This is a genomic window from Streptomyces humidus (genome assembly GCF_014649655.1).
GTDB lineage: Bacteria > Actinomycetota > Actinomycetes > Streptomycetales > Streptomycetaceae > Streptomyces > Streptomyces humidus.
On the sequence record NZ_BMTL01000002.1, the window covers coordinates 1 to 57,671 of the forward strand.

40 protein-coding genes and 1 pseudogene (1 of these 41 running past the window's edge) are annotated in these 57,671 nt (G+C 73.2%); 18 read left to right on the forward strand and 23 right to left on the reverse strand.

The window, feature by feature from the left end:
* Positions 1 to 147 precede the first annotated feature (147 nt).
* Both IE239_RS01940 and IE239_RS01945 read left to right on the forward strand, forming a co-directional pair.
* A complete protein-coding gene (locus IE239_RS01940; RefSeq protein WP_229877699.1) occupies positions 148 to 10,335 on the forward strand; it encodes a hypothetical protein in 10,188 nt (3,395 codons plus the stop codon).
* Positions 10,332 to 11,582, forward strand: coding sequence for a type VII secretion system-associated protein (locus IE239_RS01945; RefSeq protein ID WP_229877701.1), 1,251 nt, complete (start codon positions 10,332 to 10,334; stop codon positions 11,580 to 11,582). Before IE239_RS01940 ends, IE239_RS01945 begins: the two co-directional genes overlap by 4 nt.
* Before the next feature lie 50 nt (positions 11,583 to 11,632).
* Here the strand turns inward: IE239_RS01945 and IE239_RS01950 are convergent, their stop codons facing one another.
* Positions 11,633 to 14,473, reverse strand: coding sequence for an alpha-L-rhamnosidase (locus IE239_RS01950; protein ID WP_190147455.1), 2,841 nt, complete (start codon positions 14,471 to 14,473; stop codon positions 11,633 to 11,635).
* A gap of 412 nt (positions 14,474 to 14,885) precedes the next feature.
* Between IE239_RS01950 and IE239_RS01955 the strand changes: the two genes are divergently transcribed.
* The 3 genes from IE239_RS01955 (at position 14,886) to IE239_RS01965 (ending at position 15,818) form a co-directional block, all read left to right on the forward strand.
* Entirely contained in the window at positions 14,886 to 15,080 is a 195-nt protein-coding gene (locus IE239_RS01955) for a hypothetical protein (RefSeq protein ID WP_190147456.1), read from the forward strand.
* Positions 15,081 to 15,085: 5 nt separating this feature from the next.
* Positions 15,086 to 15,424 (forward strand): ArsR/SmtB family transcription factor, encoded by a 339-nt coding sequence (locus IE239_RS01960; protein WP_190147457.1) that lies wholly within the window; start codon positions 15,086 to 15,088, stop codon positions 15,422 to 15,424.
* A 241-nt stretch (positions 15,425 to 15,665) separates the two neighbouring features.
* On the forward strand, positions 15,666 to 15,818 hold the full coding sequence (locus tag IE239_RS01965; protein WP_190147458.1) for a DUF6126 family protein: 153 nt from the start codon (positions 15,666 to 15,668) through the stop codon (positions 15,816 to 15,818).
* A gap of 305 nt (positions 15,819 to 16,123) precedes the next feature.
* Here the strand turns inward: IE239_RS01965 and IE239_RS01970 are convergent, their stop codons facing one another.
* The 7 genes from IE239_RS01970 to IE239_RS02000 form a co-directional block, all read right to left on the reverse strand.
* Positions 16,124 to 16,474 (reverse strand): ArsR/SmtB family transcription factor, encoded by a 351-nt coding sequence (locus IE239_RS01970; protein ID WP_190147459.1) that lies wholly within the window; start codon positions 16,472 to 16,474, stop codon positions 16,124 to 16,126.
* 338 nt (positions 16,475 to 16,812) lie between these two features.
* Complete coding sequence (locus IE239_RS01975) at positions 16,813 to 17,244, reverse strand: ATP-binding protein (protein ID WP_190147460.1); 432 nt, start codon at positions 17,242 to 17,244, stop codon at positions 16,813 to 16,815.
* Positions 17,244 to 17,375, reverse strand: coding sequence for a hypothetical protein (locus IE239_RS42895; protein WP_268254485.1), 132 nt, complete (start codon positions 17,373 to 17,375; stop codon positions 17,244 to 17,246). Before IE239_RS42895 ends, IE239_RS01975 begins: the two co-directional genes overlap by 1 nt.
* Before the next feature lie 275 nt (positions 17,376 to 17,650).
* A complete protein-coding gene (locus IE239_RS01985; protein ID WP_190147462.1) occupies positions 17,651 to 19,372 on the reverse strand; it encodes a SulP family inorganic anion transporter in 1,722 nt (573 codons plus the stop codon).
* Positions 19,369 to 19,710: an ArsR/SmtB family transcription factor gene (locus tag IE239_RS01990; protein ID WP_190147463.1), complete on the reverse strand. Its 342-nt coding sequence runs from the start codon at positions 19,708 to 19,710 to the stop codon at positions 19,369 to 19,371. The genes IE239_RS01985 and IE239_RS01990 overlap by 4 nt, the downstream gene beginning before the upstream one ends.
* Positions 19,711 to 19,940: 230 nt before the next feature.
* Complete coding sequence (locus IE239_RS01995; RefSeq protein WP_308435375.1) at positions 19,941 to 20,300, reverse strand: zinc ribbon domain-containing protein YjdM; 360 nt, start codon at positions 20,298 to 20,300, stop codon at positions 19,941 to 19,943.
* Between the two features lie 56 nt (positions 20,301 to 20,356).
* Positions 20,357 to 21,349, reverse strand: coding sequence for an Acg family FMN-binding oxidoreductase (locus tag IE239_RS02000; protein ID WP_190147464.1), 993 nt, complete (start codon positions 21,347 to 21,349; stop codon positions 20,357 to 20,359).
* Positions 21,350 to 22,013: 664 nt separating this feature from the next.
* On the opposite strand from IE239_RS02000, the gene IE239_RS02005 reads away from it, so the two are divergent.
* Positions 22,014 to 22,502 (forward strand): hypothetical protein, encoded by a 489-nt coding sequence (locus IE239_RS02005; RefSeq protein WP_190147465.1) that lies wholly within the window; start codon positions 22,014 to 22,016, stop codon positions 22,500 to 22,502.
* A 278-nt stretch (positions 22,503 to 22,780) separates the two neighbouring features.
* On the opposite strand, the gene IE239_RS02010 is transcribed toward IE239_RS02005, so the two are convergent.
* Positions 22,781 to 23,773, reverse strand: a complete 993-nt coding sequence (locus IE239_RS02010) for a quinone oxidoreductase family protein (protein WP_190147466.1) — start codon at positions 23,771 to 23,773, stop codon at positions 22,781 to 22,783.
* A 121-nt stretch (positions 23,774 to 23,894) separates the two neighbouring features.
* On the opposite strand from IE239_RS02010, the gene IE239_RS02015 reads away from it, so the two are divergent.
* The gene (locus IE239_RS02015) at positions 23,895 to 24,572 is read left to right on the forward strand and encodes a TetR family transcriptional regulator (protein WP_190147467.1); all 678 of its coding nucleotides are present in this window, start codon (positions 23,895 to 23,897) and stop codon (positions 24,570 to 24,572) included.
* A gap of 34 nt (positions 24,573 to 24,606) precedes the next feature.
* Here IE239_RS02015 and IE239_RS02020 read toward each other — a convergent pair.
* Positions 24,607 to 25,005 (reverse strand): annotated as a pseudogene (locus IE239_RS02020) (transposase); the annotation flags it as partial.
* Between the two features lie 253 nt (positions 25,006 to 25,258).
* On the opposite strand from IE239_RS02020, the gene IE239_RS02025 reads away from it, so the two are divergent.
* From IE239_RS02025 to IE239_RS02045, 5 genes are read left to right on the forward strand one after another with little or no spacing between them, the layout of a single operon-like run.
* Entirely contained in the window at positions 25,259 to 28,960 is a 3,702-nt protein-coding gene (locus IE239_RS02025) for a nitrate reductase subunit alpha (RefSeq protein WP_190147468.1), read from the forward strand.
* A 1-nt stretch (position 28,961) separates the two neighbouring features.
* A complete protein-coding gene (gene narH, locus IE239_RS02030) occupies positions 28,962 to 30,488 on the forward strand; it encodes a nitrate reductase subunit beta (protein WP_190147469.1) in 1,527 nt (508 codons plus the stop codon).
* A complete protein-coding gene (narJ, locus tag IE239_RS02035; protein WP_190147470.1) occupies positions 30,485 to 31,294 on the forward strand; it encodes a nitrate reductase molybdenum cofactor assembly chaperone in 810 nt (269 codons plus the stop codon). The genes narH and narJ overlap by 4 nt, the downstream gene beginning before the upstream one ends.
* Positions 31,291 to 32,076 (forward strand): respiratory nitrate reductase subunit gamma, encoded by a 786-nt coding sequence (narI, locus tag IE239_RS02040; protein ID WP_190147471.1) that lies wholly within the window; start codon positions 31,291 to 31,293, stop codon positions 32,074 to 32,076. The genes narJ and narI overlap by 4 nt, the downstream gene beginning before the upstream one ends.
* Complete coding sequence (locus IE239_RS02045) at positions 32,073 to 32,708, forward strand: vitamin K epoxide reductase family protein (RefSeq protein ID WP_229877704.1); 636 nt, start codon at positions 32,073 to 32,075, stop codon at positions 32,706 to 32,708. The genes narI and IE239_RS02045 overlap by 4 nt, the downstream gene beginning before the upstream one ends.
* A gap of 199 nt (positions 32,709 to 32,907) precedes the next feature.
* Here IE239_RS02045 and IE239_RS02050 read toward each other — a convergent pair whose 3' ends face one another.
* The 6 genes from IE239_RS02050 to IE239_RS02075 form a co-directional block, all read right to left on the reverse strand.
* Entirely contained in the window at positions 32,908 to 34,245 is a 1,338-nt protein-coding gene (locus IE239_RS02050; RefSeq protein ID WP_229877744.1) for a non-reducing end alpha-L-arabinofuranosidase family hydrolase, read from the reverse strand.
* Positions 34,246 to 35,294: 1,049 nt separating this feature from the next.
* Complete coding sequence (locus IE239_RS02055; RefSeq protein WP_434095662.1) at positions 35,295 to 37,406, reverse strand: SWIM zinc finger family protein; 2,112 nt, start codon at positions 37,404 to 37,406, stop codon at positions 35,295 to 35,297.
* Positions 37,407 to 37,939: 533 nt separating this feature from the next.
* Positions 37,940 to 40,774 (reverse strand): SCO1167/SCO6262 family helicase, encoded by a 2,835-nt coding sequence (locus IE239_RS02060; protein ID WP_190147724.1) that lies wholly within the window; start codon positions 40,772 to 40,774, stop codon positions 37,940 to 37,942.
* A gap of 241 nt (positions 40,775 to 41,015) precedes the next feature.
* Entirely contained in the window at positions 41,016 to 41,609 is a 594-nt protein-coding gene (locus tag IE239_RS02065; RefSeq protein ID WP_190147473.1) for a sugar kinase, read from the reverse strand.
* A 67-nt stretch (positions 41,610 to 41,676) separates the two neighbouring features.
* Complete coding sequence (locus tag IE239_RS02070; RefSeq protein WP_190147474.1) at positions 41,677 to 42,825, reverse strand: ROK family glucokinase; 1,149 nt, start codon at positions 42,823 to 42,825, stop codon at positions 41,677 to 41,679.
* A 290-nt stretch (positions 42,826 to 43,115) separates the two neighbouring features.
* Positions 43,116 to 43,853 (reverse strand): GntR family transcriptional regulator, encoded by a 738-nt coding sequence (locus IE239_RS02075; RefSeq protein WP_190147725.1) that lies wholly within the window; start codon positions 43,851 to 43,853, stop codon positions 43,116 to 43,118.
* A 129-nt stretch (positions 43,854 to 43,982) separates the two neighbouring features.
* Between IE239_RS02075 and IE239_RS02080 the strand changes: the two genes are divergently transcribed.
* Positions 43,983 to 44,996 carry a Gfo/Idh/MocA family protein gene (locus IE239_RS02080; RefSeq protein ID WP_190147475.1) on the forward strand — a complete coding sequence of 338 codons (1,014 nt, stop codon included), beginning with the start codon at positions 43,983 to 43,985 and terminating at the stop codon, positions 44,994 to 44,996.
* A gap of 85 nt (positions 44,997 to 45,081) precedes the next feature.
* Here the strand turns inward: IE239_RS02080 and IE239_RS02085 are convergent, their stop codons facing one another.
* Positions 45,082 to 45,876 carry a TioE family transcriptional regulator gene (locus IE239_RS02085; RefSeq protein ID WP_190147476.1) on the reverse strand — a complete coding sequence of 265 codons (795 nt, stop codon included), beginning with the start codon at positions 45,874 to 45,876 and terminating at the stop codon, positions 45,082 to 45,084.
* A 172-nt stretch (positions 45,877 to 46,048) separates the two neighbouring features.
* On the opposite strand from IE239_RS02085, the gene IE239_RS02090 reads away from it, so the two are divergent.
* Positions 46,049 to 47,200: an erythromycin esterase family protein gene (locus IE239_RS02090; protein WP_229877748.1), complete on the forward strand. Its 1,152-nt coding sequence runs from the start codon at positions 46,049 to 46,051 to the stop codon at positions 47,198 to 47,200.
* Positions 47,201 to 47,537: 337 nt separating this feature from the next.
* On the opposite strand, the gene IE239_RS02095 is transcribed toward IE239_RS02090, so the two are convergent.
* The 3 genes from IE239_RS02095 to allB form a co-directional block, all read right to left on the reverse strand.
* Positions 47,538 to 47,735: a hypothetical protein gene (locus IE239_RS02095; RefSeq protein WP_190147478.1), complete on the reverse strand. Its 198-nt coding sequence runs from the start codon at positions 47,733 to 47,735 to the stop codon at positions 47,538 to 47,540.
* A gap of 96 nt (positions 47,736 to 47,831) precedes the next feature.
* Positions 47,832 to 48,947 carry an allantoicase gene (alc, locus tag IE239_RS02100; protein ID WP_190147479.1) on the reverse strand — a complete coding sequence of 372 codons (1,116 nt, stop codon included), beginning with the start codon at positions 48,945 to 48,947 and terminating at the stop codon, positions 47,832 to 47,834.
* Between the two features lie 80 nt (positions 48,948 to 49,027).
* Positions 49,028 to 50,365: an allantoinase AllB gene (gene allB, locus IE239_RS02105; protein WP_190147726.1), complete on the reverse strand. Its 1,338-nt coding sequence runs from the start codon at positions 50,363 to 50,365 to the stop codon at positions 49,028 to 49,030.
* 269 nt (positions 50,366 to 50,634) lie between these two features.
* Here allB and IE239_RS02110 point away from each other — a divergent pair, with 269 nt between their 5' ends.
* Positions 50,635 to 51,441, forward strand: a complete 807-nt coding sequence (locus IE239_RS02110; protein ID WP_190147480.1) for an IclR family transcriptional regulator — start codon at positions 50,635 to 50,637, stop codon at positions 51,439 to 51,441.
* Positions 51,442 to 51,745: 304 nt separating this feature from the next.
* Here the strand turns inward: IE239_RS02110 and IE239_RS02115 are convergent, their stop codons facing one another.
* Positions 51,746 to 52,060, reverse strand: coding sequence for a DUF5955 family protein (locus tag IE239_RS02115; protein ID WP_190147481.1), 315 nt, complete (start codon positions 52,058 to 52,060; stop codon positions 51,746 to 51,748).
* Positions 52,061 to 52,255: 195 nt separating this feature from the next.
* On the opposite strand from IE239_RS02115, the gene IE239_RS02120 reads away from it, so the two are divergent.
* The gene (locus tag IE239_RS02120) at positions 52,256 to 52,867 is read left to right on the forward strand and encodes a nucleotidyltransferase family protein (RefSeq protein ID WP_190147482.1); all 612 of its coding nucleotides are present in this window, start codon (positions 52,256 to 52,258) and stop codon (positions 52,865 to 52,867) included.
* Between the two features lie 283 nt (positions 52,868 to 53,150).
* Positions 53,151 to 54,785, forward strand: a complete 1,635-nt coding sequence (gene aceB / locus IE239_RS02125) for a malate synthase A (RefSeq protein ID WP_190147483.1) — start codon at positions 53,151 to 53,153, stop codon at positions 54,783 to 54,785.
* 140 nt (positions 54,786 to 54,925) lie between these two features.
* Here the strand turns inward: aceB and IE239_RS02130 are convergent, their stop codons facing one another.
* Together IE239_RS02130 and IE239_RS02135 are read right to left on the reverse strand one after the other, a co-directional pair.
* Positions 54,926 to 55,840 carry a HipA family kinase gene (locus IE239_RS02130; protein ID WP_190147484.1) on the reverse strand — a complete coding sequence of 305 codons (915 nt, stop codon included), beginning with the start codon at positions 55,838 to 55,840 and terminating at the stop codon, positions 54,926 to 54,928.
* 15 nt (positions 55,841 to 55,855) lie between these two features.
* On the reverse strand, positions 55,856 to 57,439 hold the full coding sequence (locus tag IE239_RS02135) for an IucA/IucC family protein (protein WP_190147485.1): 1,584 nt from the start codon (positions 57,437 to 57,439) through the stop codon (positions 55,856 to 55,858).
* A 101-nt stretch (positions 57,440 to 57,540) separates the two neighbouring features.
* Here IE239_RS02135 and IE239_RS02140 point away from each other — a divergent pair, with 101 nt between their 5' ends.
* A protein-coding gene (locus tag IE239_RS02140; RefSeq protein WP_190147486.1) for an IucA/IucC family protein crosses the window boundary here: on the forward strand, positions 57,541 to 57,671 show its 5' portion. It continues 1,420 nt past the right edge of the window; only the first 131 of its 1,551 coding nucleotides appear in the window; its start codon is at positions 57,541 to 57,543; its stop codon lies off the right edge, out of view.

Below are 57,671 nucleotides of genomic sequence, written 5' to 3' on the forward strand. Positions count from 1 at the left end.
CTCGGCGAGGCGACCACCGCCCTGGGCGGCGAACGCCACTACGCCGACGGCTACTCCGTCGTCACACACGAAACCGCACACGCCGTCTACCTGTTCGGCCTGGACGAGCGCCAACAGGCCGTCGTACGCGACGCCTACACCATGCGCATGCGCCGGGACCCCTCGGTGGAGTGGGCGGACGGCCCACGCCTGGACACCGACAACAAGGTGGTCGACAACTACGCTTCGCGTGACGTGCTGGAGTACTTCGCCCAGACCAGCAACGCCTACCTGGGCACCAACCACGGCGTCGACCCCTACACGGGAAGAGCCCGCAACAACGGCGCCGAATGGGTGCGAAACACCGAGTCCGACCGCATGGTGACCTTGCTGGAGTCGCTGTACGGCACCACGCCACAGGACCTGTCCGCCAACCCCGTGACCCAAACCCGCACCGAGAACGACCTGTGGCAGGGACTACGCGACTTCACCCACCTCACCCAACCCACCGACACCGACACCGACACCCAGACCGACACCGACTCCGCACCCGGGCCTCGTGAACTGGATCCGTCCGAGGACCTCTTCCACACGGTGATGCAGCAGCTCCACCGGATCCGTGAGGACCTGACGTCGGACCGGGCGACGGTCGAGGAGACGCACCGGCGTCTGCTGCGCGAGCGGTCGGTCCTTCCCGGTATGTCGAGGGTTCAGGTGGCCGGTCGGATCGCGGATGACATCGCGTCGGAATCGGGTGTGGAGCCCGCGCGGCTCCGTGCCGGCATGCTGAAGACGCAGGTGCTCGCGCAGGACGAAGCCGGTGCGGGGGGCCATGCGGCAGGCTCTTCGCAGCAGGGGTCCGCGACGGCGGGGACATCCCGTGCGGCGGACTCGGGCACCGCCTCCGCTCCGCCCCGCCGTACACCCGAAGAGCCCCGCCGCACCTCTGAAGAGCCCCGCAATACACCAGAAGACAGCCTCGAACCTTCCCCGGAGCCGCCCGGCGCACCCGTGGCCGATCCGGCCGCCCGGGAGAGGGCCGCGCTGCGTGAGGCGTGGGGCGGGGAACTGGCCGCGCGCAGCTACCAGAAGGAGAAGGCCACGCGACTGGGCGCGAAGACGGGCAGCCCCCTGGAGGCGTGGGAACTGTGGGAGTCCACGGCCCGCGACTTCGCGGAGAGCGGCAGGACCATGGGCGCCGGGGCCCTCGACCGGGCGACGCGCGAGATGGTGGCCTGGGGAATGGCCCCGGGGCCCAGGCAGTATCAGCGACGCGACGCCTTCGAGCGGGCCTGGCGACAGCAGCGGGCCGCAGCCGTCCCGGCGCCCCCCGCCGAACGGCACGGCCGAGCGACGACCGTCGTACCGCCCGGTGTGGGTGCGCTGCCCGCCATGCCGCCGTCGGACCCCGAGGTGCCGCAGCCAGATCAGGAAGCGCAGGACAAGCAGGAAGTGCCGGCGGAGGCTCCCACCGCGGACGACGCGCACGGAGGGGCGCCCGGCGTCTCGTCCTCCGGTGGCGCCGGCCTCACGAAGAGCGGGCCGTCGGCCGACGCCTCCCCGGCGCTGCCGCTCATCGTCGTGTCCGACACCGAGGTCTCGGGGACCGTGCGCGATTTCGGCAGCGCCGACCGGCGCGGCGCACCCGGGCTGGTCTCCGTCTCGCCCCTCGCGCCGTGGACCGTCACGGCGCTGCACCACCAGATCGTCCGCGCCCTCGGCGCCGCGGCCGACGAGGGCTCGGTGACGGCGGCCGTGAACGGTGCGCTGTCGCAGGAGCAGCTCGCCGAGCACATGCCCGCCCTGCTCAGCACGGAAGGCCACCGCGTCACGGTCACGTCGGACGGCCGTGAGCGCGACCTGCGTATCCGGTTGGCGCTGGAATACGACGGGCGGCCCGAATGGTACGGCGAGTCGGGCGCGGGCCGGCCGCAGCACCGGGTGGAGCGCCGCGCGCTGAGCACGCACAGCACGTCGAACCGAGGGAGCTACCACACCAGCCGCAGCATCCCCTTCGGCTGGACGGGCATTTTCCCCGTGCCCGGCGAGGTCCCGCTGCTGCGCGTCATCGGTTCCGCCCAAGTGAACGTGACGCACAATCAGATGTCGTCCTCGACCCAGGTCGGCAGCAGCGTGCGGACGCTTTCCAACCTCAGCAGCAGCGAGCCCTCGGAGCCGTACTCCTACCGCGTGACCTGGCAGGTCCGCGAGCACACCGGCACGCCCACGGCCGGCGCCGAGGAGCCGCCCCGCCTCACGGTCGCGCCGGCGGACCGGCCGGAGGCCGGGGGCGACGCAATCGGTCCCGGCGACACGGAGCGCGCAGACGGCTCCGGATGGCGGACGAGCGAACAGGCCGGTACGGTCACCGTCTGGTTCCCTCAGCACCTCGCCTCCGACGACCATCTCGCGCCCGACGGAGCGGAGCCGGCCGCCCTGGACGACCTGCCGCTGTGGAACGTGGACTCCCTCGCTGATCCGGAGCGGCTCTCCGACGAGGTGCGGCGGCAGTTCGCGAGCGTCCTGTCCCTGCTCGCTCCCGAGTCGCGGGCCGAGGCGGAGGCCCTGTTCTCGGAACCCAGGTTGCGTGGCGCCATGCCCCTGCTGCGCCACGGCGCCTTCTCCCCGCTGCTGTGGGACACCGACGGCAACGCGATCGGCATGTTCAGGCTGACCGCCGACGTCAAGGTCGGTGAGGCCCTGCGTTCCTCCGTGCCGGGCGGGACGATGCTGGAGAGCCATGTCGGCCACGGCCGGAGCGTGGCGGGCTCCGCCCAGCTGTCCAGCGGCGTCGCGGGAGAGGTCGCCGTCTCCGCCGCCCTGGGGTCGGGCACGGTGCCGACCGGCGGTACCTCCGCGGCGGCCGGCACGCTGACGGTACGCGGCGGGGGATCCGCGCACCTGACGAAGACACTCGGCTCGGGTGGATCGGCTTCCCTCAGGCACTCTCTGCTCAGCACCGCCGCGCATCTGCTGACCAGCGCCGACGTGACGTACACAGTGGAGTTCGTCCGCGACGGCTCGGCCCTGCGGCACGAGTTCGGCACCTGGGAGGAGGGTCTGCGTCTGCGGATCCTCGGTGACGAGGACGCACGGGGGACGGAACCGGCGCAGAGCCGGTCCCTCCCCCCGGAGCTCGAGCAGATGCGCAGCATCGGCCTCTCCGCGACGGTGCTCGAAGTGTCGGGCGCCGAGGGCCTGTTCGCCACGGCCGAGAACCATCTGCGGCAGCAGGGCTTCCTTCCCCCGCCGGCGGAAACCCGGGAGGCGGACGGCGCCGTTCAGGAAGTCGCCGCGCCCCGCCTGCCGCTGGGGCGGCCGGGTGCGGCAGCCCGGCTGGAGAACCTGCGCCGGTTCGAACTCGCCCGCAACCACGTCGGGCTGCGCGCGGTGGCGGACGGCGCCGTAGACGGCGGGTACGCGGTGTGGCTGGACGACCCGCTGGCCGTGCCCGCCCGCCGGGTGCAACTGCGCCTGACCATCACGCGGGACCACGGCGAGCCGTCCCGGCACACGCGGACCCTGCCCCAGGTCAGCACCTTCAACACGGCCGCGCAGAACGACCCTGGAACGCAGGAGGAAGGCAGTGACCGGGGGCTCCACGTCGGTCTGGGCCCCAGCGGCGGCGGATCGACCGGAGGCCGCGGCGCGTTTCTCACCGGAGGCGTCGACTACCGCCACGACTGGCAGTGGGGCACGGCCGAGGAGACGTCGAACGAGGTCGCCCACGACCAGTCGACGTGGGGCGAGTCGCAGCCGTCCGAGGTGTTCGACGTCCCCGTCGTCGTCCGGCTCGCTCTCTACGGCGAGGACCCGCTGACTCCGATCGCCGAGTTCCGTCCGGAGCCGCCGGACGACCGGCAGGAACCGGCCGCGGTGGACGGCGCGCACGCACTGACGTCCTCCGCCGGAGCCCCACCCGCCGCGACCGGGACCGACGACCAGGCCGGGGAGCGGGGCGGACAGCCGGGGCACGGCCGGCCACAGCGCTCCGGCCCCGGCACGGACGGCACGCTGCGGGTGGCTGTCCCCCGTCACCGCACCCTCGCTGAGCCCGAGCCGTCGGCCGCGGAGGCCGCCCCCGTGGTCCTCCCCCGCGCGGCCACCCAGGACGATCACGACAGCCTGGCGCTCGTCGGGCCGGACGGCACGCCGCGCGAGAACGTGATCCGCGTACCCGGCGACGCCGTCATCGACGTGTTCGCCGGCTCTCGGGAGCTGATCAGCGCCTTCGAATCCGTCATCGGCGGAACGTATGCCGAGGCGCAGGAGGCGGCGGTGGCAGAGGGCGCCGGCCGGGGGAAGACCGCGTCCGCCGGCGACAGGCTCACCGCGATGATGCCGACGGGGCTCGCCAGGGCCGGCGGCTCCGCCGTGCGGTCGCTGGTCGGAGATGCTCCCGGCGATCAGCGTTCCTTCATGAGCGAGACCCTGCGCGCCGCGCTCGGCCCCGAGCAACTGGTGGCCCGCGGTCACCAGATCCTGGGCGGTGGCTACGTCGTCGAAGGCCTGGCGCTGCCGGGAGCGCTAGCGGACGGCGAGTACTCCGTGGAACTTCGCGGCTACGCGCACAGGCCCCGTTCCGTCGTCAGCGCGGCGCAGTACCAGGAGACGGGCGTCTCATCAGGAGACGGCGCGTCCCACACGAGGAAGCACAGCAGCGGCTCCACGGTGACAGTGGGTTTCGGCGGCCGTCGCGACGTGAAGGACCGTCCCGCCCCGGGCGCACCGGTCGGGTCGACGAACTCCATGGTCACGCCCGTGCTGTCCTACGCGACGCAGCGCAGAACAGCACGGTCGCTCACCGAGGGATCCTCGGGCGAGTTCGCCAGGACTCTCACCGAGGAGAACCGCCAGCACCGGCTGCGTTCCACGGTGACCGTGCTGATGACGGTCCGCCGCGGCCACCGCAACATCGCCACCGGCCTCGTCGGCCGGGGACAAGGCCCGGTGGTGACGATCGCGCTCGATCTGCCACGGTCACTGGACGTGCTGGTCACCGACGAGCAGATCCGGCGCAACGCCACGTGGTTCGCCGGTGTGCCGGAGCTGAGCGACATCGTCGACTCCGCCGGTCCGGTCGACGACGCACCGCGTCCCGCTCTGCCCGACTGGTTCGCCCGCACCGGCGACCTCGGTACGGGGGTCGTTCTGGACTCGCTCGCCCTGGCGGAGCATCAGCCGGACGACGGCAGCGGCCGGGAGAACCAGGGCCCCGACGTCCGGTCGCCCGCCCCCGCCGAGACGCCCGCCCAGGGGCATCCCTTCCAGGAGAAGCTGCTGGCCCAGGTCGAGAAAGAGGCTCCCGGCGCCATGCGCCCCGGCAATTCCTCGTACGTGCCGGGCCTGCGCTCCCGCATCGTGGCCGCCACCGGCCAGGCCGCCATGCGCGCGCTTCCCGCGCGGGGCAGCAAGGGCGTGAGGCGGTTCCGTTTCCTGTACTCCGCCGCGGGCGGCACCCGGTTGGTGGAGGTAGAACTGAGGGCCCGCCCCAGAGACGACGTCCAGGGGCTTCGGGCCGTTCGCGGCCGTACGGCAGGCGAGGGTGCGGGCCTCGAGACCGTCTCCTCCGTCGCCCCGTCGAACGAGTCCCGTGGCAGTTCCTGGAGCAGCTCGCACCAAGCCTCACTCGGGCTGATCACCCGTCACCCCCGCGCCGGGAACCACATGGTCGGCGACCTGACGGGCCCGACTCTGGGGACGGCGATCGGTCACTCCCGCTCGGTCACCCGATCCACGGCATGGCAGGACCGCTCCTGGACCGAGACCGAACACACCGCCGAGTTCGACGTCGTGTACACATACACGACGTCCGTCCGCTCCGCCCCGGTCGGCGCCTGGCCGCCGGACCTGCTCGGCGGGTACGTCAGCAGCGGCTTGGTCTCCTGGAGCGACACCCCCGACCTGCGCAGCTGGCTGGCGGCCACCTTCGCCGGGCGGACACCCCGGCCGCAGGCCACGACGGTCAGAAACACTCTGCGGTTCGTCGCGGGCGAGGCGCCGGCCCAGCCGGTGGCAGGGGCGGACCCCGTCCCGTTCCACCGCCCGGCCACGCACCCGATCGGCACGACCGACGCGAGTGCGCTGCCGTTGACGCCGGCCGGACCCGTGATCGTGCACGGCTTCGACGGGGCTCATCACCTGCGCGACGCCCTCGCCGAAGCGCACCCCGGCCTGCCGGGGCAGGGCCTCATGGAGGCCCTCGACTCCCGGGAGAACGCGGCGGCCCGTCTGGGCGAGCTGATCGAGAGCCGCACGGCTCGGATCGGACCGGGCCAGACCCTCCGCATGCCCGGCGCCTGGCCGGACACCGGCATCACGACCGTGACCACCGAACTGTTTCACCCGCGACCGGTCACGGTGGCCGACGACGTCGCCCTGGCCCGGGGACTGCTCAACGCGTCGAGCCAGTCGTCCGCAGGCTCCGTCTCCATCGCCCCGTCCATGAGCTGGTCCACCACCCTGCCCATGGACCCCAGGAACGAGACCCAGCGGTTCGCCGTCGGAGCGGCCATGATCTCCCCCGACGCGCTGCGCTCGGCCCAGACGGCCGGGACGGGGGACGCCCACCGCGAACGGCTCAAGGCCGCGGCCGTCAGCACGACCCCCGAAGGCACGTCGGGCACACGCACCCACGAGACCGCGGTGGACGTACTGATCACGGTCGACGGCGGTGACGACGGACCCCGATATGTGTACGGCACCACCACCGTGCGCCTGGCGGAGAGCGACCTGCTGGGACACGGCGTCACGGAAGCACGGGTTCAGCCTCGGGTGTACGACCTGCGGTCCCTGCTGCGCGACCAGCCCGACGAGGCGCTCAGGGAGTGGACCCGGCATCCACTGGCCGACCTGCCCGGTGCGCTGGCCGCGGGCCTGCACGAGGACGACCCGGCCGTTCAGCTGTGGCTGGCGACGCGTTCGGCCACCGCCTCCCCCGAGGAGAGCGGCCCGACACCGCTGGGCCGGGCCCTCTACGCGGCCGCGCAGACCGCGCTGCTGGCCCGGCGGCCCGTGGAGCTGTTCCTGCGAACCGAGCGGGGAACGCACCGCTGGCATTTCGACGCGACGGGCAGGCTGCACACCCAGGACGCCCGGGTCCGCGACGCCTGGGACGACTTCGCCGCCCCGATGTCGGACCACGCCGAGGCGGCCGAGCGCCAGACGCGCCTTCGGGCCGCGGAACGCGCTCTCGACGAGGCGCTCGGGGCGGCCCGCACCCGGGTGGAGCAGTCCGGGGCCGCGCTGCTCCGGGCCGGAGCGGCGTACGACGCGAGTCTCGACGACCAGGTGTCCGCTGTCGCGTCGCACGGCGAACAGGAGCTCCCGGAGCGCCTGCGAACAGCCGAAGAGCAGACGGCGGTGCATGCGGAACGCACGGCGGCGGCGCGGCGGACGTATGCCGAGGCGGCCACGGAGGCCGAGCGGCTCGCAGGACAGATCACCGAGCTCGTCCGGGGTCAGCGGGACGAGGCGGTCGCTCAGACCGCCGCACTCAGACGCCTCACCATCGCCGCACACGACCTCGAGACCGCCAGGGAGGCGAGCGGAGAGGGCAGGGCCGGCACACCCGCCGCATCACTCACCATGAGAACGACACGCAGACGTGCCGACATCGGCGCGCCGTCCGCACCGGAGAGCCTCACCACGGAGCCGCCCGTTCCGTCCGTGGCAAAGCCGCGGGCGCCGCGGCCGGCCGCGCAGGAACGGCCTGCGGCGCGGGAGCCCGCCGGGACCGTTGCCGAGGAGGCCGCCGCCCCGGCGACGCATGCCCCCGGCGGAGCCTCGGCGCGCATGTCGACGGGCGACTCCCCGCCCCGGCGGCCGGGGGAGAGCGCCGAACTCGACTCCGGCGCCGAGGACGCGCCGGAACCCGTCACCCCGCGCGCCGATGCCGACGCGGCCGTGGACGCCAGGGACCGTCGGCAGCAGGCGCGGGCGGCCCTGAACCGGGCGCCGGTCGAGCTCAGGACGCAGGAACGGGCCGCCGCGGGCCGGCCCGCGTCCGCCCTCGAAGCCGCCGAGCGGGCGGTGTCCCAGGCCGAGTGGGACGTCGAGACCGCCGAGGCGGATCTTCGGGAACTGGGCTACGACGGCCCGGACCTCGCCGGCCACCTCCGCGAGGGCGACCCGCGCTTCCCCGGAGCCGGGGCGGGCCGCCGTCCCGGCGCCGAGGGCCGGCCGTCCGCCGCAGGCTCCGGCGCCGGGTCCGCATCCCGCCCGGAGGACTTCGTGGCGCCCTCGCCCCCCGTCACGGCGGGCTCGCCCGTCCCGGGAGGGGTGGCCTTCACCGGCACGTCGTCCGCCGGCACGAGCGACGCGCCGTTCCCGGCCCTGCCGTCGCACGCCGCCCGGAACGAGGCCGTCGCGCCCGGCGGCCCGGTGGTCGGTGAGCCGGGGCGGCTCGTCGACGGTGAGCCGTCGGCCGCAGGTCTCACGGTGGCAGTGCCTCCGGGACCGGAACCCATGGCGACCTGGGACGCCGGGTCCGAGCGCCACGCGTCGGCCGACGAACACGTGCTCGCGGTTCCTTCCCGCGTGTCCGGCGGAACGGTGTTCACCAGCCCGCTGGACGCGGTCCCCGAGCCCGCCGTGACCGACGGCGGGGAGTTCGAGGGCGTCGAGCCCGTGACGGTGAGCTTCGCCGAGGCGTCGCGGACAGTGGACGGCGAGCAGCAGCGAGAGCTGCGGAACCTGGCGCGACGACTGGCGCGTCAGGCGGTGCGCAACCGTGAACTGGGCCTTGCGCAACAAGCCGTTCGGATCAGGGGACGAGGCAACAGTTCGGGGCACGCGGCGTTCACGGGGAGGACCCGGGCCAAGAACACCGCGCACGCACTGGAGGATCACCTGGCGGTGGAACTGAGGGCGCTTCAGGGAGCGGTCGCCGACCCCGTGGTCGTCCGTGACCTGGACATCCGGTACGGCTACGAGGACACCTTGGGCCAGAACCGAATGGATCCGGCGAACCGCCGCACGGCGATCGTCTCCGTCGGGGAGGACTCCCTGCCGGAGGGGGTGACGTGGACGCCGCTTCGCGAGCCTGACAGCCGAGACCGCCACGAACTCGCGGAGACCCCGCTGACCGTGACCTTCGGGAGAGGCGGCAAGGAGGTCTCGGAGAAGGACAGCCGCCGGATCGAGGACCTCGCGGAACGGATCGCGGTGAGGGCGCTGCGAAACAGGCGTTCGGGTCTGCGGCCGCCGGCCGTCCGGATCACGGGACGCGGGAACGGACGTCGGGCGGAGGCGAACGGGACGGAGCGCGCAGCCAACACCGACGCGCAGCTCAGGCAGTTCCTGGCGAGGAGACTGCTGGAGCTTCAGCCGGGTGTCGAAGTACCGCTCACCCTGGACGATTTCCCCATCACGACCGTGTTCGACGACGCGCCGAAGGCGCTCTACCAGGATCCGCTGACCCACCGCACCGCCACCATCGCCCTCGACTGGCCCGCGGAAGGGCCTGCGTCCGAAGCCCCGGGTCCGGAGGCAGAGGAGGAGACACGCGCCGGGTCGGTGTTCGAGTTCGGGCCGGAGCCGGAGCAGGAGCCGGATCCCGAGGAACCCCAGGAACCCCAGGAGTCTCAGAAGCCCGAGGAGGAGAAGGCACTGCCGCCGTTGCCCTTTGCCGCAGCCGCGTACGGGGCGGACTCCGAGGCGGCGCGAGAAGACTCGGCGGTCCTCGGCGTCGCGGCGGCGCGCGGAGCGACGGCTCCCGGGACGACGAACTACAGGCGAGTCGGCCCGGACACACTCCTGGGCCCGGACGGCGCCGTACTCGAACTGCGCCCTGCCTCGGGTCCCGGCAGCGGGCTCACCGAGGCGGTGATGGAGATCGTCAGAGCTGACGTGGGCGAGGCCGGGGACTGGTACCGGCCCGGCGGCACGCCGGACCAGGCGATCGCCGAACTCCACCGCGCCGCACTGGCCGCCGAGCTGACCGAGGAAGACCTCCCCGATTCGCCTCTCTCGTCTCCGCGGGACCTGCTGCGCACCACGGTCGACGAACTGCGCCTCGCCGGAGTCCCGTTGACCGAGGAGCGACTGGCCCGTGCCGAGGCCGGCGAGGGCGCCCTGGACATCGCGTCGGCCGAACTGACACCCGTGCAACTGACCCGGCTGCTCCTGCTCCGCCCGGAGACATGGAATCCGGTGATCGACCGGATCGCCGCTGCCGGACTGGCACGCACGTTCATGCTCGACCTCACCGTGGTCGACCTGGACGCGCGAGACGAGGCGCACATCGGTCAAGGCCCGACCCGAGGCGTGATCGTCCTGGAAGACGGTCGGTTCAGGGCCGCTGTTCCCGACCGCAAGACGAGCACCACCACTGATCAGTCACCGACCCAGCTGTGAGAGCGACCACCACCATGAGCGACATCATGCCCCCGGAAAACCTGCCGGGAGACGACCCGAGCACCTCGGCGGACACGTCGGCCCGCCCGGCCGGCGATCCGGAGTCCCCGTCGATCCACGAGGCGGAACGGGACGCGCCGCGACCGGTCCTGAGCTGGCCCGCCGAGTCGTCGGAGCCCGCGCCGGGCGACGCTCCCGAACCCGCTGACCTCCCGCCGGCGCCGGAGCACATCGTCGATGCCGCCCTGCTGGCTCCCGGCCACTGGTTCGGCTTCGTCGACCCGGCTTGGCGCGGTACCTGGCCGCCGCCGACGTGGGCGGTGGCAGGCCAGTGGCGCTCCGATACCGCAGGCCGGCTCGTGGAGTGGCAGAGCAACCCGGAGTACATCCCCTCGCCTTCCGCGCGCGGCTGGTCCCGGCCCACCGACCCGATCGACGCGGCGGTGCAGCGGGCCGCCGCCGGTTACGGCGGGGAGGACGAGGTGCCGCTCCTGGTCGCCCGGGCGCAGGTGGCCGTCTACGTACGGCCGGACGGGGAACCGGTGACGGCGGTGGATCCGGAGGGCAGCCCTGTGGTGCCGGTTCTCACCTCGCCGTCCCAGCTGGCCGGCGTGGGGCGTCTTGCGTACGAGGTCCACTCCGTGCTGGACCTGGTGGAAAAGGTGCCGCCGGGGCACGCGCTGTACCTCAACCCGGCTGCTGCGGTGGCCATGCGGCTGGATCCCGAAGCACTCGAGCAGGCCCTTGCCGTCGTGAGGAGCGAGGCCGCCGCAGAGGACGAGGCAGAGGACGAAGGAGAGGAGGCAGAGCACGGGGCAGAGGACGAGGTCGCCGGAGCGCAGGGCACTGGCACTCCGGCGGACGCGGCTGACCGTGACGCCGGCCCGTCCGCGGACGAGGCCGGCCGGCAGGACGACGAGCCGGTCGTCGGCGCGACCCGGATCGACACCAGTGGTTCGGTTCCCGCACCCGTCATCCCGCAACGGTCCGCGGCCGAGTCCGACGAAAGTCCGCAGAGTAAGCAGAGTAAGCAGAGTCCGGAGAGTAAGCAGAGTCCGCCGAATCCGCCAGGTGCGTCGGACGTCGATGACGCCTCCGGCACCCGGCAGCGGGCGGAGACCGAGGGAGCCGGTGGCGTTGCGGAGACGCCTGCCGCCGTGTCGCAGGCGACCGGCCGTGCCGACTCCCCGGCGCCCAATCTCGCGGACGGGGCCGCGGCGATGTTGATGGGCGCGTCCGACTCCTGACGGCATCCGGTTCCGTCGAGCCCGCAGTCGTGCCGTGTCGTGCCGTGCTGTCAGCGGGCCGTGCCGGGGCGGGTCCTGCGGTGGTGCAGATCGGCAAGCGCCCGCTCGACCGCCGCAAGCGCCGTCGGCTCGGCGAAGAGCAGCGCGGTCCGCAGCGTCGAGCCGGCTTCGTAGCGGACCGCGCCGTCGAAGGCACGGGCCCGCGCGGGCGCATGCTCCTCCAGCGCCGCGCGAACGGCGCCCAGCGCCTCGGAGTCGTCGACGAGGTCGGCGAGGTCGGCGTCGAGGTCGTGCCTGACGACGGGCCGTGCCGCCCGGCGCCAGGGCAGCGCCCAGCTGTGCCGTCCCGGACCCACGTCCGGCCGGGGACCGTCGTGGAGGACCACTTCCGCCGTCGTGTTCGGCGGCACGAGGGCCGACACGGTGAGCGTGTCGTCCTTGACCGTCCACTCGACGCTCGCCGTCCCGTAGGGCGTGAGCTGCTCGCTGCGCGCGTGCGTCAGCCCGGGGAGCACCGTGGGCGCGATGCGCAGACGCCGGTACCCCGGCTCGGCGGGGGCGAGGCCCGCCAGGCCCCGGTGCAGCCAGTCCACGACGGCGCCGAAGGCGTAGTGGTTGAAGGAGGTCATCTCGTGGGGGTTGACCGAGCCGTCGGGCAGCAGCGCGTCCCAGCGCTCCCAGACCGTCGTCGCCCCGACCGTCACGGGGTACAGCCAGGACGGCGCCTCGGTCTGGAGGAGCAGACGGGCGGCGGCGTCCAGCTGTCCCGCGACGCAGAGGGCGTCCATGATCAGCGGAGTCCCGACGAATCCGGTGCCGATGCGGTAGCCGTCCTCCCGGACGATCTCCGCGAGACGGCGGCCCAGGGCCGCTCGCAGTTCGGTCGTCCGGGCGATGTCGAACACGAGAGCCAGCGCATAGGTCGTCGGTCCCTCCGACACCATGCGGCCGCGCGGTGTCACGTAGGTCTCGAGGAAAGAGAGGCGGGTCCGTTCGGCCAGTGCCGCGTAGTGGTCGGCCAGGGCGGGCTGCCCGAGGACCCGTGCCGTGCGGGCGACGATGTCCAGTGACCGGTACAGGTAGGCGGACGCCACGAGGGAGGGGTGGGTCCGGCCTTCCCGCGGACGGTCGGCGGGGGCCTTGGGGTCGAGCCAGTCGCCGAGCTGGTAGCCACGTGTCCACAGGCCGTCGGAATCGGCGCAGGCCAGCTCCGCCTCGGCCCACGCTCGCATGCTCGGGAACTGACGGGAGAGCAGGCCGGTGTCCCCGCAGCGTTCGTAGAGCGTCCACGGGACGACGGTGGTGGCGTCGCCCCAGGCCGCGACGACGCCTCCGGTGTCCTCGGGCATGACGCTCGGCACGACGATCGGGGTGACCCCGCCGTTGCGCGCCTGCTCCAGGGCGAGGTCGCCGAGCCACGACGCGAGGAAGGCGTCGCAGTCGAAGAGGGTGGCGGCCGTTCCCACGAACACCTGCAGGTCGCCGGTCCAGCCGAGCCGCTCGTCGCGCTGCGGGCAGTCCGTGGGGATCGACAGGAAGTTGCCGCGCATGCTGCGGACGACGTTCTCGTGGAACCGGTCCAGGAGGGGCTCGGAGGTCGTGAGCCGGCCGGTGCGGAGCAGGTCCGACGAACAGACGACGGCGGTGACGGCCGACGGATCGAAGGTCCCGGGCCAGTCGTCGACCTGGAGGTAGCGGAAGCCGTGGAAGGTGAACCGGGGCTCCCACTCCTCGGCGTCGCCGCCCCGGAGGGTGTAGGTGTCGACGGAGTACGCCCGGCGGAGTTGCCGGGTGGCCGGCTCGCCGTTCTCCAGCACCTCCGCATGCCGCAGCGTGACCGTGTGGCCCCGGGGGCCCTCGACCCTGATCCGGACGCGGCCCACGATGTTCTGCCCGAAGTCGACCACGGTCCTGCCCGACGGGGAGGTCAGCACGGCGATCGGCGCGATCTCCTCCACCCGCCGGACCGGCTCGTGCCCCGCCGGGCACAGCACCCGGCGGGGGACGTCCAGGACGGCCGCCGGCCGCCAGCCGTCCTCTGCGCCGGACGGTGTCGACCAGGCGGGATCGCAGTTCCGGGCGTCGAAGGACTCACCGGCGTAGATGCCGCTGGCCGACAGGGCGTCCGAGGGGCGGCAGCTCCACCCGGACGAGGTCCCGGCGACGACGCGGCGTCCGTCGTCGTAGGTCACCTCGATCTGCGCGAGGATCGCGGCCCTGCCCTCGTAGGCGCGCCGGGCACGGCCGAAGAATCCGTAACGCTCGGTGAACCACCCGCCGGCCAGCCACACGCCGAGTGTGTTGTGACCGGGGCGCAGGAGATCCGTGACGTCATGGGTCTGGTAGAGCACACGGTCCGGGTAGCTCGTCCAGCCGGGGGCGAGGACTTCGGAACCGACGCGTGTGCCGTTGAGTTCCGCCTCGTAGACACCGAGCGCGGTCACGTACAGCCGGGCACGCACGACCTTCTCCTCCAGGAAGAGACCGTGCCGGAACTGTCCGGGGGCGTCGTCGGGCGTGCCGTCGGGCAGTGACACCCAGCGTGCGGTCCAGTCGGCCTCGTCGAGAAGCGGCGCCTCGACGGTGATCGTCGCCCCCTCGGCGCGCACTCCGTCGTGGCCCGTGGCCGACACCTCGAGACGCACGCGTTCACGGGAGCGCAAGGGGCGGAAGGGCCACCGCACGAACAGGCAGTCGTCGCCTTCGTGGTCGGCGCTCTCGGTACGTCCGTCTTCGTCCAGCCAGGTCACGGTGATCCTGGCGGAGGCCTGGCGCCAGCCGGGAGCCGAGGTGTCCGTGCGCCACGACACGGCCGGGTCGGGGCGGTCCGTCCACGGCGCCCCGTCGCGCCGGCGGCCTACGCGCAGGTCCGAGACGACAGCGTGGCCCATGGGACACCTCCGGTGAGCGGCGGTCCGTTCCATGCGTACCGCGCGGCGACGTGGCGACGGGGGCCGCGGGAGGAGCGGGCGCCTTCCGCCACGATGAAGCCCCACCTTAAGTCCGTGCGGGACATATGTCATGCATACAGGCCCGGAGGACGTCCCGATCACCCCCGCACGGGCCGTCGGGGCAAGCGGCCCCTTCTGGGAATCTCGTCGAGGTCCCCCCACCCGACTGCAATACCCTCCTCCCGCCCAGCCCGACGGGATATATGTTCTGACAGGCCTAAAGTCTCGCGAGGGTGTCCCTCACCGCGGGGCGAGGCACGGGAGGGATACGCCGGCCGCACCGTCCTCTACTATTGAAGAGTTCTTCAATTCACTAGTTGCCGTGGAATGCGGCCGCCGGGGAGGAATCCGGATGGGCGGGTCAGTGTTCGCCGAGGCGCTGCTGGAGCGGGTGCTCCACGCGCGGGCGGCTCTCCGAGCGGCACTGGAGGCCGCGGACGCGTACACCGTGGCGGTGGTCCAGGACGAGCTGGACGACGCGGTGCGGGTGGCACGGCGGCACGGGGTCGACGTCGGCGCCGCCGAGGCGGAATCCGAAGGGAAGTGATCCGGATGACCGTTCCCCTCTACGAGGCGAAGGCGGAGTTCTTCCGGATGCTCGGGCATCCGGTACGGATCCGGACGCTGGAACTGCTGCTGGACGGGCCGAAACCGGTACGGGACCTCCTGGCCGCGATCGAGGTAGAGCCGTCGAACCTGTCGCAGCAGCTCGCGGTGCTGCGCCGCTCGGGGATCGTCACCGCCACCCGCACCGGGTCGACGGTGGTCTACGAGCTGGCCGGCGGCGATGTCGCCGAGCTGCTCGCCGCGGCCCGGCGGATCCTGTCCGTGCTGCTGGCCGGGCGTCAGGACCTCCTCGACGAGTTGCGCGGAACGGAGCCCGCGCGGTGACGGGCGACGCCCGCCGGATCGGCATGCCGCAGCACCGGGCAAGCCCTCCGCCGTCGCGCACGCCCTGCCGCCGTCGCGCACGTTCCGCCGCCGCGGACGGTGGCCGGACTCGCCGTCTGCCACGGCGGGGAGCCGAGTGGCGAGCCGGCCGTCCAGCACGAGGGCGAGGTCGCCCTCGTCCGGTTCGGGGATCCCTCGCGAGCAGGCGGGACAGGACGACGGAACAGAGAGGAACTGCACGGTGAGCGACACCAGGAACGGCGAGCCCCGGGACGCGGAGGCCCAGAAGGAGCGCGGCGTCACGCTGCGCGCCGGCCTCTACATCTTCGGCACACACCTGTTCGCCGGCTTCGTATGGCTGCTCTTCTACGTGGGCGAGCACGCCAACAAGTAACGGGTCCCTCCCGGGCGGGAAGGGTTCACCGGCCCCGGCCATGTCCCCTGCGACCTTGGCTCCTGCCGCGTCCCGTGCGACTTTGGCTGCTGCGGCGGTGGGACGTGGCCGCAGGCGGCCGGCGAGTCGTCCCGCCGCCGGAGAACGAGCCGTCACGCGGCCGGAGAAGTCGTCACGCGGCTGGAGTCACCGGGTTCCTCCGGCGCTTCTCCTCCGGGGCGCTCCCGCGCGCGTTCGGGGCGGCCGCCTCCCGTTGCCGGAGCGCTGTCAACTCCCTTGGAGACGGCCGCCGTTCATGGCCGCCGCTATGACGGCGGCTTGCGTTCCGCCCGCGTGGTCCGCAGGTCGGCGAGAAGCTCGGCCTGGCCGGCCAGCACTCCCGACAGGATGGTCCGTGCCACCCTGAGCAGCTCGGCCACGTGCGGGCTGGTCAGCGAGTAGTACACGGTCGAGCCCTCCTTGCGGGTCCTGACCAGGTTCGCGCGCCGCAGCACGGCCAGCTGCTGGGAGAGGTGCGCGGGCTCGATGCCGACCTCGGGCAGCATCTCGGCCACCGCGTGCTCGCGCTCGCTGAGCAGTTCCAGGACGCGGATGCGGGCCGGATGACCGAGGGTTTTGAAGAACTCGGCCTTCAGCTGGTACAGCGGCGTGCTCACCTGGCCGCCCCCTCCCCGGTACAGCGGCACGGCCCCACCGGCCGGGCCTCGGCCCATCGCGTCCACCCACTCGTCAAGAACATGCGACCCATCCTCGCGTGCGGCGCCGAGAGCGCCGGAGCCGCGGTCAGGAATCGAGCTGCCGACCCCAGCGGTGACGGCCTCACGACTTGCCAATATTATCAATTCCTCAGGTCGCTCGAGGAGGGCGGTGGTGCGCCTCTCCTCGCGGGCGGCCCGCCCGGAGTCTGCCGTGGGGTCATCTCTGTCGAGGGGTTCGGCTCCGCCGAGGGGTTCGCAGGAGGCCGACGTGGGGTTCGCAGGAGGCCGGGTGGGGTTCACAGGGGCAGGGTGATCCAGATGCTCTTGCCCCGTCCGTCGGCGTCGCCGCGGACCAGCGCGGTGCCGCCCAGGGAGAGGACCAGTTCCATGACCGTGGCCAGGCCGCCGCCACCGGCGTCGGCGCCGGTTGCCGCCCCGTACAGCGGAGGATGGTAGGGGTGACGGTCGTGGACGGCGAAGGCCAGGCAGTCCGCACCCGCCGCGTAGATCACCGTCGTCGTCGGGGAGAGGACCGCGGCGTGCCGGACGGTGTTGGTGACCAGCTCGCTCAGGATCAGCAGGGCCGGGTCCACCGTGGGGTGGCGCAGGCCGATCCCCCACTCGACCAGTGCCTGCTCGGCCGTCTCACGGGCCGCGCGGACGGCGGACGGTTCGGCGGGCAGGGTGAGCACATGACGGTGGGGCAGCGTCTCGAGCTGAGTCGACATCATGCCTCCGCGTCCGCGAGGCGCATACCGGTGACCGTCTCGGCGTGCGGGCGCGGCGGGGTGCCGTGCGGGCCGCAGCTCGGGCCGGACAGGGTGCGCGGGTGGTCGGCCCCGTCGGGACCCGTGATCATCCCGGCCGGTCCGCAGCCGGCGACCGTCCGGCCGGCACCGGGCAGGGCGCGGATCCCGTCCGCGCACGTCGCCGTGGGGGGCGTCGTGGGGGCCGGGGCCGGGGCCGATGGCTCTACGGGCGGGCGTGCGTTCTTCCCCATGGGCCGGGCCGGCCGGATCACGGTCGCCTTCCGCCGAACGGACGCCGAACGGACCGGGCCGCCGCCCTCAGGCAGCCACCGGACCTCCGCGCCGGGGACCTCGGCCGTGCGGAGGGCGGCGGCGGCAGTGCCCGTCACCGGGCTTCCGCACCGGTGGTCCGGGACTTCCGGACGAGGTGGGCGGGAAGGACCCCGGCTCCCCGCAGGTGGTCGTGGGCGGCGTGGATCGCCTCGGGGGTGGTGGCGTACTCCCGGCCCTCGTGCCGCAGCAGGTCCAGTGCGCCGACGGACTCCAGGACCTGGCGCTGGCCGGGACGTATCCCGGAGGCGAGGACGACGATGCCGCGGCGCCGCAGCTTCTCCACCGCGTCCTTCAGTACGAGGGCGCCGGTGGCGTCCATCGTCGACACCCGGGACAGCCGCAGGATCACGACCCGGACGTCGGCGACGTCGGTCAGCTCCAGCAGGAAGCGGTGGGCGGCCGCGAAGAACAGCGGGCCGTCGATGCGGTAGGCCACGATGTGCTCCGCCAGCAGGGCGTGCTCCTCGGCGCTGTGGTCACCGTGGTCGAGCGGCACCTGGTCGAAGCGGGCCTCCTTGGCCACCGCGCGCAGCGCGAGGACGCCCGCGACGGCCAGGCCGATGATGACGGCGTACACGAGGTCCAGGGCCAGGGTCGCGACGGCGGTGAGGACGAGGATCACGGCGTCGGAACGGGTGGCCTTCGCCATGGCCTTCAGCGAGCCGACCTCGATCATGCGGACCGCGGTGGCCAGCAGGACCCCGGCCAGGGCGGCGAGCGGGATCTTCGAGACCAGGGGGGCCGCGGCGAAGACGATCGCCGCGAGGATCGCGGCGTGGGTGAGCGCGGCAAGGCGGGAGCTCGCGCCGGTGCGGACGTTGACCGCGGTGCGGGCGATCGCGCCGGTGGCGGGCACCCCGCCGAAGAGCGGGGCGAAGATGTTCGCGAGGCCCTGGCCGAAGAGCTCACGGTCCGGGTCGTGTCTCTGGCCGACCGTCATGCCGTCGGCGACCGAGGCCGACAGCAGGGACTCCAGGGCGGCCAGGGCGGCGACCGCCACGGCCGGGGCGAGCAGAGAACCCAGGGCGCCCGGGTCCAGGAAGGACAACGAGGGCGCGGGCAAGCCCCGGGGCAGGTCGCCGATCGGCTTCGCCGCGTCCAGCCCGGCCGCCCGCGCGACCAGCGTCGCGGCGACCACGGCCAGCAGGGAGAACGGGACGGTCGGCCGCCACCGCGCCCCGACCAGCATGACCGCCGCGACGGCGGCGGCGAGGCCGAGGGCCGTCCAGTTCGGGGACCGGAGGAACTCCCCGGCCGCCCGCCAGGTCACCACCAGGACCCGGTCGCCCTCCGGCTTGGGCACGCCGAGGGCGTTCGGGATCTGTTGCAGGCCGATCACACAGGCGATGCCGAGGGTGAAGCCTTCGACCACGGGGGCGGGGATGTACTGCATGTAGCGGCCGGCCTTGAGGACGGCCAGCGCCACCAGGATGACGCCGGCCATCACGCCGACCGTGAGGACGCCCGTCGGTCCGTGCGCGGCCACGATGGGGACGAGGACCACCGTCATGGCCCCGGTCGGCCCGGACACCTGCAGGTTCGATCCTCCGAAGAGCGCGGCGAGCACGCCGGCGACCACCGCGGTCGCCAGGCCCGCCTCCGCGCCCAGGCCGGAGGAGACGCCGAAGCCGAGCGCGAGAGGCAGCGCCACGACGGCGACGGTCAGTCCCGCCAGCAGGTCCCGACGCGGATCGCGGCGCGCGGCCGCCAGATCGGCGCGGGTCGGCAACAGCGCGGAGATCCGGGCCCGAAACCAGTTCAGCTGCGAGATCATCGCGCGGTGACCTCGGCTTCCCGCAGCTCGGCGAGCAGCTCGCCCTGCCCGGACAGCATCTCGGTCAGGATCCGCCGCGCGGCCTTCATCAGGTCGGCCACGTCCCCGCCGGCCGGCTCGTAGACGACCGTCGCGCCCTCACGGGTCGCGGTGACGAGCCCTGAGCGGCGCAGCACCGCCAGTTGCTGGGACAGGCCGGAGGGCTCGACCTCGATCGCGGCGAGCAGGTCCCGCACCGGCATCGGTCCGTCCTGCAGCAGTTCCAGCACCCGGATACGGACGGGATGCCCCAGCATCCGGAAGAACTCGGCCTTGGCCTGGTACAGCGGAACGGACACGACACCTCGGCTTTCCCTGCGAACCCCGCCACAGGGGCGGCGCGAAAGGCTGCACCCGCGGCTACCTGCGAACACGGTAAACACAGCATCTAACGAATTGCGAAATTTTGCAATTCAGCATCAGACTGGCGCGCAGGCGTTCCCGCCAGGGACGGGCCGGAGGGACGAGGCTGCGGGGACGGGGCTACGGGGACGGGCCGCCGGACCGGGCCGCGGGACGGCCGGCCGGGTCAGCCCTTCTTGACCACGGCCGACTTCAGCTGCATCGCGCCGAAACCCTCGACCTTGCAGTCGATGTCGTGCCCGTCGACCCCGTCGACCAGCCGGATGTTGCGCACCTTCGTGCCCGCCTTGATCCCCGAGGGACTGCCCTTGACCTTGAGCGCCTTGACGACGACCACCGTGTCGCCGTCCTGGAGCACATTGCCCACGGAGTCCTTCACCACACGCTCCCCGGCGATGCCCCCGCCGTCGGCGGTGCTCTCGGCGGGAACCCACTCGTGGCCGCACTCGGGGCAGACCACCAGGGCGTTCATCTCATAGGTGTACTCGCAGGAGCACTTCGGACAGGGCGGAGGATTCTCGATCATCCGACCAGGGTATCCGGCGCCGCCTCCCGGGCCGCGCCCCGGCCGAAGCGCCGGTCTCACCGCGTCCGGTCGCCTCCGGCGTGCCCGGGGGCACGCGGTGTGCCGGCGCCGTCCGGCCCGTAGCCGAACCGGATCAGCATGTGCGGGTGGCACCGCTTGGGTCGTGGGAGGGCCGCCGCGGCCCGGAGGTCGGGCCATTCCATGGCCTGGTGCAGGAGCGACGTGCGCAACCCGTGGGCGGTCGCCGTGAGCAGGACGTACTGCAGGGCCTGACCGGCCCGCAGCCAGTCCTCCCGCCGGTCCTGGGGCGTCCACAGCAGGGCCGACTGGACGTGGCGTTCGAACCACAGGGCCGGCAGGCGGAGGCCGGGCAGCGCACCGGTGAAGTCCCGCATGGGCATCCGCGCGGCGGCGTCGGGCGGGCCGAGAGCGGTCGCGGGGATGCCGTAGGGGGTGTCCGCTCCCGGGGCGGTGATCCAGGCACGGGATTCCGCGATGCGGTCCGGGCAGGTCTGGTTGCGCGCTTCCGCCGCTGCGGTCAGCCGCAGCAGCCGCCGGGTGCCGGCGATGTCCGGCACGTGAAGGCGCGCGCCCGCGGCGTGCGCGGCCGTCGCCATTTCCGCCACGACCGGCTCGGGCACCGGACGGCCGGTGAACGGGAACCGGCTGGTGTGCCGGCGTGCGACGGCGTCGAGGAGGCCCTGGTCCGACGGCCGGTCGTCCTCGTCCAGCGGACCGGCCGGTCGTACGGTCGCCAGCAGGCCGGGGCGGTGGGGGTCCGGCAGCAGCCGCACCTCCGGGCGCATGCCCAGGTGTACGGCGGCGAGCCGGATGTTGAAGAGTGCGGCGCCCACGGACAGGTACTGGGCGCGGTGTGTCGGGTCGGTCAGCGGCAGTGTCCGCTCCGGCGCCGAATGGACCTCCAGCAGCCGGCGGTCGGGGTCCGGGCGGAAGCGCCAGGGCTGTGTGTTGTGGATCGACGGGGCCGCCACGGCGGCTGCCAGGAGCGACTCCACGGTGGCTGCGTCCAGTCGGGTTCGGGTGCGCATGATGCCTCCTGCCGCGAGGGCGGTCGGACGTGGGCGGACGTCGTGCACGGGATCACCTCCGGATCGGTCGCCGTCAGCATCCACCGGCGACGGCGACCGGCGCGGCGGCCGAAGGTCTTCACCGACAGGGCCGACGGTCCCTGTCTCGCACGGGGCACGACAGTGCCGCGGCAGGGTCGGGCGGGGTCCGGGGAGCGGGACCGGGGCCGGGCGCGGGAACCGGGCACGGGAACCGGGCACGGGAACCGGGCACGGGAACCGGGCACGGGAACCGGGCACGGGAACCGGGCACGGGAACCGGGCACGGGAACCGGGGGCGGGAACCGGGCACGGGAACCGGGGGCGGGAACCGGGCACGGGAACCGGGGGCGGGGTCTCAGGGCCGGGACCAGGGGCCGGGCGCCGGGGTGTCGGGACGTCCGCGGTGGCCGCCGTCGACGACGGGCAGATCGCCCTCGACAAACGCCTCGAACGCCTCGAACGACTCGCCGACGTTCCCGCGCCCGCAGGCCGGCACCGAGCCAGATCGGCGCCCCCGCACCTGCGGCTCTGCCGGCGGTCATCGACCGCACCCGGCGGGCGTGCCGGCCCGGTGGGCCGTGCTCTGACCTCGCGAGCATCATCCAGGTGTGGGCCTGCACGAGGAGATGCCAGAGTCACTGCCGTGACCTTGATGAACGTGCTCGTCGACTTCGCCCGGACCGGCCGTGTCGGCCCGCTTCACTGCGGCATGCCGCTGGCCGAGGCAGAGGAACTCCTGGGTCCAGGACGCCCACACCCCGCCATCCGGATGAGACCGGACATCGACGGCTACCCCTACGCCTGGAACGGCCTGGAGCTCGTCGTCACCCAGCGCACCGTGAGTGGAATCTGGATCAGGCTCCGCCCGGGCTCGACGACCGACTTGCCGCCCCTGGTCCTGCCGGACTCGGAGTCGTACTCGTCCACCGTGCTCCGAGAAGACTTGATCGCCGGCCTTGACGCGACCGATTGCCGCCACGACGTCAACGACCGCCTCACGTTCGGAGAGCAGTCCAGCGTCCTCACCCGTCCGGCGAACGTCTGCGCGGTGTTCTTCACGCCTCACCGTGAAGAACACGTCCCTCATCGCGAACGCCACTACCTCGGCGTGATCCATAAGCACACCGCTTGACATGTCCTACGGCTCAACTCATTCGGAAACGATCAGTCGAGCACTGGACGTGAACATCGATGACGAGAGTCGGTCACTGCACATGGCCGGCTCAGAAGCGGACGCTTACGGGCTTTCCCGGTCTGCCGATCGGGAGTGAATTTCTCGTTCACCCGGATCTATTCGTGGTGCATCCTTGAGGCTAGGTATCTTCAGGCCGCGTTCGACGTGGACCCGGCGTGAGGTGGCGGGCGGAAGCGGGGTCATGCGCTCCGCGAGGCGTCCGATTGCGGTCATGGTCACGCCTCCGGGGTGAGCGCGATGCGGCCGTCGAGGTCGCGGCTTTCCATACGCTGATGGGCGGTGACGGCCTGGCTGAACGGCAGTACCTCGACGTCGGTGTTCGCCAGGCCGGCGGCGGCCGCCTCGACGGCCGCGGCGAGGGCGGCGGGAACGACCTGTGGATGGGTGGGCAGGAACGCGCCGGCGTTGTATCCGCTGACGGTGACACTGCGGAACCAGAGCCGGTTGGTGTCCACTTGGTGGTCCCAGTCGTCGGACGCGTTGCCCGCGGCGACGAGACGGCTGCCCGGGATCATCACGTCGAGGCTCTGGGTGCGCAGTGCTCCGCCGACGGGGTCGATGACCACGTCGAACTTCTCGTCACCGAGCGCGCTGTGCAGGTCTGTGGAGTCCACGATCCGGTCGTAGGGAAGCTTCGTCGCCTCGGCGGCGGCGAGTTTGCCCGGCCGAACCGTGCCGACGACGCGGGACGCGCCGAGCTGCTTCGCGACGCCCGGGAAGCCGGCGGACAGGCCGCCGAGAGCGCCATGCACGAGGACCCTCTCACCAGCGGCCAGATGCGCGACCTGCGTCAGCGCCACGTGCGCCATCGCGGCGTTCGGAATCACCGATACGGCGAGGGCGGGGTCGATGCCGCGCCCTTCGATCGAGACAGTCAGCGCAGCCTCGGCAATGTAGACGGAGGCGTACCCGCCGGTGCCGGTGCCTGCGGACAGAGCGACCACCTGCTCCCCGACGGTCAGCCCCACCACGCCGTCGCCCAGCGCGCGGACCGTGCCGGCAACTTCCAGGCCGGGTACGAACGGTGGCTGTGGCATGCCGGGTCGGTCCTTGTACCGGCCCTGCCTGAAGAACACGTCGATCAGGCCGACCGCGGAGTGCGAGACGTCGATCGCGATCTCTCCGGGGCCCGGAGTCGGGTCCGGGAGATCAGTGACGAGCTCGAGAGTGGCCGGGTCACCGAACTGCGTGGCCTGTACTGCCTGCATGGATCTTTCCTCTTCAGGGGATGGCTGTCACCTGCCGATTTAACGCACCTCGTGATGCGTTACGAGGAAGGTAGCACGGCCATCCACTTAGCGCATCACGGTGTGCGTTATAGTTCTCGTCATGAAGGAGCGAGCACGGTCCGCGCAGGACAAAGCGCAACGGTCGGAGGATCTGCTGCGTGCCGCGGAGGCATTGGCGACGGAGCTCGGCGGCGTCCGGTTCATCACCGTGCAGGCGGTCACCGAGCGTGCGGGCCTGCACCGCACTGGCGTGCGCCGGTACTACTCGAGCAGAGAAGAGCTGTTGCTCGAGCTCGCAGAGCGCGGCTGGGGCCAGTGGCGGGCTGCGATCGCTGAGGCGGTGGCCCAGCGAGCCGGCCTCGGCCCGGAGGACGTCGCCGGCGTCGTCACGGACACGATCACCGGGCTGCCGGTGTTCTGCGACCTCCTCACCCATGTCACGTTGACTCTGGAGGGCGACGTCGACATGGAGCGCGCACGCCGGTACAAGGCCGCGTCGTTCGCCGCGCACGACGCGATCGTGGACACCCTCGGCCTCGTGAGCTCGATGACCCCGGACCAGCTGCGCGGGCTCCTCGCGGCGACCCTCGCGCTGGCCTCGACCGGGTGGCAGGTGTCCCACCCGACGCCCACCCTCGCCGCGCTCTACGAGCAAGTGCCCGAATGGGGCCACGTCGCATTCGATTTCGCCCCACGGCTGAAGCTGCTCCTGACAGCCCTCGCGGTCGGCCTGCACGCCGTCATCCCGGACACCGGCCCCGCTCCAAGGGCGAACTGAGAACTGTTGGTCCCTGAGCTTGGCGCTCAAGGTCGCTGGGCTTCGGGCTTCTTGAACGGCGCCCGACCAGCACGACGGGCAGGTCGGCGCGGGCATGGGGCAGGTAGGCGATGTCGTAGCCGGAGTCCATCCCGGTCAGGATGTCCGGGTCGCCCGGTCTCCACTGGCCTGCGCTTGTCAACCGGTCTACCACATCGTGGAGTTGGGCGGCAGTGACGGTTGTCGCGTCGTCGGCTGGGCCCAGGCGGAGCGCGTCCAGGAGAGCGACCCAGGAGGTGCGGCCGGTTTCCAAGGCCGCGACGAAGGAGTAGGGCCAGCCGGGCGCCAGCCGGTCCGAGCTGCGGTCGCCGCGTCCGTGGACATGGCGGAAGAGCCGGTCGGCGCTGGTGGGAGCGTCGGGTCGCAGCCAGTGCGACACGTCTGCGGCGAGCATGGTCGTCGCCATCGGCAAGACGGTCCGCGTGCCTCTGGCCTCGACACGGACACGCAGGTACGACCTGCCACGCTTCTTCGCCCGGAGCGTGCTTCTTTCCCCACGACCCGCGACGGTGCGCGGCATGTGAACCGGATCCGGCGCCAGGGCCGTTGGTCCCTCCCGCGGCCTGCGGGAGGGGGCCGGAAGGCCACCGGGCGGGGCCCCCCGGCCCCAGGCGCACCGAGGCCGGCGCCCCCTAACGTTCCCGGCCATGGAGAACGATCAGAACGCACGGCGTCAGGCGTCGGGGGCCGGCGAGGGCTGGCCGCTGGCCGCCCGCAGGCTGCTCACCCGCAACGAGGTGTCGGCGGACGGGCGCGCCGTGTTCGGTGAGGCCGACGGCAGATGGGAGGGCTTCTACCGGGACCGGTGGGCGCACGACAAGGTGGTGCGCTCCACGCACGGCGTGAACTGCACCGGTTCCTGCTCGTGGATGGTGTACGTCAAGGACGGGATCATCACGTGGGAGCACCAGGCCACCGACTACCCGTCGATCGGCGCCGACTGCCCCGAGTACGAGCCGCGTGGCTGCCCCCGCGGCGCGTCGTTCTCCTGGTACACCTACTCCCCCAGCCGGGTCCGCTACCCGTATGTGCGCGGCGCGTTGCTGAAGCTGTGGCGCGAGGCGCGCAAGCGGCTCGGCGACCCGGTGGCTGCCTGGGCCGAGATCACCTCCGACCCCGCGAAGGCCCGCGCCTACAAGCGGGCCCGCGGCAAGGGCGGTCTGGTGCGCGCGGACTGGGACGAGGTCTCCGAGCTGATCGCCGCCGCCCAGGTCCACACCGTCAAGGCGTACGGCCCCGACCGCGTCGCCGGCTTCTCCCCGATCCCGGCGATGTCGATGGCCTCCTTCGCCGCCGGCGCCCGTTTCACGTCGCTGATCGGCGGCACCCTGCTCTCCTTCTACGACTGGTACGCCGATCTGCCGGTCGCCTCCCCGCAGGTCTTCGGCGACCAGACGGACGTGCCGGAGGCGGCGGACTGGTGGAACGCGGGCTACCTGGTCATGTGGGGTTCGAACATCCCCGTGACCCGCACGCCCGACGCGCACTTCCTCACCGAGACGCGCTACAACGGCACGAAGGTGGTCGCGGTCAGCCCCGACTACGCCGACAACGTCAAGCACGCCGACGAGTGGCTGGCCCCGCACCCCGGCACGGACGGCGCGCTCGCCATGGCCATGGGGCACGTGATCCTGCGCGAGTTCCTCGTCGACCGCGAAGTGCCCTACTTCCAGGACTATCTGCGCACGTTCACCGACGCCCCCTTCCTGGTGACCCTGCGCGAGCACGACGAACACGGTCTCGTCCCCGACGGGTTCCTGACCGCCGCCGACCTCGGACACGACACGGAACACGCCGGCTCCAAGACGGTCCTCCTGGACGGGGCCACGGGCGAACCCGTGGTCCCAGGCGGCTCGCTCGGCTTCCGGTGGGGGGAGGCCGGGCGAGGCCGTTGGAATCTCGATCTGGGCGACGTGGTTCCCGAGCTGAGCCTGCTGGAGTCGGCCGAGGACACCGCTACCGTCGCCCTGCCCCGGTTCGACCAGGGGGCCACCGAGGGCGGATCGGTGATGCTGCGCGGCGTCCCGGTCCGCCGGGTCGGCGGCCGCCTCGTCACCACCGTCTTCGACCTGATGCTCGCCCAGTACGGGGTGAAGCGCCCCGGCCTGCCGGGCAGTTGGCCGTCGTCGTACGAGGACGCCTCGGAGCCCTGCACCCCGGCCTGGCAGGAGACCGTCACGTCCGTCCCCGCCGCGCAGGCGGCCCGCATCGCCCGCGAGTTCGCCCGCAACGCCGAGCGCACCAACGGACGTTCCATGATCGCGATGGGGGCGGGCACCAACCACTGGTTCCACTCCGACACCATCTACCGGGCGTTCCTGGCGCTGACGACGATGACCGGCTGTCAGGGCGTCAACGGCGGCGGCTGGGCGCACTACGTCGGCCAGGAGAAGGTCCGCCCGGTCACCGGGCAGCAGCACCTGTCGTTCGCCTTCGACTGGCAGCGGCCCACCCGCCACATGGCCGGCACGTCGTACTGGTACCTCAACACCGACCAGTGGCGCTACGAGGCGTTCGGGCCCGACGAACTGGCCTCCCCGCTGGGGGAAGGTCGCTTCAAGGGCAAGGGCTTCGCCGACTGTCTGGCGCAGGCCGTACGCCTGGGCTGGACACCCGGCCACCCCGGCTTCAACCGCAACCCGCTCGACCTGACGGACGAGGCGGCCGCCCAGGGACGTCCGGTCGCCGAGCACATCGTCGACGAACTGAGGTCGGGGCGTCTGCGGTTCGCCGTCGAGGATCCCGACGACCCGGCCAACTTCCCGCGGGTGCTGACCGTGTGGCGGGCGAACCTGCTGGGCTCGTCCGGCAAGGGCAACGAGTACTTCCTGCGCCATCTGCTGGGCACGGACGCGGCGGTGCGCTCCGAGGAGACCCCGCCCGGGCGCCGGCCGAAGGACGTGGTGTGGCGGGACGACGCGCCCGAGGGCAAGCTCGACCTGCTGGTCACCATGGACTTCCGGATGACCTCCACCGGCCTGCTCTCCGACGTGGTCCTGCCGGCGGCGACCTGGTACGAGAAGGACGACCTGTCCAGCACGGACATGCACCCCTTCGTGCACGCCTTCACCCCCGCCATCGCCCCGCCCTGGCAGGCCCGCACCGACTACGACAGCTTCCTCACGATCGCCGACCGGTTCAGCGAACTGGCGGCGGAGCACCTGGGGACGCGCACCGACGTCCTGGCCGTGCCGCTGCTGCACGACACCCCCGACGAACTCGCCCAGCCGGGCGGCGTCGTGCGGGACTGGAAGGACGGGGAGTGCGAGCCGATACCGGGACGCACGATGCCCAAGCTCGTCGTCATCGAACGGGACTACGCCGCGGTCGGGCAGAAGATGCGCGCCGTGGGCCCGCTGCTGGACACGCTGGGCACCACCACCAAGGGCGTCACCGTCCACCCGGACCGCGAGATCGACGACCTCCGGCACCGCAACGGCACCGTCAGGGAAGGAGTCGCCGCCGGACGGCCCTCCCTGGCCACCGCTTCCCACATGTGCGAGGCGATCCTCGCCCTCTCCGGCACCACCAACGGCCGACTCGCCACCGAGGGCTTCAGGGAACTCGAGCGGCAGACCGGCAGCGAGGGGCTGGTGGAACTCGCCGCCGAACGCGAGGCCGAGCGGATCACCTTCGCCGACACCCGCGCCCAGCCCCGCTCCGTGATCACCTCCTACGAGTGGTCGGGCTCGGAGACCGGCGGGCGCCGCTACTCCCCGTTCGTCATCAACACCGAGCACAAGAAGCCCTGGCACACGCTCACCGGCCGCCAGCACTTCTTCGTCCAGCACGACTGGATGACCGAACTCGGTGAGCAACTGCCCGTCTACCGGCCTCCGTTGAACTCCCCGCGGCACTACGGCGACGAGCATCTGCACGAGGACGGCCGGGCGGAGGTGACGGTCCGCTACCTGACCCCGCACTCGAAGTGGTCGATCCACTCGAACTACCAGGACAACAAGTACATGCTCGATCTGTCCCGCGGCGGCCCCACCGTCTGGATGTCCACCGGCGACGCCGAGAAGATCGGCGTGAAGGACAACGAGTGGATCGAGGCCTACAACCGCAACGGCGTCGTCGCCGCCCGGGCCGTGGTCACGCACCGCATGCCGGTGGGCACGGTGTACATGCACCACGCGCAGGACCGCAACGTGAACGTCCCGAGGACCGAGGTCAGCGGGAAGCGCGGCGGCATCCACAACTCCCTCACGCGGCTGCTGCTCAAGCCCACCCATCTCGCGGGCGGCTACGCCCAGTTCACCTACGCCTTCAACTACTACGGCCCGACCGGCAACCAGCGCGACGAGGTCACCGTCATCCGCCGCCGCGACCAGCGAGTGGAGTACTGACATGCGCGTGATGGCACAGGTCGCGATGGTGATGAACCTCGACAAGTGCATCGGCTGCCACACCTGCTCGGTCACCTGCAAGCAGACGTGGACCAACCGCACCGGAGTCGAGTACGCCTGGTTCAACAACGTCGAGACCAAGCCCGGCGTCGGCTACCCCCGCCGCTACGAGGACCAGGAGCAGTGGAAGGGCGGCTGGATGCTCGACAGGCGCGGGCGCCTCGTCCTGCGCTCGGGCGGACGCGTCAAGCGCCTGCTGTCGCTGTTCTCCAACCCCGACCTGCCGGGCATCGAGGACTACTACGAGCCGGTCACCTACGACTACGACAACCTGATCAGCGCCCCGGCAGGGCCGGACATGCCCGTCGCCCGCCCCCGCTCGGTCCTCACCGGCAAGCCCACCGCCATCACCTGGGGCGCCAACTGGGAGGACGGCCTCGGCGGCGCCCCCGAGAACGCCGGCGCCGATCCCAACCTCACCGGTGAATGGGCCGAGAAGGTCAGGTTCGAGTTCGAGCAGACCTTCCTCTTCCACCTGCCCCGCCTGTGCGAGCACTGTCTCAACCCCGCCTGCGTCTCCGCCTGTCCGTCGGGCGCGATGTACAAGCGGGTCGAGGACGGCATCGTCCTCGTCGACCAGGACCGCTGCCGCGGCTGGCGGATGTGCGTCACGGCGTGCCCGTACAAGAAGGTGTACGTCAACCACGCCACCGGCAAGGCCGAGAAGTGCACCTTCTGCTTCCCGCGCGTCGAGGCCGGCCAGCCCACCGTCTGCTCCGAGACCTGCGTCGGCCGGCTGCGCTACCTCGGACTGCTCCTCTACGACGCCGACCGCGTCGGCGAGGCCGCCGCCACCCCCGGCGAGAAGGACCTCCTCGACGCCCAGCGCGGGGTGTTCCTCGATCCGAACGATCCCGAAGTGCGCGCGGCGGCAAGGGAGTCGGGCATCCCGGAGGACTGGCTGGAGGCGGCTCGCCGCTCCCCCGTGTACGACCTGGTCATGCGCTACAAGGTGGCGCTGCCGCTGCACCCGGAGTACCGGACGATGCCGATGGTCTGGTACGTGCCGCCGCTCTCCCCCGTCCTGGACGCCGTCGACGCGGCGGGCGGCGACCAGGACGACCCCGACCATGTCTTCGCCGCCGTCACCCGGCTGCGCATCCCGCTGGAGTACCTGGCGGAGCTGTTCACCGCCGGGGACGCGGACATGGTCGCCGGGGTGCTGATGAAGCTCACCGCACTCCGCTCGTACATGCGGCAACGCACCCTCGGCGAGCCCGGCGACGAGGCGGCGCTGAGGGCCGTGGGCCTCACCGCCCGCGAGGCGGAGGACCTGCACCGCCTCCTCGCCGTCGCCAAGTACGCCGACCGGTACGTGGTCCCCGCGGCCCACAAGGAGGACGCGGCCGCCCTGACCGCGATGGAGAACCGCTGCCCGGTCGAGACGTCCGGCGACGCCGAACCCCGCAAGGTCATGCTCGGCATCCCCGCCCTGCGCCGCGACACCACTGCCGAAGGACGTCCGTGAGCCCCCAGCCCGCATCGATCCCCGCCCTCGTCGGCGCCCGCGTCCGCGCGGCCGTACGCCGCCCGACCCGGCTCACCCCCGAGGAGAGGGCGGACCGAGCCCTGACACTGCGGCTCGTGTCGCTGCTCCTGCAGTACCCCGACTCCGAACTGGTCTCAGGCAGGCCGGAGTTGACGACCGCAGTGGCAGCACTCCCGGACACGCCCGCGGCGGACCACCTGGCCCGGTTCACCGGCTGGTTCGCCGCACAGGCCCCCGAGACGCTGGAACGCCACTACGTCGAGACGTTCGACCTGCGCCGCAGGAGCAGCCTCTACCTCACCTACTACCTGCACGGCGACACCCGCCGCCGGGGCATGGCCCTGCTCACCCTCGGCCGGCAGTACAAGGCGGCGGGCTGGAACACCGACGGGGGCGAGCTGCCCGACCACCTGCCGGTCGTGCTGGAGTTCGCCGCCCTCGCGGGCCCGGGCGGCGGCGAGGCCCCGCTGCGCCGGCACCGGCGCGGTCTTGAGCTGATCCACCAGGCGCTGACCGACGCCGACTCCCCGTACCGGCACGTCCTGGCCGCGCTGCTCACCCTGCTGCCGCCGCCCACCGAGGCCGACCGCGCGGCAGTCGCCCGGCTCGCCGCCGAGGGCCCGCCGAACGAGGAGGTCGGCCTCGACCCCTACGGCGCCTTCGGCGACGGCGAGTTCGCCCCTCCAGGCGCCTTCACCCCTCCAGGCGCCTTCACACCGCCGGCGCCCGCCCCGCCGGCCTGTCCGCCGCCCGCTCCGACCAGCCGCACGGGAGGCCCCCGATGAACGCCGTCCCCACTCCCCTGGCCGCCGCGTCCGTGAGCGGCGCCGATCTCCTTCTGTGGGTCGCCGTCCCCTACGTCTGTCTCGCGGTCTTCGTCGTCGGGCACATCTGGCGCTACCGGCAGGACCAGTTCGGCTGGACCTCGCGCACCACCCAGCTTCTCGAACACCGCTGGCTGCGCTGGGGAAGCCCGCTGTTCCACCTGGGCGCCTTCATGGTGATCGCCGGACATGTCGTGGGCCTCGCCGTGCCCGACGCCTGGACCGAGGCCGTGGGCGTCACCGAGCACGCCTACCACGCCACGGCCGTGTGGGCGGGTTCCGTGGCGGGCGCCGCCATGGTCAGCGGTCTCGGCATGCTGTGCGCCCGGAGGCTGCTGACACGCTCGATCCGGCTGGGCACCGACCGCAGCGACAAGCTTCTCTTCCCACTGCTGTCCGCCACCGTCCTGCTGGGCATCGCCGCCACCGCCACGCACAACGTGTTCGGCGCCGGCTACGACTACCGTTCCACCGTCTCCGTCTGGTTCCGCGGCCTGTTCGTCCTCCAGCCGCAGCCCGAGGCGATCGCCGGCGCCCCGCTGCTGTTCCGGTTGCACGCCCTGACCGCGTGTCTGCTCTTCGCCGCCTGGCCGTTCACCCGGCTGGTCCACGTATGGAGCGCTCCCGTCGGATACCTCGCCCGTCCGTACCTGGTCTACCGGCGGCGGGCCGCACCGGCGCCGGCCCCGTCGGCAGGCGGCCGGGGCCGAGGAACGGCCTCCGGCTCCCGGCGAGCGGCATGAGTCACGGACCCGCGCTCGCGCCGGACGCCGCGACCGCACGGGGCACGCACGCGGTGGGCGCGAGCCGCCGGACGGGCCTGGTGATGCTCCTCGCGGGAACCGTCGGCTGGCTCGCCTCCTTCCAGCTGTCCGTGGACGACTGGCGTCTCCTCAAGGACCCGTCCTACCGGCCGCCCTGCAACATCAGCCCCGTCGTGAGCTGCGGCAGCGTCATGTCCAGCGCGCAGGGCAGCCTGCTCGGCTTCCCCAACATGCTGCTCGGACTGGGCGCGTTCGCCGCCGTGGCGGCCCTGGGCGCGGCCGTGCTCGGCGGAGCGCGCCTGCACCGCCTGCTGTGGCTCGCGCTGGACGCCGGGATGCTGGTGGGGGTCGTGTTCGTCCACTGGCTGATCGGGCAGTCGCTCTACGAGCTCGACAAGATCTGCCCCTACTGTGCCGTCGTCTGGGTCGTCACCATCGGGCTGTTCTGGTACGTGACCCTGCACTGCCTGGAACGGGGGATCGTCCCGGTGCCCCGGGGGGTCCTGTACGTCGTCCGCGACACCCACTGGATGCTGCTCGGCGCGTGGTACGGAGTGATCGCCCTGCTCGTCCTCACCCGCTTCTGGCCGTACTGGAGCAGCCTGCTGTGACCAGGGCCCGGAAGAAGGGGCCCCGGCCGACGTACGGCCGGGGCCCCTCCGGGCGGTGAGCGCCGGTCAGCTGACGGAGTCGCCCCCGCCGCGAACCGCTCGCCCGTTCGACGCCGGACCGCCCCGCGTCGGCGGACCGCCCCGCGTCACGGTCACCACGGTGACCGCCCCGCGTCACGGTCACCGTGGACCGGGCGGGTCAGCGTTGCAGGGTGAGGACGCCCGGCCGCCACGGCAGTTGGTCGTAGGGGCCGTTCGCCGAGGGAGACTTGCCCTGGTAGAGCAACTGCAGGTTGCAGGGGTCGATGGTCATGGTCTGGTCGGGGTTTTCGCGGACCAGGTCACCGTGGCTGATGTCGTTGGTCCAGCTGGCGCCGCTGTTGGCCTTGCCCGCGAAGGGGTTGCTCTCGCTGGCGGCCTGCGGGGTCCAGGAACCGTTCAGGCTGGAGGCCGTGAACGAACGGAAGTAGCGCTGCTCGCTGGCGCCCCGCGCCTCGACGATCATGAGGTACTGGTTCTGGCCCTGGACCTTGTAGACCTGCGGCGCCTCGAACAGGTTCTTCACCGTGTCGCTCATGATCGTCGTGTAAGACGAGCCGAAGTTGCCCGGGAAGTTCCCGATCGGCATGCTCGCCCGGTAGATCTTGCCGTCGTCTCCGGCGAAGAACAGGTACATGTTCTGGTCGTCGGCGATCAGCGTCTGGTCGATCGGGGCGGAGCCGGGGATGCTGCCGGTGAACAACGCCTGCGGCGCGGACCAGCCGTTGGGGTTGGTCGGGTCGCTCGACGTGCGGTAGAAGAAGGGCCACGCGCCCCACTGGGAGGCCAGCACCCAGATCTTCTTGGGCGCGAAGTAGAACAGCGTGGGCGCCACCGTCGCCTGGCTCATCCCGTTCTGGCCGGCCGACGCCATGTCCGACCAGTTCGTGAACGGAGTGAACATCATCGAACCGTACGACGATCCCGACACGTTCGACGCGTAGACCAGGTGCTTGCCGTTGTACACCACGTCGGTGAAGTCCTTCAGCGAGACCCATCCGTTCGCCGGCTGCGCCAGCGCGCCCGTCGACGTCCACCGGTAGGTGGACGGGAGGGAGCACGAGCCGGGAGGGGTCGTCCCGGACAGGCCGGTCCACTTCTGGTTGCTGCCGCCGTTGCACGTCCAGATCTCCACGGCCGTGCCGTTGGCCGTACCGGCGCCCGTGACGTCCAGGCACAGCCCGGACTCCACGCCGACGATCGTGCCGTCGGAGTTCACCCGCCACTGCTGGTTCGCGCCTCCGCTACAGGCCCAGATCTGCACCCGGGTACCGGCCGAGGTGGCGTGGCCCGGAACGTCCAGGCACTTGTTTCCGTACACGGTCAGCTGATTGCTGTCCGTCGACGTCCACTGCTGGTTCGTCCCGCCCGAGCAGTCCTGGATCTGCAGGTAGGCGCCGTCGCTCTGGCTGGAGTTCGTCACGTCGAGGCACCGTCCGGAGCCGACGCCGCGCAGGGCGCCGCTGGCGGCCGCCTGAGCCGGGCCGGCGACGAGCATCGCCGCGAGCGTGACAAGGACCGCGACCGCGGCGGCGAGCGCCACGGACAGAGGTCTGTGGCCGAGATTTCGTCTGCGCAGGGGAACCACGGCAGGGCGACGGCCGAAGCGTGCGAGCGGATTCATGCCTCTCCTCGTACGGTCGGGTGCGGGTGGGGGCGAGGGTGGGGGCGAGGGCGATGGGCGGGCACGGCTGGGTCCGGGACGCGGTCGGTTCGCGGTGCGTGACGCGGACCGAAGCGCCGAGCGCCCGGGGGTGGCCGGACGGGGCGGACCGGTGGTCCGTGAAGAGCCGTCGGCCGTGGCCCGGCGATGCCGCGCTGGACCAGGCCGTACGAACACAGGACGACAGGTGCGCCCGGCGGGCGGCGCACGGCCGAGGCCATGGCAGTGACCGTTGCCGTTGCCGTGGCCGTGGCCGTGGCCGTGGCGGTAGGTCTGGCCGAGGCCGTGGCGGTGTTCCCGACGCGGATGGCGTCGACGTCCGCGCAGCCCTGCCGGATCACCGGGCCCCTGTGCTCGCCGACGGCGCGCAGCGGCCCCCGGGCGGGAGCGGTTGCGACGCGGATGGCCTGTCGAGACCATGACATATGCATCGTGCGGCACGCCCCTTGCGGCTCGGCCGGTGCGGCGGGTGTGACCCGGTAGTGCCCTGCTGTGCGGGTGGAGCAGCCCCGACATGTTCGCCATATCGAACGTGAATCGAACTATCGAGCAATCCGGATGATAGGGAACGGGTGAACGGCGTCAATACCCCTCGCATGGTTCATGAGCCGAGCCGAAACATTCGCCGGATTCCGGTGCCCGAAACGCTGTGGTTCACGCAGATCGAGCGGCCGGGCTGTGCGGACGGACGTCGTATCCGGCGCGATGCGGGCCTCCCTCGCGGAGGGCGCCCGACAGAGCGGACCGCGTCTCCGGTCTCCCCGCCGTCCGGATTTTCCGAAGGGTGTCCGAAATTTCGGGCCCGCTTCCCGGTAGCGGGCCGTTCGGCCTGCGAGGGTCGCTGTTCCGGTCCGTTGTGAGATGTGCCGTGCGACAGGTCCGGGTCAGAGCCCGTCCGAGCCACCGAGGCCCGTGAGCGCGCCCACCGGGTCGTAGTCGGGGGTGCCGCGGGGCCACCAGTCGTCATGGCCCGGTTCCGACTCGTACGCGTACCACAGCCCGTCCTGTCCGTAGCGGAGCTGCACATGGCCGCGGGGGTGGGTGAGGTGGTTGCGGCGCGGGCGGAAGGCGGGGAGGTCGGCGGCGAGGAGGAGCGGGCGGGCCCGGTCGAAGCGCCCGGCCGGCGGATCCCAGGACTCCTCCAGGACGGTCAGCCCCTCCGGGCCGCCCTGCCGCCAGGCGGCCACCGCGCGCGCCAGCTCGGAGGGGGTGCGGCCGGCGGCGGAGGCGAGCGAGGCGTACAGGGAGCGGGTGGCGGCGGTGAGCCCGGAACCGGGCCGGGACGCGGCGAGCCGTACGGCGTCCTGCCAGAGGGTCAGTCCCCCGATCTCGTCGCGCCCCGTCGCCAGAAGGGCGTACGCACGGGCCGCCGCGTCCGTCGCGAGGTGGTCCAGCGCGAAAGAGTCCGGGCCGTGCGGAGCGGACGGGTAGGCCGGGGGCTGCTCGGGGTGCGCCGGCAGGGGCAGCGGGGCGGGGAGGGGCGGGAGCCGGCGCTCGGCGAGGGCTTCGGCGGCCCGGACGCCCGCCAGGGGCTCCGGCTGCTGTTCCTGCTCCTGCGCGGCGCGGGCCGCACGGACGGCGTTGCGGCGGGACAGATCGTCGAGCACCTCGCGTTCCCCCCGGCCGCGCAGCAGGAGCAGCACGAAGGGGTCCGCGTCGAGGAGACGCGCCGTCTGGTAGCAGAGGGCGGCCGCGTGCTTGCACGGGTGACCGCGGTCGGGACAGCTGCACTGCGGTTCGAGGTCGCCGGGACCGGGCAGCAACGGCACCCCGCAGTCGGCGAGGGACTCGGGCATCTCCTTGTCGAGCAGCGCCGCGATGTGCCCGGCGCGCTCGACGGCGGCGTCCAGGAAGCGCTCCCAGTCGTCGCCTCCCAGCGTGCGCAGCCGGACCTGCACGCGGTAGGGGCGGGGGCGGCTGCCCTGTACGTAGGCCAGGACCAGCCCGGGGGTGACCGTGATCGCGTCCACGTTTCCCTGCTCGGCGTAACCGCGTCCGCGCCCCAGCCGCTCGAGGTCCAGGGCGCCCTCTTCGAGCGCGGCGACCCAGGCCTCGCCCCACCAGGTCTCGGCGAAGGGACCGCCGGTGCGGGGCGGGAAGGGCGGGAAGGTACGGCGGTGGTCGCCGTCCCGGGAGGGTGCGGCCATGGAGCGGGGCGCACGGGACGGCTCGACGGCCCCGACCGGTGCGCTCTCCCCGGCGGCCGGGGAAGGGACAGTCGAGGAAGAGCCGGTCGGGTAAGAGGCGGCGGGCTCGGTGACGTGCGGGGCCTCCACGCCGGCTCGGGCGGCCGCGCCCGCCCGGGTGCCCGAAGTCGCCGCACCGGTCTCGGCGACCGCGGAGGACGCCCGCGTCTCGGTGGCACGGGCGGGCGCGCCCGCTTCGGCCGGCCGGGCGGAGGCATGCGGTTCGGTCGGCCGGGGAGACTCGGTCGGTTCGGTGGCCGGACGTGGGGTTCCCTCCGGCCGCGTCGGAGTCGTGGGGTGTGCGTCGGTGTCGGGATCGGCCGTTCCGTCGGTCGGCATCCGGAACGCGCCCGCCAGCAAGTCCCTCACCGCACGCGCGCGTTCATCGGCGACCGGGTCGGGGGCTCGGCTGTGGAGCCGGTCTCCGAAGAGCCGGTCCCCGGGATGTCGGGGCTCGGGGCGAGGGCGGGGACGAGTTCGCCGGCCGGTGCGCTCCCCCTCGCGTCCGGTTCCCTCCCCCGTCTCGGTCGAACCCTGCCGAGCCTGCGCGCGGGCAGCGCGCAGTGCCTCACGGGCGACGTCCCCGGGGCGTGGCCCGGTCGGGACGTGCGGGGTGGGTGGGACGTGCGGGGTGGTCGGGGCGGGTGGAACGTGCTGGGCGTGCGGGCCCTCTGCCTCCGGGGCGGTGTGCTCGGGTGCGACGGGGGTCGTGGTGCGGGAGGCGGCGGCCGACGGAGCCTGCGCGGCGGAAGAGGTGGCCGTCGTGGGAGACGCAGTCGGCGCCGAAGGGGTGCCGGGCGCGCGTCGCAGGGCCGCGCGGGCCGCGTCGGCAGGACCGGACGGACCGGACGGACCGGGGGCGGATCCTCCGGGCGTCCGGTCGGCGTGCGGCCGCCGGGTCTCGGACGACGGCCCGTCCGCCGGTCGGCGGGCCGCTTGCTCGGCCCGCCGACCGGGCTGCTGCTCGGGCGTCCGTTCCGTCGCGGACGGTGTCAGCGGCGACCGCTGCTGCCCGTGCGCAAGCGCCCGTCCCGGCGGCGGTTCCTGTCGGCGTTCCCGGGCCGCCCTCAGCGCACGGCGCACCTCGTCGGCCGGGCTGGACTCGTGTTCCGGCCGCACCGGCCCCGCACCGGCCCCGCCCGTACCGGTCTGTTCGGCGTCGGCCCCGGCCCCGGCCCCGTCGTCCGCTTCGACCCCGTCGACGTGGGCCCCGTCGGCCCCATCGCCGTGTGCCCCGTCGGTGACAGGCCCCGCCGTGGCAGGTCCCTCGGTGTCAGGCCTGGTGGTGACGGCGTCGGCATGTTCCTCGTCCGTCTCGCGCCGCGCGCCCTCGCTCTCCGCCATCACGCCTCCCTCCGCAGCCTGACCAGGTCGGACAGGTCACGGTCCGTGAGCTCGGTGAGAGCCGCCTCGCCGGAGCCGAGGATCGCGTCGGCCAGAGCGCGCTTGGCCTGCAGCATCTCGGCGATGCGGTCCTCGACGGTGCCCTCGGTGATCAGGCGGTGGACCTGGACGGGCTGGGTCTGCCCGATGCGGTAGGCGCGGTCGGTGGCCTGTTCCTCCACCGCCGGGTTCCACCAGCGGTCGAAGTGGACGACGTGGCCCGCGCGGGTGAGGTTGAGGCCGGTGCCGGCGGCCTTCAGGGAGAGGACGAGGACCGGGGTCGCGCCGTCCTGGAAGCGGTCCACCATCCGTTCCCGTTCCGGTACCGGAGTGCCGCCGTGCAGCAGCTCGACCGGGACCGCCCGCGCGGCGAGGTGGGCGGTGATCAGACGGGCCATTTCGACGTACTGCGTGAAGACGAGCGCCGAGCCGTCCTCCGCGAGGAGGGTGTCCAGCAGTTCGTCCAGCAGGGCCAGTTTGCCGGAGCGGGCGGCCAGGGCGTCGCCGACCGGGGCGTCGGCCTCCTTGAGATAGAGCACGGGGTGGTCGCAGATCTGCTTCAGCGCGCCCAGGAGCTTCAGCACCAGACCGCGCCGGGCCATGCCGTCCGCCGTCTCGATGGCCAGCAGCGACTCGCGCACGACCGCCTCGTACAGCGCCGCCTGTTCGCGGGTGAGCGGCACCGGGTGGTCCGTCTCGGTCTTGGGCGGCAGCTCGGGCACGATGCCCGGGTCGGACTTCTTGCGGCGCAGGAGGAACGGGCGCACCAGGCGGGCGAGGCGCTCCACCGCCCCGTCGTCCTCGCCGTTCTCGACCGCGCGCGCGTGCCGGGCGCGGAAGGACTTCAGCGGGCCGAGGAGTCCCGGGGTGGTCCAGTCGAGCAGGGCCCAGAGTTCGGAGAGGTTGTTCTCCACGGGAGTGCCGGTCAGGGCCACGCGCGCGGGGGTCCCGATCGTGCGCAGCGCCTTCGCCGTCGCCGAGTAGGGGTTCTTCACGTGCTGAGCCTCGTCCGCGACGACCATGCCCCAGGGGCGGTCGGCCAGGGCGGGAGCCGCCGACCGCATCGTGCCGTACGTGGTGAGGACGAAGCCGCCCGGCAGGTCCGCCAGGCTGCGGTCGGGGCCGTGGAAACGACGGACGGGGACGCCGGGCGCGAACCGCTGGATCTCGCGCTGCCAGTTGCCCAGGAGGGAGGCCGGGCAGACCACCAGGGTCGGCTCGGTGCGGGCCCGCTTCAGGTGCAGGGCGATGACCGTGATCGTCTTGCCGAGGCCCATGTCGTCGGCGAGACAGCCGCCGAGGCCGAGGGAGGTCATCAGGTCGAGCCAGGCCAGACCGCGCAGCTGGTAGTCGCGGAGCGTGGCGTCCAGGCCGGCGGGCGGCTCGGCCGGGTGCACCCCGGCGGTGAGTCGGTCGCGCAGGGCGGCCAGGGCACCGACGGGGACCGCCTCGATGTTCTCGCCGTCCACCTCGGCGGTGCCGGTGAGGGCGACGGACAGGGCGTCCACCGGGTCCAGCAGGCCCAGTTCGCGCTTGCGGGCCTTGCGCACGAGCGCAGGGTCCACCAGGACCCACTGGTCGCGGAGCCGGACGACCGGGCGGTGGGCCTCCGCCAGGGTGTCCATCTCGGCCTCGGTGAGCGGATCGCCGCCGAGCGCCAGCTGCCAGCGGAACTGCAGGAGGTCCTCGCTCTCGAAGAACCCGGTGCCGTCGGTCGCCGAGCCGGGCGCGGGCCGTACCACGGCGGCCGCGCTGAGGTCCTGCGCCAGGTCCCTCGGCCAGTGCACGGCGACCCCGGCCGCCGCGAGCCGGGTGGCCGCCACCCCGAGCAGGTCGTTCAGCTCGTCCTCGGACAGGGCCAGGACGTCCGGCGCGTCCTGTTCGGCGAGCCGGGCGAGGGGCGGCCAGACGCGGGCCGCGCGGCGCACGGCGAGCGCCGCGTCCACGCGGGCGCGCGCGCCGAAGGCGGCGTCGGCCTCGCCCGCCCACAGGGCCGCCGCGTCGGTCACCAGCGTGGGGTCGGCGAGGCTGTGCACCTGGACGATCGCCGCACCCGCGCCGCGTGTGCGCCCGCTGTCGTCGCCGACGTCGAACATGTCGTACGCGGACAGGTCGAGGCGCAGCGAGATCCGCACGCCCGCGTCCATGCCGGCGGCGACCTCGGCGGCCCAGTCGTGCGCACCCGGCAGGCGTTGGGGCCGTTGGTCGGCGAAGGGCTTTCCGCACGCGTACGGTGCGGCGGGGGTCCGGGGAAGGGTGTCCGCGACGGCGTCCAGGAAGGAGCGCATCAGGGCCTCCGGACGCGGCAGGCGCAGTGCCCCGCCGCCCGGGAGCGGCACGGCGTGGCCCTCCGCCGGGAGCGCCGCGGCGACCGCGCGCAGGTGTGCGATGTCCTCGGGGTCCAGCGGACCGGCCCGCCAGGCGTCGTGTCCGGTGGGCGTCAGGCCGGGCAGCAGGCGGCCTCGCGCGGTCAGCCGCAGCGCGTGCAGCGCGGCCGCGCCCCAGCAGGCGGTCGCCGGGTGGGCGGCCGGGTCGCGGCGGGCGCGCACGAGCAGCGGGAGCGCCTGGTCGAGCGGCAGGGACAGGGCGGGGGCCTGCCGGCGGCGGATAGAGGAGCCGTGCCGGCGGACGACGGTGAGCTCCGTGCGCTCCGCGTCGGTCGCCGCGGGCAGCGGGGCGTCCGACGGGTCCCAGAACGCGACGCGGCCCTCGCGCGGGAGGGGCGCGGGCAGGAAGACGGCGGCGAGCCGGACGCGGTCGGAGCCGGGCTCCGCCCGGGCCGTGCCCTCGAGCATGGCGCTCATGCCTTGTGTCCACCTCCCGCCCGTGTGCCGGATCAGTCGTCTTCGACTCTACGGGCGGCCTCTGACAATCGGCTCCGGCAGCCGTGCCGGCCCTCCCCCGGCCCCCCTCCCCCGGCGCTCCTCCGGGAACGCGGCCGGCCCGGCCCGGTCGGGTTCGGACCGGTCCGATGCCGCCTGACCCGTCCGATCCGGCCGCGTCGGACCAAGCCAGGTCAGGTCAGGTCAGGTCAGGTCACGGGACGGTGCGCGAGACCACGTAGACGAAGGGGTAGGTCGCGTTGCCCGTGTTCACCACCACGTCCATCGTGGGGTCGGGGTTCTTCTGTTCACGGACGAGGCCGAAGTAGTCGCCGGGGCGGGCGCCGGGCCCGGTGAACTTCCAGCCGGTGATGTCCTGGTCGCGGGCGCTGATGGCGATGTCGCCCTTCTTCAGGTCCGCGCGGCTGACGCCGAGGTGCGCGAGGAACTCGTCGAGGCCGACGTGGGTGGTCTGGAACTGGACGTAGAGACGGCTGGTCTTCCAGTTGTTCGTCTCGTAGTAGGCGACCTGGTTCGACGGGTGCGGGATCGGCACCTGGTACAGCCGGCGCTGGATCTTCGACGGCCAGCCCGCGGTCAGGCCGGTCGCCGAGTACTTCGCCTCCTTGTCCTTGCCGCTGTCGCGGCTCTGGTTGGCGGAGATCACCAGATAGCCGGCGGGGACGCCGATGAGCAGCACGATGATCAGCAGGGTGAGCGACCTGCGGCGGATCACGTGCCGGCGGTCCTCGGGCGGGCGGGACTGCTCGTCCGGGGACGCGGCCTGACGGGGCAACGAGGGTGTCATGCGAGGTCCGGGGTCGTACGGGGCGGGGCGGCGGTCAGGCCGGCGCCGGGACGGGGCGACAGGGCGGTCAGGCCGTGTCCTGGGTGCGGCGGGCCGCCTCCGTGAACCGTTCGAAGCGTTCGAAGCGTTCCACCCGGCGGCGCTTGGCGCGCCGGAACCGGCGGGCGACCAGGCGGGCCAGGTCGGCGGCTCCGACCATGCCGGCCTCGGGACCGAGCTGGGCGCGCACGATCCGGGCCTCTGGGCGGTAGCCGCGGCCGGTGAGCTGACGCTTGAAGGCGTCGCGCGCGGGGCTGATCAGCAGGTCGTCGGCGGCCGAGACACCGCCGCCGATCACGAAGCACGACGGGTCGAGCGCGGCGGCCAGGTTGGCGATGCCGACGCCGAGCCACTGCCCGATGTCCTGCAGCAGCTCGATGCACATGGCGTCACCCTCGCGGGCCAGTTCGGTGATCATCGGTCCGGTGATGTCGCCGATGTTGCCCTTGACGTGCTCGATGATCCCGTACGCCACCGGGGAGTCGGCGGCGGCCAGTTCGCGGGCCTCCCTGACCAGCGCGTTGCCGGAGCTGTACTGCTCCCAGCAGCCGCGGTTGCCGCACGGGCAGCGGTGACCGCCGGGCACGACCTGCATATGGCCGAACTCGCCGGCGACGCCGTACTTGCCGCGCTTGACCTGGCCGTCCTCCAGGATGGCGCCGCCGATGCCGGTGCCGAGGGTGATCATGACGAGGTGGTCCTCGCCGCGGCCCGCGCCGAAGCGCCATTCCGCCCAGGCGGCGGTGTTGGCGTCGTTGTCCACCAGGACGGGCACCGACAGCCGGCCGGAGAGCCGGTCGCGCAGCGGCTCGTTGCGCCAGGACAGATGGGGTGCGAACAGGACGCGGTTGCGGTCGGCGTCGACCCAGCCGGCCGCGCCGATGCCCACGGCGTGCACGTCGTGCCGGTCGGACAGATCCAGGACGAGTTCGGCGATGGTGTCCTCGACGACCTTCGGGCTCTTGGACTTGTCCGGCGTCTCCGTGCGGAGCTTCTCCAGGATGTTGCCGTCGGCGTCGACGACGCCCGCCATCACCTTGGTGCCGCCGATGTCGATGCCGACGGTCGGCACACGGGGCGCGGTCAGGTGCGAGCGGCGCTCCCTCGTGCCCACCGTGCGGAGCGCGGGGGCGCGGCGGGAGCCGATGGGGGCGCTGAAGTTGCCGTAGGTGCTCATCGCCGCCGATTCTGCCTCACCGCGGTGCCGGGTGCCGAGCGGGGCGGCGCGCCCGCGGCGAAGCGCAGGCCGACGCGGCCCGCGTCCGCGGCCGGTCCGCTCCCGCTCGTCCCGCGGGTCGTCGAGCCCGTCGCCGCCCGCCGCCAGCCGCCAGCCGTCCGCGGCGCGCCGTCCGCCGTCCGTCGCGTGACCCCTACGGGCGTGGGACGGGGCCGGCGGCCGTCAGAGCACTCGAAGTCACTCGGTGGCGCGCATGACGCTCAGTGGCGCTCAGTGGCTCTCAGTGGCGCTCACGGGCGCACGAGCAGCTGGAACTCGAAGGAGTAGCGGGTCGGCCGGTAGAGGTGGTCGCCGAACTCGACCGCGCGGCCCGTGTCGTCGTAGGTCGTGCGCTGCATGGTCAGCAACGGGGCGCCCTCGTGCTCGGCGAGCCGCTCGGCCTCGGCGGCGGTGGCGGCGCGCGCGCCGATCGACTGCCGGGCACTGTGAAGGGTGATGCCGGCCGCCCGCATCAGGCGGTACAACCCGGTCGTCTGGAGCTGGCCGGTGTCCAGGTCGAGCAGCCCGGACGGCAGGTGGTTGCACAGGTAGGCCATCGGCTCGCCGTGTGCCAGCCGCAGCCGCTCCACCCGGTGGACGTCGCTTCCCTCCGCCACCGCGAGCGCCGCCGCGACTTCGGCTGACGCCTGCACCACGGTGTTGACCAGGACCGTCGTCGCGGGCCGCTGTCCCGCCGCCTCCAGATCGTCGTAGAGACTGCTCAGTTCCAGCGGCCGCTTGACCTGGCTGTGCACGACCTGGGTGCCGACGCCCCGGCGGCGCACCAGCAGGCCCTTGTCGACCAGTGACTGGATCGCCTGGCGGACGGTCGGCCGGGACAGGCCGAGCCGTGCCGCCAGCTCGATCTCGTTGCCCAGCAGGCTGCCGGGAGTGAGCGATCCGTGCTCGATCGCGGCCTCCAGCTGCTGCGCCAGCTGGAAGTACAACGGCACCGGGGAGGTTCGGTCCACACGTAGTTCTAGCTGCACGGTCGGGTCCACTTCTGGTTTCGGCACGGCCCGAGCGTAGCTTCGGGGCCGGTTGACGGGAAGTCGTGTAGTTCGGTTGTCCGGACATACGCATTGACAGGGCACGGCCTGCGACGCCACTTTTGTTTCATGCGCATCGGGGTCATCGGGACGGGCCGCATAGGCACCATTCATGCGAACACACTCAGCCGTCACCGCGAGGTCGGATCCCTGATCCTGACGGACGCGAATCCCGCGCGTGCCCAGGAGCTCGCGCTGCGGCTGGGCGAGACGGCCGCTCCCGGGGTGGACGAGATCTTCCGGTGGGGCGTGGACGCCGTGGTGATCACGACGGCGACCTCGGCCCACGCCGAACTGATCGGTCGGGCAGCGCGCTCGGGCCTGCCGGTCTTCTGCGAGAAGCCGATCGCCCTCGATCTGGCGGGGACCTTACAGGCGATCGCCGAGGTCGAGACCGCCGGAACGATCCTTCAGATGGGCTTCCAGCGGCGCTTCGACGCGGGGTACGCGGGCGCCCGGGAGGCGGTGCGCTCGGGCAGGCTCGGACGGCTGCACACGATCCGGGCGCTGACGTCCGACGAGTCGGCGCCCTCGCCCGCGTGGCTGCCGGTGTCCGGCGGCATCTACCGGGACGCGCTCGTCCACGACTTCGACTGTCTGCGCTGGGTGACCGGGCGGGAGGTGGTCGACGTCTACGCCGCCGGGTCCGACGCCGGGCCCCCGATGTTCCGCGAGGCGGGCGACGTCGACACGGCGGCCGTGCTGCTCACCCTCGACGACGGAGCGCTCGCCACGGCGACGGCGACGCGGCTGAACGGCGCGGGCTACGACGTCCGGATGGAACTGGCCGGGGAGCTCGACCAGATCGTCGTGGGGCTGGACGACCGCACGCCGATCGCGTCCACCGAGCCCACCGGCCCGCCGGCCGCGGACAAGCCGTGGTCCGGGTTCCTGGAACGCTTCGGGCCCGCGTACGAGGCGGAGCTGAACGCCTTCGTGGACGTCGTCAGGGGTACGCGCCCCAATCCCTGCGACGGTCGCGAGGCCCTGCACGCCCTGCGGATCGCGGAGGCGTGCGAGGTGTCCCGACACGAACGCAGGGCGGTCGCCCTCACCGAGATCCCGGCGACGAACACGGGGTGACCGCCCGCCCCACCCCGCGCGGGTGGATGACCCCACCGCCCCGCGGCCGGCGTCCTGGAGACGTGCGCCTTGACGGTGGCGACGCTCATGAACAGTTCGGCGGCGGTGTCCGCGTCGGACAGGCCGGCCTCTCATGCCCGCCCGCTTCTCGTCCTCGCTCGCGGAGGTATGCCTCCAGTTCGGCCGAGCCGGACAGCATTGCGCGGCCGCGCGCGGACACCCGGGCCCGCCAGTCGCGCAGGGCGGCCTCCAGCGACTCCGTCCCGTCGGCCTCCCGCACCTGAGTGATGAGCGGGGCGATCTGCTCCAGGAGGTAGCCGCCGCGCCGGAGCTGGTGGGCCAGCCGGGCGTCCCGCACGTCGGCCTCGTCGTAGACCCGGTAGCCGGTCCGTGCGTCGCGGCGCGGGCGCACCAGCCCGGCGCGTTCCCAGGCTCGCAGCGTCGCGGGCCGGACGCCCAGCTCCGCCGCCAGCCGCCCGACGAAGCGGCCGGCCGGTCCCGAGCGGACGTCGGCCTCGGGCCCTTCATCCGGCTCAGGTCCGCGCAGGGCCCGTTCCACCGCCTCCAGGGTCCGCCGGTCGTCGCGGAGCTGGACATGACTGTCGTCGACGAGCCGCAACGCCTCGTCGACGGCGTCGGTGTTGACCGCCCGCATGATCGCCGACGCCGTCCGGTGTCCATGGCCGGGGACCAGGGCCAGGAAGGCGCGCAGCGCTGCCGCGTGCAGTGAGGTGTAGGCGCGATAGCCGTGGGGTGTGCGCGCCGCTGCCGGGAGGACGCCGGCCTCCTCGTAGTTCCTGACGGCCTGCGTGGACAGACCGTGCCCACGGGCCAGGTCGATCGGCCGCAGCCGCTGTCCGTTTTGAAGCTTTGACCCCATGGACCTGCCGAAATCGCGTGAAAGTTTCCACCGAGACTTCAACGATAGCGTTTCCTGCATGGCCACCGACTCTCCCGACGCCCCCGCCTCCACCCACTCCGCCGACGCCATCGCCGCCGTCGCCGCCACCGACGTCGACCACGCCGCCCGGCCCCTCGAGGCCGCCGCCGTCATGGGGTTGCTCCCGGCGCGGCCACGGCTGCTCGCCCTGGGTGAGCCGACGCACGGCGAGGAGACGCTGCTCGACCTGCGCAACGACGTCTTCCGGCGGCTCGTCGAAGAGGAGGGCTACCGGACGATCGCCGTCGAGAGCGACTGCCTCAAGGGTCTGGTCGTGGACGACTGGGTCGGTTCGGGCACCGGCTCGCTCGACGAGGTCATGGAGCGTGGATTCAGCCACCCCGACCTCGGGCTGGGCACGTCGGCGGCCAACCGCGAGCTCGTGCGCTGGATGCGGGCGTACAACGAGGGCCGGCCCGCGTCCGGACGACTGCGCTTCGCCGGTTTCGACGGTCCGCTGGAGATCACCCACGCCGCGAGCCCCCGTCAGGCCCTGACCGCCCTCCACGACTACCTCGCAGCCGGGGTGGACGCGGACCTTCTGCCCTGTACGGCGGAAGAGCTCGACGGCCTGCTCGGCGCCGACGACCGGTGGACGGACCGGGCCGCGATGACGGACCCGTCGCGCTCGACGGGGCGGTCGGCCGAGGCGGGCCGGCTGCGGCTGCTCGCCGACGATCTGACGACCGTGCTCGACGCGCAGTCGCCGCACCTGATCACGCAGACCTCGCGGGAGGCGTGGGACCGGGCGCGCCTGTACGGGCGCACCGCGGCCGGACTGCTGCGCTACCACCACTGGATGGCCGACGCCTCACCGGTCCGCATGACCCGGCTGTGCGCCCTGCGTGACGCGATGATGGCCGACAACCTCCTCGCCCTCGCCGACCGGGGACCGGTCCTCGTCCACGCCCACAACTCCCACCTGCAGCGGGCGAAGAGCACGATGCGGATGTGGCAGGGGCAGGTGGAGTGGTGGGGCGCCGGCGCGCTGGTCGGCGCGCGGCTCGGCGAGGAGTACGCCGTCCTGGCGACCGCCCTCGGCACGATCAGGCGACGCGGAGTGGACGCCCCGCCTGCGGACACCGTCGAAGGCCGTCTGTACGCGCTGGCGCGGGACCGCTGCCTGGTCGACGCGTCCCGGCTGGCCGCCTCGCTCGGCGAACCGCGGCCCGCCGCCCGTGTCTCCCCCTGGTTCGGCTACGCGCCCCTCGACCCGGCCCACCTCGACGCACACGACGGCATCGTGTTCGTCAGGGACGTCTAGGGCGTGTTTCGAAAGTCCCGTCTGCCCGGCGACGCCTGGCACGCACTCCCCCGGAGGGGGCGCCCCCAGCCGCGTTGTCGGGATCACCCCGATACATCCAGTATCGGGGCGACCCTCCGCCTTGCGATCGCACGCACCAGACGCCGCCGGGCCCGCCCTCCGGGCGGACGACGCTACTTTCGAAACGCGCCCTAGCGCGGCCGGGGCGCGGGGCCGGGACCGTCCTCACCGGTGGGCAGCCCCGGCCCCGGCACGCCGACGCGATGTCGGCGCACGCCGGCCTCGGTGCGCCCATCGCCCCCGCGGCCCGGCGCGGGGGACGCGTCGCGGTCACGGCTCAACGACGGCGCCTCGGCGACAGCGCGCTGAGCGTCGCGCACACCAGCGCCCCGAACAGCAGCCAGGCCCAGGGCACCCCGCCCGGCCGGTGTGAGACCGTCGCGTAGACGAGGGCGCCCAGGCCACCGCCCACCGCGAAGAACGCGAAACCGCGTAGGGCGAACCACCATCGGGGACGCGCTGTCACTGAGGTCATGCCGGGCATTGTCCCCTTCCGCGGAACACCGCACACCCGTGCGGGCGATAGGAATCGCCGACGCGCCGGACCGGATGCCCTCCTCGAAGACGGCCGTCAGCCGCTGAGCTCCTGATGGCGGGCGGTCAGGGCCGCCGCCCCCGCCTCCGTGAGGGAGCCGAACAGGCGCAGCCGGGAGATGCCGCCGTCGGGGTAGATGTCCAGGCGCGCGTGGGTGCCGACGGCGGGGGCCGGCAGGACGAAGCGGTGGTTGGTGTCGGGCTGGAGGCGGGTGCGCGGGAGGATCGGCGTCCACTCTCCGTCCTCGCCGTCCCTGACCGACACCGAGGCCCAGCCGGCGCTGTTGCCCTTCAGGTACGCCGTGTCGATCTCCAGCGCGCGGATCTGCGCCTGAGCCGTCAGACGGTAGCGGATCCAGTCGTTTCCCTGGTCACGGCGGCGACGGGTCTCCCAGCCGTCGTCCATCTTGTGGGAGCGGCCCGGCTGGATGGTGTTCGAGGCCGGCGAGTAGAAGAGGTTGGACGCGTCCTCCGCGCGGCCGCCGTTCTCCAGGGCGACGACGTCGAAGGCGCCGAGGACGGCCAGCCACTCGGGGTCGGGGACGATCTCGCCGTGCACGCGCAGCCGGGCGATGCCGCCGTCGGGATGCTGGTTGACCCGCAGATGCGTGAAGCACCGCTCCACCGTCACCGGGAACCCGTTCGCCGCGTGGCCGCCGACGGGTGTGCGCGGGACGAGCGTCGTCCATGTCACGCCCTCGCCGAGGAGTTCCCCGGGTGACGGCGAGCCGGACAGCCGGGCGCCCTCGACCGACACCGCCTGCGGATGGTTGCCGCGGAAGTGGGCCGTGTCGACGACGATGCCCCGGATCACCCCGGGGGCGCCGAGGCGGACGAGCGCCCAGTCGTGGTCCCCGGGGGCGGGCCACGGGCGGTCAGCGGCCGCGCCTCGCCTGCGGCGCGTCTCCCAGCCGTCCATGATCTTGCCCTTGTGCCCGAAGCGCTCCGGGTCGAACTCGGCGGGGCCGGGGAGGAGCAGGTTCTCCCGCTGGGCGAAGAACTCGTCGTTGGCGGCGACCACCGCGGCGCCGAGCCGCCGGTCGGCGAGGTCGGTGTGCCGGGCGAAGGGGAAGTCGGCGGTGCGGTAGTCCGCGTACGGGTCGCCGCCGCCGTAGGGGTTCGCGTCGCCGGTGAAGCTCTGTATCGCCGTCACGGTGATCAGGTCTGCCTTTCGGAGGTCGGCCGGTGCGGGTGCCGGCGCGCGTACCGGTGCGGGACGTCGGGTGCACGACGTCAGGGGGTACGGGTGAGGAGCCGGCCCTTCGGTTCGGTGAACTCGCCGTCGGCGAGGATGCGTTCGCCGCGCAGCCAGGTGGACTTCACGACGCCGCACAGGGTGCGGCCGGCGTACGCCGTGACCGGGTTGCGGTGCTGGAGGGCGGCAGGGTCGACGGTGAAGGACTCGTCGGGGGCGAGGACGGCGAAGTCGGCGTCGCGGCCCGCCTCGATCCCGCCCTTGCGGGAGAGTCCGGCCAGGGCGGCCGTGCCGGCGGACATCCAGCGCACGACGTCCTCCAGGCCGTGGCCCCGCCTGCGCGCCTCGGTCCAGACGGCGGCGAGGCTGAGCTGCAGGCCGGAGATGCCGCCCCACGCGGTCGCGAAGTCCGCGGTCTTCAGGTCGGCGGTGGACGGCGAGTGGTCGGTGACCACGCAGTCGATCGTGCCGTCGGCGAGGGCCTGCCAGAGCAGGTCCTGGTCGGCCGCCTCGCGGATGGGCGGGCAGCACTTGAACTCGCTCGCGCCGTCGGGCACTTCCTCGGCCGTGAGGGTGAGGTAGTGCGGGCAGGTCTCGACGGTGATGCGGACTCCGTCGGCCTTGGCGGCGGCGATGAGCGGCAGCGCGCTGCCGGAGGAGAGGTGCAGCACGTGCACGCGCGCGTTCAGGCGCCGGGCCTGGTCGATGAGCCGGGCGACGGCGGCGTCCTCGGCGACGCGCGGGCGGCCGGCCAGGAAGTCCGCGTACCGGGGGCCGTTCCGCTGTGGGGCGGCGGCGAGGTGGTCCGGGTCCTCGGCGTGCACGATCAGCAGGCCGTCGAACCCGGCGATCTCGGCGAGGGACCGGGCGAGACCGTCCTGGTCGAGGTGCGGGAACTCGTCCACTCCCGAGGGGGAGAGGAACGCCTTGAAGCCGAAGACGCCGCTGTCGTGCAGCGGCCGCAGGTCCTTGACGTTGTCCGGCAGCGCGCCGCCCCAGAAGCCGACGTCGACGTGCGCCTTGTCGGCGGCGACCCCTCGCTTGACGCGGAGGTGGTCGACCGTGGTGGTCGGCGGGAGGGAGTTGAGGGGCATGTCGACGAGGGTGGTGACGCCGCCGGCCGCCGCCGCGCGGGTGGCGGTCCAGAAGCCCTCCCAGTGGGTGCGGCCGGGGTCGTTGACGTGCACATGGGTGTCGACCAGCCCCGGCAGCAGGACGTCGTCCCCGAAGTCCTCCACCCGGGCGCCCTCGGGGGCGGGCGCCCGGTGGGGCAGTACGGCCGTGATCGTGCCGCCGGCGACCGCCACCGCGGCGGGACGCGTCCCCTCCGGGGTGACGACGCGCGTCGAGCGCAGCACCAGTTCGGCCTCGGACACCTCGGGCGCCTCGGACACCGGGACCCCTCTCTGCCGCCGTCGACTTCCACGCAACGGAATTCAACGTTCTGTTGAAAGAGTGTTCACTTCCGCCTCCATGCCGTCAAGGGCACACTCCTCCACAGTGCACCCGACGCCGCCACCTTGGACGTTTCCCTTCATCGGAACACGCATTCCGACAAGCGGAACGCGACCACGCGCCAGCCAGGGGGCGACGGACCCACGGGTAGGCTTCAGCTCTTCCCGCCGGTTTCGAAAGGAACGCGCCCGTGCCGACGTCCAGCGCCAGCACCACCGACTCCGCCAGGTCCGCCGGCGGAGGGGTCCAGTCCCTCGAGCGCGCCTTCGATCTGCTGGAGCGGATGGCGGACGCAGGGGGCGAGGTCGGTCTGAGCGAGCTGTCCGCGAGCAGCGGGCTGCCGCTGCCCACCATCCACCGCCTGATGCGCACCCTGGTGGCCTGCGGTTACGTCCGCCAGCAGCCCAACCGCCGCTACGCCCTGGGCCCCCGGCTGATCCGGCTCGGCGAGTCCGCGTCCCGGCTGCTGGGCACCTGGGCCCGCCCCTACCTGGCCCGCCTGGTCGAGGAGACCGGCGAGACGGCGAACATGGCGCTGCTCGACGGCGACGAGATCGTGTACGTGGCGCAGGTGCCGTCCAAGCACTCGATGCGGATGTTCACCGAGGTCGGCCGTCGCGTCCTGCCGCACTCCACCGGCGTCGGCAAGGCCCTCCTCGCGGGCTTGCCGGATCACGAGGTGCGCGCCCTGCTCGCCCGCACCGGCATGCCCGCCGCGACGGAGAAGACCATCACCACCCCCGACGGCTTCCTGGCCGCGCTCGCGGACGTGCGGGAGGCCGGATACGCGATCGACGACAACGAGCAGGAGATCGGCGTCCGCTGCCTGGCGGTGTCCGTGCCGGACTCCCCCACCGCGGCGGCCGTCTCCATCTCCGGACCGGCGGGCCGCGTCACGGAGTCGGTCACCGAGAGGATCGTGCCCGTGCTGCAGCAGGTGGCGGTGGAACTGTCCCAGGCCCTGGCGAACCCGGGGCCGGGGACGCCGAACCCGTAGGACGCACAGCGCCCGCCAGGGCGCGGACCCCGGGGGCTCCGGACGGGGCGACCCGCCTGCACGCTCCCCGCGCCCGCACGCCCCCGCGCCCCGCTCCCCGCGCCTCCAGGCTCCCCGCCGGGCTCCCGCGCTTCCCCACCGCGCCGCCGTGCCGCCCCGCAGCCCGTGCCGCCCGACGCCCTGTCCGCGCGCCCCGCGTCACACACCCGCGCTCGCTCGCCGCCAGGCGGTCAGCCGCACTCCGTCGTCGGCCCGCACGCCTCTCACCCTCGACCGCCCTCGACCGGCCGCCATCGGCCGCGGTTCAGCGCCGGGGCGGCTCCCCGAACAGGTCCACCGCGCGGCGCACGTCCGACAGACCCCTGGCCAGTGCGCTCACCGAGCCGACGGCGCCCGCGATCACCAACAGGGAGCGCCGTAACCGGGCGACCTCCGGGACGCCGCCGGTCGCCGTCGCGGCGAGTGCGGCGAGTTCGTCCTCGGCGATGACCCGGTCGGGGAAATCGGCCGGGTGCGCGGCGAGTTCACGCCGCAGCCGGGACACCGCGGTCCGCAGTCGCACCACCCTCTGATCCTCGTCGCCGCCGGTCACTGCCCTCTGCCCCGAGCTCCGCAGCACAGCTCTCCCCCCTCACGCGCACGCGAGCGCGCGTGGACGCCCCGTGACGTCCCGCCCCGTGCCCCGTGACGGCGCCCGGCGCCGTAGGACGCGCGGGCCAGTAAACGCCTCCCGACGCCGGGCGCGCCACAGCGCGTACCGAAATTCAGCCCCGGGAGGCCGCGCGGTCGACCTCCCGTCGGGTATGCAGGACACATGACGGACAAGGAAGCGCGGGGCGAGGACCCCGCTGTCGGGCTGCTGCTCGCCGCGGGCGGGGGCCGACGCCTCGGGGGGCGGCCCAAGGCGCTGCTCACACACCGGGGCCGTCCGCTGGTGGAGCACGCGGTGGGGGTGCTGCGCGCGGCGGGATGCACGCGCGTGCACGTGGTGCTGGGCGCGGCCGCCGACGTCGTACGGGAGCGGGCGCGGCTCGCCGGGTGCGTGATCGTGACGAACCCGCAGTGGGAGTCGGGCATGGGCACGTCGCTGCGGGCCGGGCTCGCCTCGCTCGCCGGGACGGGGGCGCGGGCCGCGCTGGTCTGCCTCGTCGACCAGCCCGGCATCGGGCCGCGGGCGGTGGCCCGGGTGCTGGCCGCCGGAGGGGACGAGTTCTCGCTGGTGTCGGCCGCCTACGACGGCGTCCGCGGCCATCCCGTCCTGCTCGGGGCCGGTCACTGGGCGGGCGTGACGGCGACGGCGACCGGCGACCGGGGGGCACGCGCCTATCTGGAGGAGCACGCGGAGGCGATCACGCTCGTCGAGTGCGGGGACGTGGCGCGGCCGTTCGACATCGACACGCCCGACGACCTCGCGCACCTCGGGTGAGGCCTCTGACGCTGCGCGCCGCCCTGCCACCCTGCCGCTCCTGCCGCCCCGGCCCGGCCCGGCCCGGCCCGGCCCGGCACGGCACGGCCCGGCACGGCACGGCACGGCACGGCACGGCACGGCACGGCACGGCACGGAGAGCCCCTACGTCAACAAACCATTGAACTTCCACGATAAGGAAACTATTCTCCACGAATCAGAGGGGTCTGCTCCCGCCGGGGGCGCGCTCGCCGAACCCGGTCCGACCGGCACCCGATGCCACCGCTGAAGGAAGTGACCGCTCATGTCCGCACCAGCGCCGTCCCCGCCGGCCGTCGTCGACGCCGAGCCCCTGCCGCGGCAGGAGGAGGTCCTCACCGAGTCCGCGCTCGCCTTCGTGGCGGAGCTGCACCGGCGGTTCACCCCGCGCCGTGACGAGCTGCTCGCCCGGCGCGCGGAGCGGCGCGCCGAGATCGCCCGCACCTGCACGCTCGACTTCCTCCCGGAGACCGCCGCGATCCGCGCGGACGACTCCTGGCGGGTCGCCCCGGCCCCCGCGGCCCTCGACGACCGCCGGGTCGAGATCACCGGCCCGGCCGACCGCAGGATGACGGTCAACGCCCTCAACTCGGGCGCCCGGGTCTGGCTCGCCGACTTCGAGGACGCCTCGGCGCCGACCTGGGAGAACGTCGTCCTCGGTCAGCTCAACCTGACCGACGCCTACACCCGGAACATCGACTTCACCGACCCGGCGTCCGGCAAGTCCTACGCCCTGAAGGACGAGGGCGAACTCGCCACGGTCGTCATGCGGCCGCGCGGCTGGCATCTGAACGAGCGGCATCTCGTCGACGCGGACGGAGCCGAGATCCCCGGCGCCCTCGTCGACTTCGGCCTGTACTTCTTCCACAACGCGCAGCGCCTCCTCGACCTCGGCAAGGGCCCGTACTTCTACCTCCCGAAGACCGAGTCGCACCTGGAGGCCCGCCTCTGGAACGACGTGTTCGTCTTCGCGCAGGACCGCCTCGGCATCCCGCAGGGCACCGTCCGCGCCACCGTCCTCATCGAGACGATCACGGCCGCGTACGAGATGGAGGAGATCCTCTACGAACTCCGCGACCACGCGTCGGGGTTGAACGCCGGTCGCTGGGACTACCTGTTCTCCCTGGTGAAGAACTTCCGGGACGGCGGAGCGAAGTTCGTCCTCCCGGACCGCAACGCCGTCACCATGACCGCCCCGTTCATGCGCGCGTACACCGAACTCCTCGTACGCACCTGCCACAGGCGCGGCGCGCACGCGATCGGCGGAATGGCCGCCTTCATCCCCTCCCGCCGGGACCCGGAGGCCAACAGGGTCGCCTTCGAGAAGGTCCGCGCCGACAAGGACCGCGAGGCGGCCGACGGATTCGACGGCTCCTGGGTGGCCCACCCCGACCTGGTGCCGATCGCCATGGAGTCCTTCGACAAGGTCCTCGGCGACAGGCCCCACCAGAAGGACCGGCTGCGCGAGGACGTCCACGTCGAGGCGGCCGACCTGATCGCCGTCGACTCCCTGAAGGCCCGGCCGACCTACGCGGGTCTGGTCAACGCCGTGCAGGTGGGGGTCCGTTACATCGAGGCGTGGCTGCGCGGCCTGGGCGCGGTCGCCATCTTCGGCCTCATGGAGGACGCGGCCACCGCCGAGATCTCCCGCTCGCAGATCTGGCAGTGGATCAACGCCGGCGTCGAGTTCGAGCACGAGGGAAGCACGGTGAAGGCCACGCCGGACCTGGCCCGCGAGATCGCCGCCGGGGAACTGGCCGCGATCCGCGAGGAGATCGGCGCCGAGGCCTTCGCGGCGGGCCACTGGCAGCAGGCCCACGACCTGCTGCTGAGGGTCGCCCTCGACGAGGACTACGCGGACTTCCTCACCCTGCCGGCCTACGAGCAGCTCAGGGGCTGAGCCGCTCCGGCGTCAGACGCCGGGACGGTCCGGGTGGCCCCGCTTCCGCCCGGGGACCGCCCGGGCCGTCGGGTCGTGTACGGCGTGCTGCGGCCGGCGGCGCCCTGTGCGGCACTCGGTCCGGAGGCGCTGCATGCCGCTCATCCCAGGTGCACCGACCAGTCCTGTTCCGCGGCCGGTCTGCCGTGCAGGTCGGGCACCCGCTTGAGCCAGTCCGGCCGGCCCCGCCGTGTCCTCGCCGCCCGGACGGCCTCCTCCGCGGCGAGCTCCTCCCGGGTGGGGAAGTCGGTGGGCAGCCAGGCCGCCGAGGCGCGCACGCGCGCGTGGAGGTGGTCGACGTACGCCCGGCGGACGTCGTCCGGGCTCGCGAAGCCCTCCTCGCCGGCCAGCCATTCGTCCGGGACGACCGCCGTGATCTCCCGCAGGAGGCCGGGGGTCACCCGGCCGGCCAGCTCCGCGTCGGCGGCCCGCACGTCGGGCGCGTACGAGCCGAGAGCGTGGTGCCGGAAGTCGTACGACCTCTCGGGTGCGGTGCCGTCCCAGCGGTGGTGGAAGACGAGGGCCGCGCCGTGGTCGATGAGCCACAGGCGCGGGGGCGCGGTCCCGAACGTGGGCCAGATCATCAGGTTCGAGCTGTGGACCGTGCGGTCCACGTTCACGGTGAGGGCGTCGAGCCAGACGATCCGGCCGGCCTCCAGCGGGTCCACGGGGAAGGCGGCCGCGACGTCCGGGGTGAAGTCCCGCGCGCCCGGCAGGAAGTCCATGCCGAGATTGAGGCCCGCGCTCGCGCCGTGCAGGTCGCGCACCTCCTGGTGGGGCTCGCCGTCGGCGATGGCCGGGTCGAAGTGCACGAACACCAGCTCGGGGAACCGGAGACCGAGCGCGCGGGCCAGCTCGCCCACGATCACCTCGGCGACCAGCGCCTTGCGGCCCTGCGCGGAACCGGTGAACTTCACGACGTAGGTGCCCAGGTCGTCGGCCTCGACGACCGCGGGCACGGAGCCACCGGACCTCAGCGGGGTCACGTAGCGGACAGCAGTCACATCGCGCAGCACACGGGCCAGCGTAGTTCAGGGACGGGCCAGCGGGTTGGGGAGCGGCAGATAGCGGGCGTCGGCCCCGTCCGCGCCCGTCCACCGCAGCAGCAGGTTGGTCTTGCCGGGCAGGGTCGGGGAGGCCAGCAGCCCGGCGATCTCGGGGAGGTCGTGGCGGGCCAGCTCCCGGCGCACCGCGGGCCACGGGCGGAACCCGGGGCGCCGCTCGGCCAAGGCCGCGGCGAGTTCCCACAGATGGTTCACGACCAGGCAGTACACCAGCCGCTCCCAGCCGGCCGCCCGCTCCACGTCCGACAGCAGCTTGACGCCCTCGGCGTCCCGGAACAGCGCCTGCACGGGCATGCCGTCCGCGTCGACCGCGACCAGGGTGTTCTGCAGGTGGGCCTCCAGGACGACGCCGTGGTCGGCGAAGGCCGCGAGGGCGGGCGGCACGACCGCGCGCAGATACGCCTCCCACCAGGCGGCCGGGTCCCGGACGTCGTCGAGCGGACTGCCGTCGAAGCCCTCCACGAGACCCGCCGCGAGCAGCGGGGTCGCGCCCGGCGTCAGGCGGCCGCTCAGGCCGTCGCGGACCAGCACGGCGAGTTCCTCGAAGGCGAAGGCGGCGGTGCGGTAGCCGCGGTCGCTCAGCCAGGCCGCCGGGCCGCCGATCGTCTCGAAGGCACGGGCCGTCGCCTCGTCGGTGCGGCGCAGGCGCAGCAGGTCGTGGCGCCACAGCCGCCGGACGTCGTTGGTGATGCGCACGTCCAGGCTGAACTTCAGGCACAGATCCCGCTCGGGCGCGTACACGGTGCGCACGGCGGCCGTCGGCCAGGCCTCGAAGCCGGTCGTGCCGAGCCGGAGCAGGCGGCCGTCGGCGAAGGCGGGCGCGAGCCGGGGTCCGGCCAGGTCGAGCTGCCAGGGGTGGGCGGGCAGCAGCCGGTAGCCGCGCGGGGCCGTGCCGAGGGCGTCCAGGGCCGAGACGTCCCCCTCCTCGACGACCATGTCCTCGCGCAGCCCCAGCAGGACGAGCGGGAAGCGGGCGTGCGCCTCGGGAGCGTAGGGCAGCCAGCCGGCGGACGGTCCGCCCCCGCGCGCCTTGGGCGCGGGGTGGTGGGGGTGGCCGGTGAGCAGCGACTGCTCGGAGCGCAGGTAGCCGCCGGCCGGCGGGGTGGCCTGCGCGCGTGCGGTGAGCAGTGCGGCGACCGCGTCCCTGCTGTCGGTCATCTCGGCGGGCAGGTCGGGGTTGGTCAGACCGGTGCGCCGGCGCAGCGTCTCGGCGACCAGTGCGACCAGTTCGGCGTGACCGAGGCGGTGCCAGGCGCCCGCCGTGTACAGCTCGGGCTCGGCGGGCCGGCGCCGCCCGCGTACGCGCAGGAGGCGGCCGCCGGGCAGCCGGTGAAGGAACCGGCCGTCGTCCGAGGGCGTCGGCGGCAGCGGTTCGGCGATCTCCCGCAGCAGACAGTTGAGCAGCGGAGCGGCCGCGAGGGCGTCGGCGCGCTCGGCGACGCCGGCGGCGCGCCGGGCGGCGACCGCCCGCGGAGCGGCCCCCACGGCCGGTGCGGCCTCGGCGGGCGGTGCGGCCTCGACGGGCGGGGGGATGAGGTCGACGCGATCCACTGGTTCCTGGTTCCCTACGGTTCTTCCGGGCGGAGAAGATCAGTATCGCTGTCGTCGCGCCCCCTGTCGTGACGTCGTACCCGTACCCCAGGAGCCCACCCGTGCATCGTCCACCCACCGCCGAGGCCGAGCTGGCCGAGGAACTGGCCGTCGTGCGCCCCGCTCTCGGCCCGCGGTTCGCGGCCGAGCTGCCGGGAGCGCGGGCGGCCGTGCTGACCCGGCTGTGGCGGGG

Coding starts and splice junctions, on each gene's coding strand:
- IE239_RS01995 (WP_308435375.1), bottom strand. CDS start 20,300: ATGATCGAGAATCCTCCGCCCTGTCCGAAGTGCTCCTGCGAGTACACC.
- IE239_RS02090 (WP_229877748.1), top strand. CDS start 46,049: ATGGGGTTGCTCCCGGCGCGGCCACGGCTGCTCGCCCTGGGTGAGCCG.
- IE239_RS02070 (WP_190147474.1), bottom strand. CDS start 42,825: ATGAGCACCTACGGCAACTTCAGCGCCCCCATCGGCTCCCGCCGCGCC.
- IE239_RS02085 (WP_190147476.1), bottom strand. CDS start 45,876: ATGGGGTCAAAGCTTCAAAACGGACAGCGGCTGCGGCCGATCGACCTG.
- IE239_RS02120 (WP_190147482.1), top strand. CDS start 52,256: ATGACGGACAAGGAAGCGCGGGGCGAGGACCCCGCTGTCGGGCTGCTG.
- IE239_RS01960 (WP_190147457.1), top strand. CDS start 15,086: ATGACCGTTCCCCTCTACGAGGCGAAGGCGGAGTTCTTCCGGATGCTC.
- narH (WP_190147469.1), top strand. CDS start 28,962: ATGCGCGTGATGGCACAGGTCGCGATGGTGATGAACCTCGACAAGTGC.
- IE239_RS42895 (WP_268254485.1), bottom strand. CDS start 17,375: ATGATCACGGGTCCCGACGGGGCCGACCACCCGCGCACCCTGTCCGGC.
- IE239_RS02095 (WP_190147478.1), bottom strand. CDS start 47,735: ATGACCTCAGTGACAGCGCGTCCCCGATGGTGGTTCGCCCTACGCGGT.
- IE239_RS02010 (WP_190147466.1), bottom strand. CDS start 23,773: ATGCAGGCAGTACAGGCCACGCAGTTCGGTGACCCGGCCACTCTCGAG.
- aceB (WP_190147483.1), top strand. CDS start 53,151: ATGTCCGCACCAGCGCCGTCCCCGCCGGCCGTCGTCGACGCCGAGCCC.
- IE239_RS02045 (WP_229877704.1), top strand. CDS start 32,073: ATGAGTCACGGACCCGCGCTCGCGCCGGACGCCGCGACCGCACGGGGC.
- IE239_RS02000 (WP_190147464.1), bottom strand. CDS start 21,349: ATGCGCACCCGAACCCGACTGGACGCAGCCACCGTGGAGTCGCTCCTG.
- IE239_RS01950 (WP_190147455.1), bottom strand. CDS start 14,473: ATGGGCCACGCTGTCGTCTCGGACCTGCGCGTAGGCCGCCGGCGCGAC.
- IE239_RS02080 (WP_190147475.1), top strand. CDS start 43,983: ATGCGCATCGGGGTCATCGGGACGGGCCGCATAGGCACCATTCATGCG.
- IE239_RS02050 (WP_229877744.1), bottom strand. CDS start 34,245: ATGCTCGTCGCCGGCCCGGCTCAGGCGGCCGCCAGCGGCGCCCTGCGC.
- IE239_RS02060 (WP_190147724.1), bottom strand. CDS start 40,774: ATGCTCGAGGGCACGGCCCGGGCGGAGCCCGGCTCCGACCGCGTCCGG.
- IE239_RS01985 (WP_190147462.1), bottom strand. CDS start 19,372: ATGATCTCGCAGCTGAACTGGTTTCGGGCCCGGATCTCCGCGCTGTTG.
- IE239_RS01975 (WP_190147460.1), bottom strand. CDS start 17,244: ATGTCGACTCAGCTCGAGACGCTGCCCCACCGTCATGTGCTCACCCTG.
- IE239_RS02015 (WP_190147467.1), top strand. CDS start 23,895: ATGAAGGAGCGAGCACGGTCCGCGCAGGACAAAGCGCAACGGTCGGAG.
- IE239_RS01940 (WP_229877699.1), top strand. CDS start 148: ATGCGCCGGGACCCCTCGGTGGAGTGGGCGGACGGCCCACGCCTGGAC.
- IE239_RS02025 (WP_190147468.1), top strand. CDS start 25,259: ATGGAGAACGATCAGAACGCACGGCGTCAGGCGTCGGGGGCCGGCGAG.
- IE239_RS02065 (WP_190147473.1), bottom strand. CDS start 41,609: ATGACACCCTCGTTGCCCCGTCAGGCCGCGTCCCCGGACGAGCAGTCC.
- IE239_RS01955 (WP_190147456.1), top strand. CDS start 14,886: ATGGGCGGGTCAGTGTTCGCCGAGGCGCTGCTGGAGCGGGTGCTCCAC.
- narI (WP_190147471.1), top strand. CDS start 31,291: ATGAACGCCGTCCCCACTCCCCTGGCCGCCGCGTCCGTGAGCGGCGCC.